The sequence below is a fragment of the Actinoplanes rectilineatus genome (genome assembly GCF_000962825.1).
Classification (GTDB): domain Bacteria; phylum Actinomycetota; class Actinomycetes; order Mycobacteriales; family Micromonosporaceae; genus Actinoplanes; species Actinoplanes rectilineatus.
Genome location: NZ_JZKF01000040.1, coordinates 1 through 56,422, shown reverse-complemented (window position 1 = coordinate 56,422; position 56,422 = coordinate 1). Strand labels below are relative to the sequence as shown.

The following is a 56,422-nucleotide window of genomic DNA, read 5'->3' as shown; positions in this document are numbered from 1 at the left end:
TGCCAGCGCAGGAAGAAGGAGCGGTACGCGTACCGTGCCCGCGCCTCGGCGTCCGGCACCAGGTGGTTGAGCCGGACGTTGAACTCACCCTTCACGAACCGGTCCCAGTAGTCGGCCGGGATGGCCCCCTCGGCGACGCACTCCTTGTGCAGCTGTGTCCCGGGCAGCGGGGTCGCGGTGTAGAAGCTCGCGTAGTCCAACGGAAGCCGGCACGCGAGGTCCACGGTGGACTGCAGCTGCTGCCTCGTCTCGCCGAGCCAGCCCACGATGAAGTAGCCGAAACCCTTGATCCCGGCGTCGAAGGCGGAGGTCACCGCCTTCTCGATCTTGCCGACGTTGCTCTCCTTGTTCATCCGCTGCAGGATCTCGCTGTCACCGTGCTCGATGCCGAACCGGAGCCGCTTGCAACCGGCGCCGGCCATGGCGGCGAGGAGTTTGTCCGGCACCAGGTCGACGCGGGTCGGCGCCTCCCAGCGGACCTTGAGCCCGGTCGACCTGATCAGCTCGCAGATCTCGTAGACCCGGCCGCGGTGGAGTGTGAACACGTCGTCGTAGAACATGATCTCGCGAACGCCGTACCGGTCGCGGAGCAGCGTCATCTCCCCGACGACGTCCTCCGGGCTGCGGTACATCGACTTCTTGTCGACCGCCTGCTTGAAGCAGAAGCTGCACTTGAACGGGCATCCCCGGCTGGAGATCATGGTGGCGAACGGCCGCGGCGCCATGATCGAGTAGTAGTTGTCCATCGGCAGGCCCTCGCGCTCCGGCCAGCCGACGTCCTCCAGGTTCACCATCGGGGCCGCGCCGCCGTCGAAGGTGCGGGTGACCAGCCCGCGGATGCCGTCCGGGTCGTCACCCTTCTCCAGTGCCTCGGCGAGATCGACCATGATGGTGATGCCCTCGCCGACGCCCACGTAGTCGAGGGACTCGTGGTAGAGGTTCTCCATGGCGTACACCTCGGTGTGCGGTCCGCCGAGGATCACCTTCGCACCCGTGCTCTTCGCGGCCTCGGCCGCCTCCAGCGCGCCGGGCAGCCCCGGAGTGGTGGTGCTGATCCCGACCAGGTCGGGCTGGAAATCGGCGAGCAGCTTGCGGAGCCCCTCACCGTCCAGGCCGAGGGCCGGGGTGTCGACCTGGATGACGTTGTGAAAACCCGCGCTCTGGAGCGCGGTGTGGATGTAGCCGAGGCCGAGGTGCGGCAGGACGCCGGCCCGGCGCTGGATCTGGCTGATCTGCCGGGTGTTGAGACAGAGGTCGTGGTGGCGTACCAGAGCGATGCGCAGCTTCCGCTTGCGCCATCGGGGTGTCGCCGACCGCTCCGGTGCCGCCGCGACCGCGCCCGTGCCGCAGGAGGCCCCGGTCGCCTGAGGATTGTTGAGGACCACGAGTTGTCTAGGCATGCTGATCCGTTCAGGTGAGGGTGAGTGTGCGGCCCGGAAGGCGGCCGGCCGAGCGGATCCGGTCGAGGGCCGCACGCCAGTCCGGGGTCTCGAGTGCGCCCGCGAAGATCACGTAGTCGGCGCCGGCCCCCAGGTAGGCATCCACCTGTTCCGGGGTCCGCACGCCGCCGCTGGCGAAGAGCAACTGTTCGGGCGCCAGCACCTCGCGGAAGATCTCGCAGGTTCGCGGGGTCACCCGGTCGTGGCGGGAGTAGAGGTAGACCATGTCGAAGCCGAAGTGACGGGCCTGCTCGGCGCAGGCCGTGACGGACTGCTCGTCCTGGGCGATCGGCCGGGTGCCCATCCGGGAGTAGGAGCGGTCGTCCGAGCCGAAGGTCAGCGCCGCGGACAGCAGCGGCTGGGGCGCCGGGGGCGCCGCGTTGCCCAGGGCGTACGTCTCCAGCAGGCTCTTCCACACGTAGTAGGGGTCGTCGGAGCCGAGCAGCGCTGGCAGCATGACACTGTCCGCCTCCGCCACGACCGGGAAGCCATGGCCGGGCGCCGGGGGGAAGTGCAGGATCGTCGGGATGTCCGTCGCGGCGCGCACCGCCGCCACGTACGCCGGCATGCGGGTGGCGAAGTCCTGGTAATCGGTGCTGGCCAGCAACAGCGCCGGCAGGCCCGCCGCGGTGACCGCGCGGGTCTTCTCGACCGCCTCCGCCACGTCGATCTTGAAAGGATCGATGACGTGGATGACATGGCCGCGGTGCGCCCGCAGATGCGCCAGCACATCCCGCCGGTACGCCCCGGCGGTCACGATCCGGCCCTGTCGGCGGCCACCTGAAGCGCCCGCAGGACCGTCGCCGTGGTGTGCAGCCCGAACGTGTCCCGGGCGATGGTGCCCAGGCAGGCTCGGCCGACGCCGTCGAACGACCAGTCCTCGTACGAGTCCGGATCGGTCTCCCAGGGCAGCACCATCCGCAACCGTGCCGACGGCTCCCAGGAGCCGTCCGGCCGCTGATGGCGGGCCAGCCACTCCGCGGCGGCCCGGATCCGGTCACCGCCGAAGCCGGGATCTCCCGCGGCGACGGTACGCAGAGCCAGGGCCGTGGCGAACGGCGAGCCCTCCGGGTGCAGGTGGTTCGTCACCGCGCCGTCCGGCCCGATACGGTCCGCCGCCCAGCGGGCCGCCTCCGCCCGGACCTGCTCGGTGCCCGGGACCGAGGCGAGGGACTCGACGGCCAGAGCGGTGCTCAGCTCGGCGTCGATCCACCAGTAGGCGGGCCAGTGACCGTCCGGAAGCCGGGCGGCGAGCAGCCCGGCGACCACGCGATCGCGTTCCGGCAGACGCTCGATCCCGGCGACGGCGGCGGTCACGCAGATGTGCCCGCCGCACCAGCCGTCCCAGGACGGCACGACCGGGTACCGGCCGAACGCGGCGACGGCCAGATCGAACACGTACGTCGAGACCAGTCCGTCGTCGTGCACGTGGGCGCTGAGGAACTCGCGGCCCCGTACCGCCCACGGCTCGTCCGCCCGGCCGGTGAGCTCGGCCAGGTGGAGGACCCATCCGGTGCTGTCGGCGTCCTCCGGAGCGACCTCGCTGTAGTTCCATCCGCCGTTGTCGTGCTGCTCGGGCACCAACAGGTCGACCGCCCGGCGCCCGGCGCGGACCGCCTCCTCGTCCGGCAGCCGGACGAGGACGCTCGCCACGTATGCGGTGATCCAGTCGTCGCTCGGGCCGAGCAGGTCGTAGTCGACCCACCGGCCGTCCGCCTCGCGGCGCCCGAGCAGGAAGTCGAGGCCGCGCCGGACCGCGGTCCCCTCGGCGATGTCGACGGTACTCTCCGTCACGATTGATTCCTCTCCTGTGCGCCGGCCGTCACCGTCAGGCCCCGCCGGTCCAGTAGTTGGCGCATGACGTTCTCGAGGCGCTCGACGGTGGCGTCCTGGTTCAGCACGGTCGAGGCGAAGGTCCGGGCGGCTCGCTTGCCGGCGGTGATCCGCGCCCGGTCGCCGAGCCACTCGTCCAGGTCGGCGATGAGCTCACCCGCGGTGGCCCGGCAGCGGCCCAGCCCGTACTCGTGGATCAGGCCGCCCACCCAGCCCTCCATGGGCAGACCGGATTCGAGCATCAGCACCGGGATGCCGAAGTGGGCCGCTTCCAGGGTGGTGTTCGGGCCGGCCTTCGAGATGAGCAGGGCGTGCTCGGCGGCGGCGGCACCCTCGATGTAGGCGAAGTACTCCCGCTGGGTGAGCCTGGTGTGGAAGCGCCACCGGGCCGCGTCGACGTTCCCCCTCACCTTGTCGATCAGGGCGGGGTCGTTGTAACCCACGAACACGACGTCGACGGCGGGGTGCCGTGCGGCCAGATGGTGCAGGATCCGGACGTAGTCGTCCCCACCCCGGTTGCTGAACACCACGATCTTGGGGCGAGGTTCCGGGCCGGCCGGCGCCGGCCAGCCGGACCGCTCGGCGGAGTCCGGTTCGGCGCTGACGAACGCGCCGAGATCGTGCCGGGCCACCAGGGGGCCGACCACGTGCACGGTGGCCGGGTCGGCGCCGCTCTCCGCGCAGAACCGCTCGCGGGTCCAGTCGAACGGAACCGTCATCGCGTCCAGGTCGACGCTGCGGTGGATGGGCAGGTCCAGCAGGCCGGGGTTGGTCACGTAGCTGACCACCGGGGCGTCCACAGCGGCCCCGGCCAGGGCGGCCTTGCAGAGCCGGGCGACGAACCCCTTGGTGCCGATGACCAGATCCGGCCGGGCCTGTTCGAGGGCGGCCCGCAGCCCGGCGACCCGGCCGGCCACCGGGCCGGACGGGCCGGCCTCGAACCGGGCCGGGTATGCCGCCTCGATCTCGGCCATCAGGGCGAGGTACCGCCGGCTGCGGGTCGCCGTGTCCGGTGAGTCCGCGGTGATCGCGGCGATCCGCGCGCCGTACTCGCCGATCCAGGGCAGAGTGGTCTCGGCCTCCCAGACGTCCACCCGATGACCGGGCAGACGTTCCCGCAGCACCCCGCCGAGCCGGGTGGCGGCCAGGAAATTGCCGAACTGGCCCCAGGTTCGCGGCGACACGATGACGATCCGTGGATCGGTCATGACACTTCCTCCATGATGGTGACGCGCATGTCCGGACGGGCGCCGGCCGCCGGGCCGGGAACCGCGTCCTGCCAGATCTGGAAGCAGAGCAGCGCCCACAGCTTCCGGGCGTGATCCGACCGGCCGCTCAGGTGCTCGCCGATCAGCCCCGCTACGGTGTCCGCGCGGAACAGCCCGTGCCGGTCGAGCCGCTCCCGGCTGAGCGTCTCCAGCAGCAGCGGGCGCAACTCGCCGATCAGCAGCGTGCCGATCGGCGCCCGGAACCCGGTCTTCGGCCCGTACGCGACGGCGGCCGGCAGCATCCGGGCGGCGATCCGGCGCAGCGGGTGCTTGCCGGTGAACCGGCGCATCTTGCGGCCGGCCGGCAGACTCGCGCAGAAGTCCACGACCGCCTCGTCCAGGAACGGCGACCGCGCCTCGATCGAGACGAGCATCGACGCGCGGTCCACCTTGGTGAGGATCACGTCGCTCAGGAAGTGCGCAATGATGCCGAGCTGGCTGCGTTCGAGCGAGCCCAGCCCCGGATGCCCGGCCACCGCCGCGTCGACCCGGGCGAACGGCCGGCCGGTCACCGGCACGGTGAGGATCCGTGCCGTCTCACTCGGCGCGAACGGCGCCCCGGCCAGCAGGAACCGTCGCTGCGGCGGGCAGCCCAGGGCCTGGCCGAGCCGCCGGGCCACGGTCGTCGCCGGCAGGTTCCCGTGCCGTACCGGCAGGCGGCCCAGAGCGGCGGCCGGCCAGGCGGCCATGGGACCGGGCAGGGAGTCCAGCAGGCCCAGGAGCCTCTCGGCCTGGAAGTAGCGGTAACCGAGAAGCACCTCGTCGGCGCCGTCGCCGGTGAGCACCCCGCGTACCTGACGGCCGGCGAGCTGACAGGCGAGCACGGTCGGCAGCAGTGACGAGTCGGCCAGCGGTTCGTCGACCCGGTCGTACCAGGTGGTCAGCCCGTCCACCAGGTCCGCGGGGCCGAGCCGCCGATGGTGGTGCTCGGTGCCGAGGTGGCGGGCGACGGCCGCCGCGGCGTCGCTCTCGTCGAAGGCCGGATCGGTGAACCCGACCGAGAAGGTGGCCGGGGCACGCCCGGTGACCTGCTTGGCCAGCGCCGCCACCACGCTCGAGTCGAGACCGCCGCTGAGCAGGACACCGAACGGTGACGTGGTGTTCTCGACGCGCCGGGCGACCGCGGCGCGCAACACGGCCTCCAGGCCGGTCTCGGCACCGGCGGCCGAGCGCCGGTCCCTCTCGGCGGGCAGCGTGGGCTTCCAGAAGACGACGGTACGGGCGGAGCCCGCGGACCATTCCAGGTAGGTGCCCGGAGGAACCTTGCGCACGCCGGCCAGCACCGTGGACGGCGCCGGGAACGCCTGCAGGACGAGGTAGTCGGCGACCGCCTGATGATCCAGGCCGGTGGGACACCGCGGGTGCCGGCGCAGCGCCCCGAGCTCGGAGGCGAACACCAGACCGGCGCCGTCCGGGAAGTAGTAGAGCGGTTTCTTGCCGAGCGGGTCGCGGGCCAGCAGGATCCTGCCGTCGCGCCGGTCGTGGACGGCGAACGCGTACATCCCGCGGATCCGTCGCAGCGCGCCGGCGCCCTCGCGTTCCAGCAGTTCGGCGAGGACCTCGGTGTCGGAGCCGGTCCGGAGGGCAACTCCCGCGGCCAGCAGTTCCCGGCGCAGCTCGGCGACGTTGTAGATCTCCCCGTTGAACACCAGCGCGGTGTGGCCGGAGATGGTGATCATCGGCTGCCGTCCACCGGCCGGATCGGTGAACGGCAGAGCGCAGTGCCCCAGCACGACCGCGCCGTGCCTGCCGATCGCCGCACCGTCCGGTCCGCGGTGACGCAGCGCCGAGAGCATCTCCCGGGCGAGGTCCTGCCCCTGCCGAACGCCGAAACCGACGTGGCTGAATCCTGCGAATCCACACATGCCGCGTCCTTGATCTGAGCGGTTCCACCGGTGCGGCGGCGCCGGGCCGGCCCTGTTCCCTGGCTGGTCGTGGAAATCGGTCGTGACGTGGTCAGGCGCCGATCTCGGCCAGCTGCCGACGGCGGGCCTCGATGCTCCGGCGCAGACCCTCGGCGAGATCGGTCGTCGCCCGGAATCCGAGCGAGTCGGCGGTCCGGCTGACATCGGCCAGGGTGAAGCCGACGTCACCGGCCTTGCGGTCCTGGTGGACCACCTGTGGAGCGCTGCCCGCCAGCGTCGAGACCAGGGAGATCAGCTCACCGACCGAGACGTTGCGACCGGTGCCCAGGTTGAACGTGCCGCTGTCGACCGGCGCGTCCATGGCCCGGCTGACCGCCCGCACCACGTCGTCGACGTAGATGAAGTCGCGGCGCGCCCCGCCATCGCCGTAGATGGCGATCTCGGATCCGGTGAGCGCCGCGGTGATCAGGCGATGGATCAGCATGTCCGGCCGTTGGCCAGGCCCGTAGACCGTGAAGAAGCGCAGGGCGACGGTGGAGAGTCGGCTGCCGGGACGACGCGCGTAGGCCAGCGCCAGTTGCTCGGCGGCCAGCTTGGTGACCGCGTACGGCGAGGCCGGCGCGGGTGTCCTGCTCTCCGCCATGGGCAGCCCGGCGACCTCGCCGTAGACCGACGACGACGAAGCGATCACCAGGCGCGCCACACCCGCGGCGTGGCAGGCCTCCAGGAGCCGGCGGGTGACCAGCAGATTGCATTCGACATAGTCGTCGAACTCCCGCCAGGAGGGCCGCACGCCCGGGATCGCCGCCAGGTGGACCACCGTCGAGACGCCCTCGAGCAGGGGGGCGAGGGGGATCGAGCGAAGATCGCCGACGACCTGACGGACCCGGGCGCCGTGGTCGGCGACGGCTGGATCGCGCCGGTCGACCCCGGTCACCCGCCGACCGCCGGCCGCCAGGTGACCCAGCAGATGACTGCCGATGAAACCCGCCGATCCGGTGACCAGCACTCCTCCGGCGACCTGTGGATCCGCCATGACACACGTCCCCTCCCCGCTCATTGCGGAGCGTCTCGGAGGGCAGGCATGACCGGTCGACCGGCGCGCTGACAATCGCAGCCACATTGACCTGGATTAATTCGATGGAGATGAAACATCTCCCTGCCCCGTGTAGAGATGATCTATTGCTTGTCTACAGTAGAAGACCGTGTTGCGTCTACCCTGATTCGCCGAGAAAAGCGCATTGGCACTGATCGGAGAGCCGACGAAGAGCGTCGCGGGACGCTATTGATCCACAACGGAGGGTGCCCCCCACGGTGACGGCAACCGTGATACGGTCGGAACCGCCAGGGCGCCTCCAACCATCATGAGCTGCTAAGGCTTGCGAATTTCCGAGACTACGAGGGCACTGACGGCGCAGCGGCAACGAGGCCGCGACTCCGGGACAGCGCTCCCAACCTTCTCGATCAACGGGCAGCGAGCCGGCATTTTCAGGAATCTGAGATGTTGCTGAATCCAGATATTGCGCGCTCCGGCGCCTCCCTTCTGAAATAGGTGACGTGAAGCAGAGATCATCTACTTCGGCGCACCGCTCGGCCTCCGCTCCATTCTTTCGCGATCATTTCCGGATCAACCGCGGGCAGATCTTCCTGCTCGGCCTTCTCCTACCGTTCGACATCGCCCGGCAGCTGCTCACGCCGGAGATCCTGCGCCGCTTCATCGACGCGGGCGCCACCGGCCGGGCCGGGCACCTGGTGATGATCTATTTCGCCCTCGTGCTGATCGGCCTGGGCACCACGGTGCTGCTGACGAACGTGAGCACCCGGCTGGCGTGGACGTCGACGAACGCCCTCCGGGACCGGATGATCCACGGGATGCTGCGCCGCCCGGCGTCGTTCTTCCAGAGAGCCGCCCCGGGCGAGCTGGTCGACCGGATGGACAACGACGCCACCCGGCTCGGGTCGATGCTCTCCCATCTCCTGCTCGACCTCGCCGCACAGACGCTGCTCGCCGCCGGGGTCGTGGCGGCGATGTTCCACCTGGACTGGCGATTCGGCGCCCTCTTCCTCCCGTTCGCGGTGGCCATGATCGTCCTGCTCCGCCGGCAGACCGGCCGGGTGCTGCCCTTCCTCGACGCCCAGCGGGACACCGAGGCACACATCCTGGCCACCGTCGACGAGTGGTCCGCCGGGGCCGAGGACCTGCGGGCCGCCGGCGCGACTCGGCACGTCCGCCGGATCCTCTGGCAGCTCGCCCGCCGGGAACACCGCACCGGCCGGCAGGCCGCCGCCGCCGGCACCCGCTGGCCCGCGACCGTGCAGGCCCTCTCCGTCATCAGCATCCTGCTCGCGCTGGCACTGGGAGTCGGCCTGCACCGGTCCGGCGCCGCCACGGTCGGCACCGTCTTCGCCGCCCTCAGCTACGCCACGCTCATCCGGTTCCCGCTGGCCCAGATCGCCTCCCGGATACAGGAGGCGCAGGCCGCCGTCGTCAGCCTGCGCCGGGTCCGGGAGATGCTCCACGACGATCCGGGACCCGGCACGCTTGCGGAGGGCGGCACGCTCAGCCCGGAAGGCCGGCACGACCTGGTCTTCGACCAGGTCACCTTCGCCTACGACGACGGCCCCGTGGTCCTGGACGACGTCTCCTTCCGGCTGCCGGCCGGCGCCACGCTGGGCCTGGTCGGGCGGACCGGAAGCGGCAAGTCGACGCTCGTCGGCCTCGCCTTCCGCAGCTTCGACCCGGCACACGGCCGGGTGCTGATCGGCGGGCACGACCTGCGGTCCCTCGACCGGGCCGCGCTGCGCCGCTCGGTGGCGTACATCCCTCAGGGCATCACTCTCTTCGGCGCCACCCTGCGCGACAACCTCACGTTGTTCGCCCCCGGTCACGCCGACGACGTGCTCCTGAACGCGCTGCGCGAGGCCGGGCTCGGCACCCTGGCCGAGACGTTGCCGGACGGTCTGGACACCAGGCTCGACGCGTCGTGGACCGGCCTCTCCACCGGGCAGGGACAGATGCTCAACCTGGCCCGCGCCTTCCTGACCGACCCGGCCGTCGTCCTGCTGGACGAACCGTCCTCGCAGATCGACCCACACACCGAGCAGGCGCTGCGTACGGCCCTGACCCGCTTCGCTCGCGACCGCACCGCGATCATCGTGACACACCGGCTGGAGACCCTGGACGAGGCCGACCACATCCTGGTCCTCGACGAGGGCCGGGTCCTCGAATACGGCCGCCGCGCCGACCTGCTCGCCGCAACCGGCTCGGTGTTCGCCGGGCTGTCCGCCGAGGCGCCCGCCGGATCGTCGCCCGAACCGCTCACCGGGCCCGCCGCCGACGGAAGGCCCGGCACGTGACGACGCTGCGGCGCTTCACCCGGCTGATGCGCGGGCAGATGCGGGACTACCTGCTGCTGACCGGCGGCTGGTCGTTGCTGCGCGTCGGCACTCTCGTCGTGGGCCTGCTGTTGCAGCGCACCTTCGACGTGATCTCCGGGGAGAGCACGGCCGGGCTGAACGCCTGGAGCCTGATCGCCGCGATCGGCGGGGTGGAGGCGGCCCGCCAGCTCCTGCAGTTCACCACGGTCATCTCCCGGTGGGAGCCGGACATCGTGTTCCGGACCCGCGCCCTGCTGCGCGACCGGCTGCTGACCGGGCGGCTCCGGTCCCCGGCCGGCGAGGACCAGGTCCTCACCACCATGGGCACCGACGTCGAGGAGGTGAGCACGTTCGCCGCGTGGTCGCCGGCGAACCTCGCCCGATGGTTGTTCGCCGTCGTCGCGATCGCGATCCTGATGTCCGTCGACGTCGTTCTGGCCTCGTCCGTGCTCGGGCTCCTGCTGCTGCTCTCCGTGGCGGTCCGCCTCCTGCACGGCCGGTACCGCCGGTACCGGCTGGACGCCGTGAAGGCGGCCGCCGCGGTCCGCGACGCCCTCCGGGACGCCGTCGCCGGCGCGGCGGTGATCCAGGCCGCTCACGCGGAAGACCACGTCGGCACCCATCTGCACCGGCTCGGGGAGGCACGGCGCCGGGCTGTCGTGGCCGAGGAGACGTACGCGTCGCTGCAACAGAGCACCATCGCGAACGTGGCGCCGCTCGGCACCGGCCTCGTGCTCCTGGCCGCCTCCCGAGGGCTGGCCGACGGCACCCTCACCGTCGGTGACATCGCGCTCTTCGGTTACTACCTGCAGATGCTCACCGAGGCTCTGGCGTCGCTCGGCCTGCTCGTGGTCCGGCTGCAACGGCTGGGCATCGCGCTGGACCGGATGCACCGGAACAACCCACACGGCATCACCGGCCACCGGGTCCGGCTCGACGACGACGAGCCGCCCGCGTCGCCCGGCGCCACCGAAGACGACGTGGACAGCCACGGACCGGAGGAGTTGCGCTCGTTGTCCGTACGATCGCTGTCTCTGCGGCCCGGCGCCGGGACACCCGGAGTGAGCCGGGTGTCCTTCGAGGTACGCCCCGGGTCGCTGACCGTGATCACCGGCCGGGTCGGCGCCGGGAAGACCACGCTGATCCGTGCGGTTCTCGGACTGGCGGGCCCGGTCGACGGGGAGATCCGGTGGAACGGCGCGGTGGTCCCCGCCGGTGTCCTGGCACCGCCCCGGTGCGCCTACGTGCCGCAGGTGCCCCGGCTGTTCCGCGGCACTCTGCGGGAGAACATCCTGCTCGGCGCGGACGCCACCGAACAGGGGCTGGTGGAGGCCGTCCGTCTCGCCCGGCTGGAGGCGGACCTGCGGACCATGCCGGACGGCCTCGGCACGGCGGTCGGCGCCGGAGGGCTGAGGCTGTCCGGCGGGCAGGTGCAGCGGGTGGCGATCGCCCGGGCCCTCGTCCGCCGGCCCGCCGTGCTCGTCCTCGACGACGGCTCCAGCTCTCTCGACGCCCGTACGGAACGCGAGCTCTTCGACGAGGTACGCCGGGACGGCCTCACCGTGATCGCGGTGTCGCACCGCCGGCATCTGCTCGAGTCGGCCGACCTGATCGTGGTTCTCGGCGAGGGACGGATGACCGGCGCGGGCTCTCTGACCGAGCTGCTGACGAGCAACGCCGAGATGCGCGAGCTGTGGGCCGCCTATGCCGGGCGGGGCACCTGACCGGAGTGTTCCCGTCCCGCTCCGGCCAGCAGCTCGGAGACGGTGACCAGGGTGAACCCGCGCTCCAGGAGCCCGTCCACGATGGCCGGCAGGGCGGCGCGGGCGGCGGTGTTGGCCGAGTCCATCGGATGCAGCAGGATGATCGAGCCGGGCCGCGCTCCGGCCAGGGCGCGTTCCACGATCGTCGCCGCGTCCGTGGTCGCCGCCGGGTATGTCTCCGGTTCGACGTCCCAGGTGATCATCGGACGGCCGGTCCGGTGCAGGAGGCGGGGCAGGCCGAACAGTTTCGCGCAGCACGGCGGCCGGAACAGGACCGGGCCGGTCTGCCCGGCCCGGCGGAGGGCCTCGTCGGTGCGCTCGACCTCGGCCCTGATCGCCGCCCCCCGCATGAAGACCAGCCGCCGATGGGTGTAACCGTGGTTGGCCAGCTCGTGCCCGCCGGCCCGGATCGCGGCGACGAGATCGGGATGGGCGTCGACGTCCCGGCCGACGAGGAAGAAGGTCGCCGGCGCCCGCCGCTGTTCGAGGATCTGGAGGATCTCCCGGCAGTGCTGCGGGTAGGGGCCGTCGTCCAGCGTCAGGGCGACCACCGGGCGGGTGGTGGGGACTCGGCGCACGGCCCGGCCGAACAGGTGCCACCGGCGCGACTTCACCAGCTCCCGGAACGCACCGGCGGCGACCGCCGCACCACCCAGGACCACGATCACGGCAAGGAGGATTGTCGCTGCGATCCGCATGCCCCGACGGTATTCCATGATGGACGGACGGTGGGGTCAGTCGCCGGCCAGATCGCGGCGGATGAACCACGCGGCGGCCAGGAGCGCCACCACCGTCCAGGCGGCCAGCACCACCAGGCCCTGGGAGTCACCGGAGGCAGCCCGCAGGGCGCCGGAGAAGGGCAGCGGCCCCTCCAGCTTGCCGAGCAGTCCCTCGACGAACAGCAGCCACCCCGCATAACCGGCCAGGAGCCAGAGCGGGCGCCGGACGACCGTCGCGTTGGCGACCCCGAAGGTGGCCAGGAGCGGGATCGCCGCCAGCGTGGCCGGAAAGTGCGATATCTCGCCCCCGAGAAACACCGCGACACCGCTCACCGCGGTGAGCGCCAGTCCGAGGAGCGCCGCCGTCACGCACTGCGCCGCCAGCACACGCCCTCGGTGCGGCTCGCCGAGGAACAGCAGGACCGAGGTGCGGTGCTGGTAATGCTGGCCGGTGCTGAGAACCGCCACCCCGAAGGCGCCCAGACACGAGAACAGGGCCCAGAAGTCCTGGCTCAGCAGACCCATCCCGGCGCCCAGGACCGTGGCGGCCGCCATCGACATCCAGGAGGACCGAATGGTCAGGTTGCGGTGCAGCTCACTGCGCAGGACGGCTATCACCGGGCACCCGCCACCTGCAGGAAGATCTCCTCGAGCCGGGGCCGCTCGATGGTCAGCTCGAAGACCGGGACCTGCGCGTGCAGGGCGATGCCGCCGGCGTCCTCAGGGCTGAGTCCCTCCACGAGCAACGCCGTCCCGTCGGTCGTGACCCGGGCGCCGTGCCGCTCGAACGCGTGCCACAACCGGCGTGGATCACCACCACGGATCCGCAGGCGGCCGGCGCCGGAGAGTTCGGCGAGCGGCGCGGCCAGGCGGACCTCACCGAGCGCGATGATCACCACGTCGACGACCAGCTGCTGCAACTCGGCGAGGAGGTGACTGGAGATGAGCACCGTTCCGCCGGCCGCGGCCCGGCGCCACAACAGATCACGCAGCCAGGCCATGCCGGACGGGTCCAGGCCGTTCGCCGGCTCGTCGAGCACCAGGATCCCCGGGTCGCCGAGCAGCGCGGTCGCCACCGCGAGGCGCTGACGCATGCCGAGCGAGTAGTCGCCGGTACGCCTGCCCGCCGCGTCGGCGAGGCCGACCTCCTCGATCAGCTGGGCGGCCCGCCGCCGGGACGCCCCACACAGCAGCGCATGGGTGACCAGGTGCTGGTAACCGGTCTGACCGGGGTTGCTCAGACCCTGCTCCAGCACCGCGCCGACCTGTCGCACCGGGTGGACGAGGTCGCGGTAGGGCACTCCGTTGAGGAGGGCCGACCCGCTGGTGGGCCGGGTCAGCCCGAGCAGCATCCGCAGTGTGGTGGTCTTGCCCGAGCCGTTGAGGCCGAGCAGGCCGGTGATCCGGCCCGGAGCGGCGCTGAACGTCACGTCGCGGACCGCGTCGATCCGGCCGTAGGTCTTCGTCAGGTTCTCCACTCGGATCATCGGCATCCATTATCCCCGAATCCGCTCCGGCGGTGGGGGCCGATGCCGCTGACCGGCCTTGACAAGATCCCCCGCACACCGTCCACAATGGCGCGATGCAGAGCCTGCTCGCCGGCGCCCGCCTCCTCGCGGTGGTGGCGCACTACGACGACGAGGCCCTGTTCTGCGGCGGCCTGCTGACCACCCTCCGCCCGTCCCTCCGCGAGCTGACGGTCGCCGTGGTCACCGGCATCGAGACGACGAGCGCCCCTCGCGAGGTCCCGCCGGTTCCCAGCCCGGCGGAGGCCGAGCGGCGCCGATTGCGCCTGGACGCCTTCGCCGCAGTGTGCGCCCGGCTGGCGGCCACGCCCGTCGAGCTGCGCCTGCCGAACCTGCCGCAATCCGCTCGGCGCGACGACCCCGCCTACCGGCGACGCGTCTCCGAGATCGGCGACGCGCTGGAGCGGGCCGGCCTCACCCGGAACGGCGACACTGTTCTCACCCACGGCCGGGACGGGGAGTACGGGCACCCGCAACACTCCTGCACCCACGACGCGGTCGCCGCGGCCGTCCCCTCGTCCTCGTGGCGGACCGTTCTGACGTTCGGCGGCCCGCACCGCCACGACCACGAGTTCCACTTCGACACCACCGGCAAGACGAAACTGATCGATCTCTATCGAGACCAGGGGTTCCGTGGGCGCTGGGAGCCCGAACGGGACGCGCGCCTGCGGACCTGGACGGCCGGGACCGAGTGGTTCTGCCGCCTGCCGGTCTGACCCGTTCCCCGATCGAGGAGTGCCACGTCGTGGAAGAGACCCCGGACGACACCGTGCGCTGTCGCCCCACCGTCGACACATCGGTCCGCTACCTGGTGACGGGTGTCGCGGGCTTCATCGGTTCGCAACTGCTGCAACGGCTGCTCGCCGCCGGCGCCGAGGTGGTCGGGCTGGACGACCTCAGCACCGGAAAGATGTCCAACCTCGACGAGGTCCGCGCCCTGTCCGGGACGAACTGGAGCAACTTCCGCCTGGTCCGCGGCGACATCCGGTCGGCGGCCGATCGGGCGGAGGCGTTCCGCGACGTCCAGGTGGTCCTGCACCAGGCCGCGCTGAACTCCGTTCCCCGGTCTCTGGTGACCCCGGTGGAGGTCGCCGACGTCAACACCATGGGAACGCTGGGCATGCTGCGGTCGGCGGCCGAGGCGGAGGTACAGAGCTTCGTCTACGCCAGTTCCAGCTCCGTCTACGGCGACGTGTCCGATCCGCTGCGCATCGAGTCGGAGCTGGGACGGCCGCTGTCGCCGTACGCCGCCAGCAAGCGGTCCGCCGAGGCCTTCGCCGGGAGCTTCGCCTCCCTGGGAAAGATGTCCATCACCGGACTGAGGTACTTCAACGTCTACGGCGCCCGGCAGAACGCGGCCGGCCCCTACTCGGCGGTCATCCCCCGCTGGATCGCCCGGCTCGCCGGCGGCGGCCGGCCCGACATATACGGCACGGGTCTGCAGGCCCGCGACTTCACCCATGTCGACGATGTGGTGGACGCCAACCTCCGTGCCGCCGCCGCGTCCTTCGCCACCCCGTTGGCCCTCAACGTCGCCACCGGCGCCATGACCACGATCACGGACTTGTTCGGCCTACTCAGAGAGCTGGTCGCCGAGGTTCGAGAGGATCCGCTCATCCGGAACGTCCAGCCGAACCACCTGCCGGCCCGTGACGGTGACGTGCTGTCCGCGGTCGCGTCCCTGACCCTGAGCCACGAGAAGATCGGGTACGCGCCCCGGGTCGCCCTGGCCGACGGGCTCCGGCAGGTCGTGCCGTGGCACGTGGCCGAATACGATCGCCGCTCCCGGGAACCGGACGGCGTCTCCGCCTGAGCGGTCTCCGTCGCCGATGCGCCAGGTGTCGGATGAGCCGGGTGGTGGGCACTATGCTCCGCGCGTACCCATCGATCGATGAAGGGGAATCCCGTGCCGGAGCCTCGCCGCACCGCCCTGGCCACCGCGTTGTTCGCGGCCCTGACCCTGTCCGCGGGGTGCGAGGTCGACATCGATCCCGGCGCGATCCCGGTGCCGGTGAGCATCGCGCCGATCCCGTCCGCGTCGGCGGGCCAGCCGAAGTACGTGTGCACCGCCATCTACAAGATCCTCACCGACGGCGCGGTCCGCCTCGCCACCGACGACAGGGACCGCCTGCGCGACGCCTTCACCACCATGTCCACCGCGGTCGCCGCCGCCGGCCGGGTCAGCACCGAGCCGGCCCAGCGCGACGCCGCCACCGCGATCAGCGAAAGCCTGTCCCGCGGCGCGCAGAGCCCCGACCCGGTGGCCTACCGCGACGGCGAGTTCGCGACGATCGGCCAGAGGCTGGACGACACCTGCGTCTAGACACGTTTCGCAGTCAGGGTCTGCCTCTGTGGTGATTTCGGGCGCTCAGCACGCCCGAATTCACCACACCGCCACGGGTGTGACCGAACACCTCGTCGGCAGGACGACGATGCTGTACGGCGACGTCCGCATCGGTCCCGGCAGCATCATCGTTCGGGGTGCCGACCCACCGCTACCCAAGGCATCTCAGCCCCCGAAGCCCCGGCGATCACGCCACCCGCGGGGTTGAACCGGCAGGTTCGCAACGATCGGGCCGCAACGGGACGGTACCGGGACGTAGGCTCGGCCATATGATCGATAGGCAGGTTCGGATCGGGCTGCAGCTGCAGCCGCAGCACATGGACTACGCGACCATCCGTCGCACCGCGTCCGAGGCCGAGGACCTCGGCGTCGATGTGCTGTTCAACTGGGACCACTTCTATCCGCTGTACGGGGAAGCCGACGGCCTGCACTTCGAGTGCTGGACGATGCTCGCCGCCTGGGCCGAGTCGACGTCACGGGTGGAGATCGGCGCCCTGGTCTCCTGCAACAGCTACCGCAACCCGGAACTGCTCGCCGACATGGCCCGCACCGTCGACCACATCTCCGACGGGCGCCTCATCCTCGGCATCGGCTCCGGCTGGTTCGAACGCGACTACACCGAATACGGCTACGAGTTCGGCACCGCCGGCAGCCGCCTCGACGACCTCGCCGTCTCACTGCCGCGCATCGAATCCCGCTGGAAGAAGCTGAACCCGCCGCCCACCCGCGACATCCCGGTCCTCATCGGCGGAGGCGGCGAGAAGAAGACCCTGCGCCTCGTCGCCAAACACGCCAACATCTGGCACAGCTTCGCCGACGTCGAAACCCTCAAACACAAACTCGGCGTGCTGCACGGCCACTGCTCCGATCTGGGCCGCGACCCGTCCGAGATCGAAGTCTCCGTCGTCGGCAAGCCGGAGTCACGCGACGAGATGTACGCCCTCGGCGCCCGCCTCTTCACCGTCAGCACCGGCGGCCCCACCCCCGACCTCACCGAACTCCGCGAATTCATCACCTGGCGCGACAAGCTCAACGCCTGAACGGTCGGCGCGGACGACGGTGGGGCGACGGCCGTCGTCCGCGATCACGTGACGCGTGGCTCCGGCGGCGCCTCCATCGGCCGGTCGAAGTCGGTGCCCGTCTGATCGCACATCCACCGGCCCCCCGCGTGGAGTTGGCGCCCGACGGCCGCCGTCTCCCGGCCGAGGGGTGTGAGCAGGTAGCCGGTGTCCTTGTGCACCAAGTGCAGGAGCCGTTCCTGGTCACGCGCTGGGGCAACGTGCCGATCAACGGTGAGATCCGTGGCTGGTCCGCCACGGATCCACCGGCCGACTGGGCCGAGCGCCTGCAACGCCGGCAGGTTTTCCACGAGGTACGCACCGCCGCCGCCATCGGCGCGTTCATCGTCCTGCTGCTGGTGACCGCGAGCGTGCGGGGCGCCGTTCCCGCGACCACGGAAGCCCGCGACAGCGCCGCATGACCAGATCCCCCTGGGCGATTCCCGGATTCCGGCCTCTCGACCGGACCACTCGGCGGCGGGGCGAGAACGAGATCCGGCAGAGATCGATTTCGACGGAGAGGGGTGCGGTCGGCTTCACGACACCGGTGAAGACATCGCGGCGTACCCCGGTCGAGGCGCTGTCGTGCCGCGGCCTGATCCTGCGGGCCAGCCCGGTGACCCCGCCGATCGTGGTTCGGGTCGCCGAGCTGCGAACCGGGGGCGCCCTGCGGATCCGGTCCGGCCGGAGGACGGCGATCGTCCTCGTCCCGGACAGTGGCCTGATCGGCGACTACGGACGGGGGAAAGACGCGGATGACCGGGGCAGGCCGGGTCTGGGGCGGGTCGGCCCCCTGCGCCGGGGCCGGCCGGGGCTGTGGCGGGTCGGCCCGCTGCGCCGGGGCCGGGCCGGGGAGGCCACCGCCGTCCCGGAGAGCCGTGCCCGGCTCGTCACGATCCGGACGGCCACCGAGGGACGCCCGCAGGTTACGCAGGGCGTAGTGGCCGCGGGACTTGACCGTTCCCGGCGGGATCCCGAGCGCCGCGGCGGTCTGGGCGACCGTCTCGCCGTGCAGGTGAAGGCGTTCCAGCACGGTCCGGTGGGCGGGTGGCAGTTCGCGGAGCGCCTCGGCCACCACCATTCTGTCGACCACCCGGCTCGCGTGATCACCGGTCCGCATCGTGCTCTCCGGCGCGCCCAGGGTCTCCGGTGGCCGCGCGTTGCGGGCCCGGACCTGGTCGACGACCAGGTGGCGGACCACGGTCAGCAGCCAGCCGCGCACCGATCCGCGCCCGTTGACCAGCACGTCCGGGTGCTGCCAGGCGCGTAGCAGCGCCTCCTGGACGGTGTCCTCGGCGAGGGCCGGGTCACCGGTCAGCTCGGTGGCGTACGCCAGCATCGCTCGCCGGTGTTCCCTCCACACCAGCCCGATCGTCGCCTCGTCGGCGACCGTACCCATCCCGCGGGACATGCCATCGAGGACGGATGGACGGCACGGGAGTTCACCGGGTGTGACGTATTCCTCCGGAATTCATCCCACGATCGGGCCCGGCGTCGAACCGGATCCCGCGCCGGCCCGTGTGGACGGCGGCCGGTCCGCGTTCCGGCCGGACGGGAGTTCCGAGGATGATCGACCACGCTTTCACCAGCGAGATCCACGATCGGCACGGCCTGGCACTGTTCCGTTTCGCCCGAACCCTGACACTCGGCGACTCGTACGCGGCCGAGGACATCGTCCAGGAGACCCTGGTCCGCGCCTGGCGGCACGCGAAACGGCTGGACACCGCACCCGCGGAGCTCCGGCCGTGGCTGTTCACCGTGGTGCGCCGCCTGGCGATCGACGGGCACCGGGCCCGGCGGGCCCGTCCGGCCGAGATCGAGGAGGACGACATGCTCACCCGGCCGGTTCCGGACGGCACCGACCACACCCTGGACCGCCAGATCGTCCGGGAGGCCCTGCTGACTTTGGAGCCGCAGCATCGTGATGTGCTCGTCTACCGGTACCTCCTCGATCTCAGTGTCGAGGAGACCGCGGCCGAGCTGCACATCCCCACCGGCACGGTGAAGTCCCGCAGCAGCAAGGCGCTACGGGCGCTGCGCGCGGTGCTGACCATCGACGGGTGACCGGCCGGGTCAGACATCGCCGGGCCGGATCGCCGTCAGCCGCAGCTCGCCGCCGTTCACCTCGACGACCTGACCGGTCAGGTCGTCCGGCAGGCTGCTCGGCTGCCCGTCGACCCAGCCGATGCCCGCCGATCGCCGGTCCGGCAGGACGATCACGTCGGCCCGTACCTTCTTGCCGTTCACCTCCCCGGCGGCCCGGTAGATCCCGGCGGGCGCGGACGCGGGCGGCAGTGCGAACGTGACCTGCTTCCCGCCGACCCGGGCGGCGCCGGCCAGTGCGCCGTTGCTCACCCGGGCGTCCAGCACCGCGCCGTCGTCCCCGGTGAGCAGCAGGCGGTCGCCGCCGGAGACGCCGGTCATCCACGCCTCGCGGCTGCGGCCGTCGGTGAGGTGGGCGATCGCGCTGTTCTCCCAGACGTGGACGGCCACGGTGAACCCGCTGTCCTCGGTCTCGCCGATGAACCGGGCCTGTTCCGGAGGAGCCGGCGCCGCGGAAGAGGCCGGAGGAGAAGAGGCGGGAGGAGAAGAGGAAGGAGAAGAGAACGAGGGAAGAAAGATCACGCCCAGTACGGCGATCAGGGCCACCGACAGCACACCGATCAGGCCGATCAGGACGGTGCGCCGGGTCATCGGAGTCCTCCCGTGGAGTCGACGGGCAGCCCGAGCGCCCCGGTGTCCAGGCCGCCGTCCGCGCGGACCTCGAGACGCCACGCCGCATGGTCGACCTCGCCGAGCACCAGCACCGCGCCGCCGGCCGGGGCGGTCTGCCCGGACGACTCGGCCCGGAACTGGTCCGCGCCGATCACCGCGAGCCGCCGTGGCTGGTCGGGTTCGGCGGCGGCCCGCCCGTCGTCGAGCAGTTGGAAGATCTGGGTGGCCCCGGTCCGGGCGGCGGGTTGTTCCCGGCCGCCGCGCTGTGCCTCGGCGAGGGTGGCGGCCAGCCGCAGCCGTTCCGGGCGGGCGCCCGCCAGATGGGCGCGGAACCCGGCGGCGACGTCACCGGTCAGGGTGATCTCGGCGTCCCGGCCGACCGGGCCGGTGAGCAGTTCGGTCAGCAGCCGCAGCGTCAGCCGGCCGACCTGCGGGGCCGGGCCGGCCAGCGAGACCGGTCCGGCCGCGCGGGCCAGGTTGACCAGCACCCGGCGGTCCTCGTGCAGGCCGAGCGAGACCACCAGCGGGTAGGGGTGGGAGTCGGCCGGGATCTGCCCGCCGGTCTGCCGTCCGGCCCGGGGCAGCGTCCACGCGGTGCCGTCGCCGTCGCCCTCCCACGGCGGTGGTGCTTCCGGCTCGTACGCGGCCAGCCGCAGTGTGACCCGGTCGGCGGCGCACTCGACCGCGTACACGTCGGGGAAGTCACGTCCGGCCCGGTCGCAGGCGGTGACCAGGACCCGCAGCGCGCGGTCGACCTCGTCCAGCGCCACCGCACCGGTCACCGCCGGGCCGGCGCTCGCCCGTGCCCGGCCGCCGCCCGGCGTACGCCGCAGCTCGATCACCAGCAGCACGATGGCGATCAGCAGCAGCACGGCGATTACCACCGCGGCGATGACGGGTGCGGTCATGGATTCTCCTGACGACCGGAACGGATGAGCCCTCGTATCCGACTACGGAGGCCGGGCCGATCGGGTTCTCCGGGAGAAGAACGGGTTTCCGGCCCCCGCCGTAGAACAAGACATGCGACTGATGTTCACCGTCGTCGACGACGCCGGCGACACCCGCGACCTGCACCTCGACGCCGACCCGGAGACCAGTGCCGCGACGATCGCGGCGGCGCTCGGCGTACCCGTCCTCTATGTGGACGGTGTCCCGGTCCCGCCGGGGGTGACCCTGCACGAGTCCCCGTTGCGTGATGCCGCCGTGGTGGGGACCGCGCCCGGCACCACCGCCGCCACGGCCGAGCCACGCGGGGTGGTCGAGATCCGTACGGTGTCCGGGGTGGGCGCGGGCGCCGTCCGCCGGCTGGACATCGGTGACTACCACGTGAGCGTGACGTCCGGTGGGGGTGTGCTCATCGGCCGGTTCCCGCCGGGCGGCCGGGCCCTGCGCCTGCGGGTCGAGCCCGGCGGGCGCTGCCTGCTGACCCCGCCGTCCGGGCCGCCGTCGGCGGTACGCCTGGACCGCCAGGAGCTGACCGGTCCGGCACCCTGGCCGGTCGGCGCCTGTCTGGAGATCGGCGGTGCGCTGCTGGAACCGGCCCGGCCCGAGCAGCCGGACGCCGCCCTGCAACCGTCGGACGACGGCGGCGGCCTGGACTACAACCGTCCGCCCCGGCTGGTCCCGCCGACGTCGCCGACCGAGTTCGCCCTGCCGGTGCCGCCCGGCGATCCGGAGCGGCGCCCGTTGCCGTACATCGCGGCTGTCGCGCCCCTGGTCTTCGCGGTCGCCGGGGTGTTCATCTTCAACCGGCTCTCCGCGCTGCTGTTCGGTCTGCTCTCGCCGCTGGTGATCATCGGGAACTATCTGAGTTCCAAGCGCAGCGGCAAGATCAGTCACCGGGAACGGGTCCGGCGATACGAGGCGGACCGGGACCGGATCACCGCGGCGGCCCGCGACGCCGTGGTCGCCGAGCGGCGGGCCCGCCGGGACGCCTTCCCGGATCCGGCCGCGCTGCTGCTCACCGCGATCGGCCCGCGCCGCCGGTTGTGGGAGCGGCGGCGTACCGACGACGACTTCCTCACGCTGCGGGTCGGCACGGCCGATCAGCCGTCCGCGGTCCTGCTCGAGGATCCGACGGCCGACCGGCACGAGCGGCGGCTCACCGAGGACGCCTACGACGTGCCGGTCACCGTGGATCTGCGCCGGATGCGGGTGCTCGGCATCGCCGGGGCGGGACCGGCCGCCGCCGCGGTGACCCGGTCGGTGATCGGCCAGGCCGTGGTGCTGCACAGCCCCCGTGATCTCAAGCTCTACGTGCTGACCGGCCAGGCCGGTGAGCGGGTCTGGTCGTGGGTGCGCTGGCTGCCGCACGTACGCCCGGAACCGGGCCAGGACATCGCCGCCACGATCGGCACGGGCACCGAGACCGTCGCCGCCCGGGTCGCCGAACTGAGCATGTTGATCGAGGCCCGGGTCGCGGCCGGGTCCACGACCTGGGCGGACACCGTCCTGGTGGTCTTCGACGGGGCCCGGCGGCTGCGGTCCCTGCCCGGGGTGGTGCGGATCCTGCGGGACGGCCCGGCGGTCGGGGTGCACTCGATCTGCCTGGACGCCGAGGAACGGCTGCTGCCCGAGGAGTGCCTGGCGGTGGTCGCCGAGCAGCGCGACGGCCGGGTCACGGTGGGGCGGTCCGGTGAGAGGTCTCTTCCTTCGGTACGCGTGGACGCGGTGGAACCCGAGTGGACCGGTGCGATCGGCCGTGTCCTGGGTGCGTTGCGTGACCCGGGCGGCGGCGACGTGGTCGACTCGGTGCTGCCCGCCTCGGTACGCCTGCTCGACGTGATCTCGATGGACCGCCCGGCGGCCGAGGCGGTGGCCGCACGCTGGCGGGCCGGTGGGCGTACCACCTCGGCGATCATGGGAATCTCCCTGGACGGCGCGTTCGCCCTGGACATCCGCCGGGACGGCCCGCACGGGCTGGTCGCCGGCACCACCGGTGCGGGCAAGTCCGAGCTGTTGCAGACACTGGTGGCGTCGCTGGCCGCCGGGAACCGGCCGGACGCCATGACGTTCGTGCTGGTCGACTACAAGGGTGGTTCGGCGTTCAAGGAGTGCGTCGCCCTGCCGCACACCGTCGGCATGGTCACCGACCTGGACACCCACCTCGTCGAACGGGCCCTGGTGTCGCTCGGCGCCGAGCTGCGACGGCGGGAACACATCCTGGCGGCGGCCGGTGCCAAGGACATCGAGGACCACATCGACCTGGCCGACCGGACTCCGGGACTGGTCCCGCTCCCCCGGCTGCTGATCGTGATCGACGAGTTCGCGTCGCTCGCCCGGGAACTGCCCGACTTCGTCAAGGGCCTGGTGAACATCGCCCAGCGGGGCCGGTCGCTCGGCATCCACCTGATCCTGGCCACCCAGCGTCCCGGTGGTGTGGTCTCACCGGAGATCCGGGCCAACACCAACCTGCGGATCGCGCTGCGGATGACCGACAAGAGCGAGAGCACCGACGTGATCAACTCACCGGAGGCGGCGTCCATCCCGAAGAGCGCGCCGGGACGCGCGTACGTGCGGCTGGGTCAGAACACGCTGATCCCGTTCCAGGCGGCCCGGGTCGGTGGGCGGCGTCCCGGCACGGTCCAGGCCGTCACCGAGGAACCCTGGATCCGCCCGGCGCTCTGGCAGACCCTCGGCGAACCGGCGCCGCCGCGACCCCGGCCGGTCGCGCCGGCCACACCGTCCGCCGAGATCGTCACCGACCTGGCCGACCTGGTCACGGCGATCCGCGGGGCCACCAGCGCTCTCGGCATCGATGAACAGCACAGCCCGTGGCTGCCCGCGCTGGGTGAGATCGTCGGGCTGGACGAGCTGCCGGTGCTCCCGTCGCACGGCTACGATCTTCCGCCCGCAGGCTTCGGCCTGGCCGACCTGCCCGCCGAACAGACCCGGCTGCCGCTGACACTCGACTTCGCCACGCTGGGCCACCTGCACGTGATCGGCTCACCGCGGTCCGGCCGGTCGCAGGTGCTGCGGACCGTCGCCGGGGTGATCGCCCGGACCTACCGTGCCGGCGACGTGCACCTGTACGGCATCGACTGCGGCAACGGGGCGCTGCTGGCGCTCGAAGCACTGCCGCACACCGGGGCCGTGGTGCAGCGTACCCAGCCGGACCGGATGGCCCGGCTGATCACCCGGCTCACCGGCGAGGTGGCCCGGCGCCAGGAGCTGCTGGCCCGCGGCGGCGCGGCCGACCTGCCCGAACTGCGCCGGGCCATGCCCGCGCAGGACCGGCCGCCGCACGTGGTGGTGCTCTTCGACAGGTGGGAGGTCTTCGACAGGACCCTCACCGAGTACGACGGCGGCGCCCTGCTCAGCGGCATCCTCGCCCTGTTGCGCGAGGGCGCCAGCGTCGGCGTCCACATGATCATTGCGGGCGACCGGTCGATGTTCTCCACCCGGCTCACCGCGACCACCGAGGACAAACTGGTGCTCAAGCTCAACGACAAGTCCGAGTACATGATGATCGGCGTACCCCAGCGGTCGGTCCCGGACGAGATCCCACCCGGCCGGGCCATCCGGGCCGGCGACAAGTCCGAGGTTCAGATCGCCCTGCTGCCCGGTGCGGCGAGCGGTCAGGCGCAGGTCGCGGCCCTGCAGGCGATCGCGGCCGAGAGCACCGCCCGCGACGCCGGCCTGCCCGCCGGGTCCCGCCCGTTCCGGGTCGATCAGCTGCCCGACCGGCTCACCCGGTCCGAGGCGGCCAAGTACGTTCCGGTGCCCCGGCCCGGCCCGCTGTGGGCGCTCGCCGGCGTCGGCGGCGACGAACTGACCGGCAAGGGCCCGGACCTGGCGGTGAACCCGGGCTTCCTGATCGGCGGGCCGCCCCGGTCCGGCCGCAGCACCGCGCTGCTGACCATGGCGCTGTCCCTGCTGGAGGCGGGCACGTCGCTGGTGGTCGCCGCCCCGCGCCGGTCACCGCTGCGCGACCTGGCCGGCCGGGCCGGGGTGCTCGAGGTGTTCACCGGCGACGACGTGCCGAAGGCCCGGCTCACCGAGATCCTCACCGGCACGGCCGAACCGGTCGTGCTGGTGATCGACGACGCCGACAACCTGGCCAAGTCGGCCTCCGACGCGATCTTCACCGAGATCGCCCGGACCGGCGCGGAGAACGGGCGCGCCCTGATCGTGGCCGGGCAGACCGACCGCCTGCTGTCCGGGTTCTCCGGCTGGATCCCGGAGCTGCGGCGCACCCGGCAGGGCCTGCTGATCAGCCCGCAGGCGCCCGGTGACGGCGAGCTGATCGGCGGCAAGGTGCCGCGCAGCCGGCTCGGTGGGAGCAGAGCCGGCCGGGCCTTCCTGAGCGACGGCAGCGGACGGCTGACCACGATCCAGATCCCCGAGGGGTCCTGACCACCGGTCAGGTCTCGTCCTCCGCGTCCTCGGCGGCCTCGGCCTTGGCGACACCGACGCCGCCGAAGGTGACCCCGATGATGCCGCTGCTGATGCCGAACAGGTTGGCACCGAAGGTGAACGGCTTGCCGCGGATCTCGGCGACCGTGAACGGATTGGTGATCATCATGCGTTTGATGGCGCCCAGGATCGACTCGTTCAGATGACCGGCCGACGGCCCGCCGAGCACCCCGCCGAGCGGCCGGATGGCCGGTGCCGGTGGCGCGAGTCCGCCACCGGCACCGCCGGCCGGTGGCCGGGCGGCCGGCACCGGGGCCAGCGGGATGTCCTCCGGCAGAGAGACGCTGATCCGCGGCGGTGGCTTCGCCAGCGTCGGCTTGTTGAACGTCTTGATCACGTGCGAGACCCCGCGCCCGAGGCCGAACGAGGTCTTGAGGGCGGCCACCAGAGCACCCACGCCGAGCAGGGTCGCGACGGCCCCGAGGACCAGCTCCGCGATGTTCATCCCGTCGAAACCGCTGATCGCCCCGGAGGCGCCGGTTATGCCGAGCCCGGCGATACCGGCCGCGATGCTGATCGCGGTGAGCAGGAAACCGATCGGCCCGGTGACGAAGAGGGCGATGATGCCGGCGACGAAGCCGATGACGCCCACGATGAGGCCGATCAGCGAGGCGAACTTCTCGAAGAAGCTCTTCTCCCGGACCGCGTTGGCCTCCGCCTCGGCCAGGGTGGTGACCGCCGTGGAGGCATCCGAGACCCGCAGCTCCTGGGCGTCCGCCGCAAGCCGCTTCGCCACGGTGAGGTCGGTGGACGCCGCGTCGCTGCGGTTGCGGGCGGCGTCGCGGTCGGCGCCGATCCGGTCGACGGAGGTGTCGGCCGGATCCTGCGAGGCGGCGGCGAACGAGGCGTTCAGGACGTCCAGCTCGGCGGTCGCCGCGTCCAGCCGGCTCTGCGCCTCCTCGGCCAGCAGCCGGGCCCGTTCGGCGGCGTCCTGATGGGTCCGCAGCCGCGGCGCGTACCCGGTGATCGCCTCGGCGGCGTCCCGGTAGGAGTCCCGTAGCTTGCCGATCTGCTCCGGCAGTTCGTCGAGTTTCTCGCGCAGCTTGTCCAGAGACCGGCCCTCGCCGAGGTCGGCGGACTGCAGCCGGCCGATCAGCGACGCCGCGGACTCGGCGTCGTCGGCGATCGCGGTGTACTCGGCCGCGAGCCGGTCGAGGATGTCCGGGTCGCCGGGTGTCGGGTCGTCACCGAGGTCGACGACCGCCCAGACACCGGGGTCGGGTCTAGGCATCCACGGTCACCCTCTCCAGGGTGAGGGTGTCCGCGATCTGTTCGAACAGCAGCAGGAAGTGCTCGGCGTACTCGAGATTGGGGGTCAGGCTGGTGACGATCAGGACCTCGCGGGTGCCGGCGAGCGGGACCAGGGTGCTCATCACCGAGAACCGTCGTGGTGGCAGGTCCTGGAGTTCGACCTCCTCGATCGAGGTGAACCGGCCGGCCGGCCCGGCGTGCGGCAGGTCCAGCAGCTCGGTGCGGTTCGCCGCGGTGCCCTTGCCGAGGACCAGTTCGGCGTTGCGGAGCGCGAACCCGACCATCAGGTCGGACAGGTCCAGTTCCTCACCCTCGGGCAGGACGTATCGCAGGATCATGGTGACGGCGGTCAGTGGTACGCCGTCGATGATGTCGAAGAACCCGTGGAACTGCAGCGCGCCCTGTTCGTAGCAGGCGGCGGCCCACGTACGCGCGGCGCGGACCGCGTCCCGGATCAGCTCGGCCCGCTCGGTGCGTTCCCGGTCGCTCAGGCCCTCGACGAGCCGTCGGCGGATCTCGGCGTCGCGGACCCTGGGGTGCAGATCGACCTTCCACCACGACGTGGGATAGGCGATCGAGAAGCGGTACGCCTCGGCGGTGCGTTGCGACATGTCCCGCTGCCTCCTCTCTGTCGTCTCTGTCGTCTCTCGTCTCACTCGTCGAGCGCCGCGGTCGTCTCCTCGTCCGCCTTGCGGAAGTTCTCGAGGATGCCGTCGACCATCTCGCGGAACGTGTCGGTGTTCTCCTGCACCCGGCGGTGACCGCTGCGCCAGGCGCCGTCGAAGTCACGGACGCCGTCGATCAGGTTCCGGTCGCCGACGTCGTCCTCGGTACCGACCGAGTCCAGGTTGGCGACCCGGTCCAGCCGGTCCCGGATCCGGGTGAGCACCGTGATGATCTCGGTGAGCTCGTCACCGGGAATGCGGATCCTGGCCATGTCCCCCCTCGTCCTGCGCACCCGGATCGCCGGGCCGCCCGTACGTGCACGGGCGGCCCGGCGATCCGAGGGGCGTGGCTCAGCCGATCGAGCCGGCGGTCGCGTCGTCGGTCTCGACGAACCTCTGCAGGGTCTGCTCGAGGAACTGGCTGACGCCCTCGATGCCGTCGATCGCCTGTTTGGTGCCGCTGATGTACTCCTCCCAGAACGGCTTGAACTTCGACTCCGAACCGGGAGTGTTGTACGAGGCCTCGATCGTCTCGGCCATCCGGGTGTCCGCCTCCTGGAGGGCGCTCTGCAGCGTCTCCCGCTGCTGGAGCAGGTACTGGGCGAACGCCTGTACGGCCTCCGGGTCGAGGGTCATCTGACCGGGCATGGATCGTCCTTTCGTCGCGGGGAACGACGGCGAACATGCCGTCCTACCTCGGACTACGGCCCGGCTGCCGATCGCGTTCTCGGGCGGCCCGCGGATCCCTCGTACCGGTGCCATGCGGACGAATGTGTCGGAAGCCCGGCAGACGAGGAGATTGGTCCGTGCTTGCACAGTGTTGCACCATCATCACTGTGGGCATTGGACCGAGGAGAGTGAGGGCATGGCAGCCCCGGTGTGGTTCACGGCCCTGGGCGGCCTGCGCGCCTGGCGGGACGGCCGTGAGGTCGACCTCGGCGCCCGCCAGCCCCGGCTGGTCACGGCGCTGCTGCTGGCCCGGGGCGGTCACCCGGTGCCGGTGTCCGAGCTGACCGGTCTCCTCTGGACCGACGGCCTGCCACCCAGCGCCGTCAACGTGCTGCACCGGCACATCGGCGCGATCCGCCGCGCCCTCGAACCGGGACTCGCCCGCCGCGCCGAAGGCCAGTGGCTGCTGCGGCGCCCCGGCGGCTACCGGCTGGCCCTGCCCGCCGCGTCGGCCGACCTGTCCCTGTTCCGGGAGCGCGCCGCCACCGCCGCGGACGGACTCCGCGGCGGCCGTCCGGGCGAGGCGATCCCGGCGTACCGGGAGGCGCTCGCTCTCTGGACCGGCCGCTTCGCCGACGGCCTCGGCGCCGAGAGCCATCCGCTGATCGTCTCGGTCAACCGGGAACGCTCGTCGGTGGCGGTGGCCGCCGCCGACGCCACCCTCGGGCACGGCGACCACGGCGACGCCGAGGCGCTGCTGCCCGCGCTGACCGCCGCCGTGGATGTCGACCCGCTCGACGAGCCGTTGCTCGCCCGGCTGCTGCTGACCCTCGCGGCGGTCGGCCGGGCCGCCGAGGCGATCGAGCGGTTCCACCACGTCCGCGAGCGCATCGCCGCCGACCTGGGCGTTCCGCCCGGCCGGGAGCTCACCGCGGCGGTGGAGACCATTCTGCGCAGGCCTGCGCCTTTGGCGGGTACGGGTGTGCAGCCGCCCGTCCCGGCCCAGTTGCCGCCGGGGTCCGCGCTGTTCGTCGGACGGCGCGCCGAGCGGGCACTGCTGACACGCCGGCTGGAGGAGGGCGCCGAGCACACGACCGGTGCCGTCGTGCTGGCCCTCGACGGGCTGCCCGGCGTCGGCAAGACCGCGCTCGCCGTACGCTGGGCCCACGAGGTGACGTCCCGGTTCCCCGACGGCCAGCTCTTCCTCGACCTGCACGGCTCCGCGGACGGCGAGCCGCGCGACCCCGCCGACGCGCTGACCGCCCTGCTCACCTCACTGGGCGCCGGGATCAGCGCGCCCGGCGGGCCGGATGTGGCCGGTCAGGTCGCGTTGTTCCGCACGGTGACCGCGGGACGCCGCCTGCTCATCCTGCTCGACGACGCCCGGGACGCCGCCCAGGTCCGGCCGCTGATCCCGGCCGCGCCGGGCAGCCTGGTGCTGGTCACCGGCCGGGGCGGCCTGGACGCGCTCGCCGCCGTCGACGGGGCGCTGCTGGTCACCGTCGACGTGCCGCCGCCGACCGACGCCGCCGGGCAACTACTGACCCGGCTCGGTGTACCGCCGCCGGACGACCGGGCCGGACGCGACGCGGTGGCGTCGGTCCTGGCCCGGACCGGCCGGTTGCCGCTGGCCCTGGCCGTGGTCGCCGCCGGGCGCCCGGCACTCGGCCCGGTCCGGCTGCCGGAGATGGCGGACGCGCTATGCCGGGAGCCAGGACTGGACGCGTTCGCCGGCGCCGACCCGGGCATCGACCTGCGGGCCGTCTTCGACCGGTCGTACCGGCGGCTGCGCCCGGAGACGGCCCGGCTGTTCCGCCGGCTGAGCCGCTCCGGCGCGGAGATCGACCCGTCAAGCGTGCCCGGTGCCGCCCGGTCCGCCACCGTCGCCCGGCTCGGCGAGCTGGCCGGCACCGGACTGCTGACCCGTCGGGGACTGCACCGTTATGCCCTGCACGACCTGGTTCGCGCGTACGCCGAAGAACTGGCCGACGAACACGGCCCGGCCCACGGGGTTGATCCGGTCCTGAGTGACGATCTGGTCCTGGGTGACGGTCATTCGGTCACGTCCATCGCGTCGCGCAGGGCTCGCAGGGCGTAATGTGCCCGGGACTTCACTGTCCCGACGGGAACCCGCAACCGAGCGGCGACCACGCCCGCCTCCTCGCCGCGCAGATGAAGATCGGTCAGGACGTCGCGCTGGGCGTCGGTCAGCCGGGTGAACGCGGTCAGCACCGACTGGACGGCGATCGCGGCCTCGCTGCTGTCCCCGCTGGCCGGAACCCAGCCCAGGTCGAGCACCGGGGTCTCCGCCGGACGGCTGCGCCGGGTCCGGAACAGGTCGATGACCAGGTTCCGGGCCACCGCGAACAGCCAGCGCCGCTCCCCGCCGAAGTCGTCCGGCAGCCGGTCGGCGTGCCGCCACGCCCGCAGCATCGTCTCCTGGGCCAGGTCCTCGGCGGTCTGCTGCTCACCGTGGGTCAGCCTGATCAGGAACCGCAGCAGGCTGGCGTAGTGGTCGGCGTGCAGGGCATCGATCCGGTCACAGCTCATGCGGGCATCCCCGATTCCCGTGCGGCAGGCGGTCGCCGTACGAAAATTACGGAGCCCTTGTGCCGCCGAACTGACGAGCAAGTGCCGCGAAAGTGCCGCCCACCGCCGACCGCCCGTCACCGGCGGGGAACGGTCACCCGTACGCCGATTCACCACCGGCCGCCCCGGGTGTCCGGTTTACACCGGAGCGCCGTCGATGATCCGCGGGCGCCCGCCGACCTCGGTCCAGACGGAGCGCATGGTGATCACGACGCCGTTCTCGCCGGTGAGCCGGTTGACGACGACGGCCTGTTCCGGTTCCACCTCGATGCTCACGTTCTCGGCGGACGCGAACGGCATCGGCAACGACGCCACGATGCCCGGCAGGTGCGGGCGCAGCGGCGCCGCGAAGTCCTCCGTCACCACGTCGATGTCGCCCCGCTGGAGAGCGTCGAGGTGTGCCTGAACAAAAGCGGCGACAGCGGTCTGGTCCATGATGTGATCCTCCTTGCCGGCCACGCCCTGTGGCCTGGTGTCCACCTCACACCAGGAGCCGTCGCGCCGACGAGGTGCCGCTCTTCCCTGTACTGCCAGTACACCCCAGCCGCCGGAGCCCCGAACGTGAACCACCAGAACGACATCCGCGCCTTCCTCACCTCCCGGCGTGCCCGCATCACCCCCGACCGGGCGGGCCTGCCCACCTACGGAGGCCGGCGAAGGGTCGCCGGCCTCCGGCGTGAAGAGGTCGCCCTGCTCGCGGGTGTCAGCGTCGACTACTACAACCAGATCGAGCGGGGACACCTCCGCGGCGTCTCCGAGCAGGTGCTCGACGCCGTCAGCCAGGCGCTGCAACTGGACGACGCAGAACGCGAGCACCTGCACCATTTGGCCAGAGCCACCAGCTCCGGACCAGGCGACCACCCGTCCCGGACCGTACGCCCCGGCGTGCAACGGCTCCTGGACACGATGACCGGCTCAGCCGTCGCCGTCTTCACCCCCTGGATGCAGATCCTGGCCACGAACGACCTGGGGCGAGCCCTGTTCACCGAGGCGTTCGACCACAGCGACCAACCGAACCTGGCCCGCTATGCGTTCCTCGACCCCCGCGCACGCCACTTCCACCAGGACTGGAACGCCGCCACCGACGAGGCTGTCACCGTCCTGCGCTCAGCCACCGGCCTGTTCCCCGACAACACCGACCTCACCAGCCTGATCACCGAACTCGTCGAGCACAGCGCCGACTTCCGGGACCGGTGGGCCCGCCACGACGTCCGCTTCCACCGCACCGGCACGAAGGTGTTCCACCACGCCGCCGTCGGCGAACTCGTCCTCCCCTACGAGGCCCTGGAGATCACCCAGGATCCCGGGCTCACCATCGTCGCGTACACAGCAGAAGCGGGCTCCGCCTCCGACGACCGGCTGCGGAACCTCGTCCCCTGATGCCTCCGGGGCGTCGAGCCCCCGCCCGTCCGGGATGCCCCCGCATCCGGGACGGGCGGGACCATCGGCTATCCCACGGTCAGGTGGCGTCGGCGAGCAGCATGTCGACGGCCTGCTGGATGTCGGTGCTGAAGTAGGCGACGTCCGTGTAGACCGGGGTCGCCTCCTCGCCGTTGTCCCACTCGCAGTCGCCGCCGGCGCTCACGATGCCGTCCGGCAGCCGGTGCAGCGCCGGCCCGCCCGAATCCCCGCCGCAGTGGCTCTTCTGGTCCACGGCCCGGCCGCAGATCGTCGCGCGCGGGTAGGCCGGGTTCTCCTCCCACCACGGGTCGTCGAAGTACTCCGCGTCCGGCTTGAACGGCAGTTCGACCTTACGCAGGAAGCGCTCCTGCTCCCCGCCCCACTGCTGCTTCCCCCAGCCGGCCACCGTCATCGTCCCCAGGTCACGGGGCTCAGTCGCGATGCGTAATCTCGTTGACGCACCAGCGTCCGAATTTGTGCCACCTCAACCCAGCAGGGCTTTGGCGATCTCGTCGGGGTGGGTGAGCAGGGCCTCGTGACCGCCCGGCACCATGATCGGCTCGACGCCGGCGCGGGCCGCGAGTTCCGGGCCGGGGGCGGCGAGGCCGGTGTCGTTCTCGGCGAGCAGGTAGCGGACCGGCACGCCGAGGGTGGCCACCCCGTCGACGTCGAGGGCCTCGCTCATGTAGCCGCCGGGCTGCGGAATCAGCTGTTCGAAGACGATCCGGGCGGCCTCGTCGGGGCCGTCCGGCATGAGTGTGCCCCGGAACGTCTCGTAGTCGAGGCCGATGCCGTGGTCGGGGTCGGCCTCGATGACGGACAGGTAGAACGCTTCAGCCTCCGGGCCGAAGGCCGCGAGCATCGACTGCCCGCGCAGCGGCACGAAGGCGCTGAAGAAGACGATCTCGCGAAGGCGGGCGGTCAGCCGGGGTGCCGCGGCGGTGATCGGGAAGCCCGCCCAGCTGTGCCCGACGAGCACCACGTCGGTCAGGTCACGGCTCTCGATCTCGTGGATCAGATGGTCGGTCGCGTCGGCGAGCCGCAGGTCACGCGGGCTGTCGCCGAGGGTGAGGCCGGGCATGGTCAGCGTGTACGCGAGATGCCCGGCGGCCCGGACCCGGTGCGCCACGGGCGTCCAGGACCAGCCGCCGTGCCACGCGCCGGGAATGAAGACATAGTTCATGGAGCAACACTCTATTCATCAGAGTTAGACTCTGACAAACGGAGCCCTACTATGTGCGGGTGACGACGACCAGGCGTGCCGAGTACGCGGCCGCAACCAAGAAGGCCATCGAGCAGGCCGCCCACGACCTGTTCAGCAGGCAGGGCTTCAAGACGACCACGGTCGACATGATCGCCAGGCAGGCCCGGGTCGCCCCGGCGACGGTCTACGCCGTGGCCGGCGGCAAGCAGGGCCTGTTGCGTACCGTGATCGCGTCAGCCACCACCAGCCCGGAGACCGAGGAGATCAAGCAACGGCTGGCCGACGCACCGGACGCCGCCGGCCTGGTGCGCTACCTGACCCACCAGACGCGCCTGAAGTTCGCCGACTGGCACGACGTGATGCGCGTCGTCGCCGAGACCGCCTCCCAGGACCCGGCCGTCGCCGACGCCCTGCGCCTGGCCGCCGAGAGCCGCCGCGAGGGATTCCGCCGGGCCGCCGAGCGCCTGCACGACCTGGGCGCCCTGCACGACGGCCTGACCGTCGACCGGGCCGCCGACATCATCTGGTTCTACCTGGACAACGCGTCCTACTTCGCGCTGACCGACACCAACGGCTGGCCACTCGACGACGCCGAGGCCTTCCTCCACGACCAGCTCCGTCGCGCCCTGCTCCGCGACCCCGCATGAACTTCGCACTCCCGTACGCCAGGTGCATGACCCCATCCCGTTGGCCACATGGTCCGGGCGGTGGCAGTGGTCCATCCACAGTCCCGGGTTGTCGGCCCGGAACGCGGTCTCGTAGTGATGCTCGGTGGTACGCCCGGACCGCCCCGAAGTAGCGCGGGTACCGCCCGGCACGCACGACCGTCAGCTCAGCGCCCGGCAGATCACCACCTTGCCGGTCTCGTCGGCGGTCCGGAACAGGCGTTCCGCGCCCTCGTTCTGTGCCGTGTCGATCACGGTGGCCGTGACGTCGCTGATCGCGCTGCGCCTGCCGTCGGCGGTGCCCACCGCCCAGCTCTGGTGGCCCAGGGTGCCGCCGTCGTGGCCCCACACCGTCCCGCAGGGGTAGTCGACGCGGATCAGGCCCAGGCCGTACCCGCCGGTGAACGACCCGCCGGCCGGCAGCGCCACCGTCGTCTTCATCTGCCGGAGCTGCTCGGCGGAGAACAGCCGGGCGGTCAGCAGCGCTTCGACGAACCGGGACATGTCCGAAGCGGTGGAGATGATCCCGCCGGCCGCGCCGCCCCACGCGCCGACCGCCCCGCCGCTGGTGTCGGTGTAGGACGGTGTCCCCGAGGCGAAGGCGACCGTGTAGCCGTGGGCGTAGCCGCGGCCGGTGCGGGTCGCCCGCGGGTCGGCGAGGTAGGTGCGGGTCAGCCCCAGCGGGCGGGTGATCCGGTCCCGGACCAGGTCGGGCAGTCGTTCGCCGGTCGCCTTCTCGACGAGCATCCCGGCCACGATGTAGTTGGTGTTCGAGTACGACCAGCTGCTCCCCGGCGCGAACACCGGCTCGTGGGCGAACGCCACGTCGAGCAGTTCCCGCACGGTGTGGGCGTACCCCGGGTTCGCCAGCACCGACGGGATGAACTCCTCGTCCTCGGTGTAGTTGAACAGTCCGCTGGTGTGGTTGAGCAGCATCCGTACCGTGATGTGCGCGCCGTTCGGCACGACCCCGGGCAGGTACCGTTCGACCGGCGCGTCCAGCCGGACCCGCCCCCGGTCGACCAGCTGCAGGACCAGGGTGGCGGTGAACATCTTGGTGTTGCTGCCGATCTCGAACTGGTCGTCCGCGCCGAGGCGCCGCCCGGTGGCGCGGTCGGCGACCCCGGCGGCAGCGGTCTCGACGCGCCGCCCGTCGTCGACCCGCGCAAGATATCCGGGGGCTCCGGCGGCGACCACACGCTGGGCGGCGCCCTGGATCGTGGTGCCGCCGGCCTGGGCCGCGACGCCGGTCGCGCCCACCCCGGCCAGGGTCAGTGCGGCGGTGAGGGTGAGCGCGGTGACCCGCCTCGACGTGTTCTGCATGGTCGATGTCATGGCACGAGCGTGCCAACGATGACGTTTCACAACATTGCCGCCACCACCCGGATGCCGGGTGGGGTTAACCCCACCACCAACTGTTTCGCCTGCTCACGGACGGGGCACAGAGAACCCATGGCAACCAGCATTCCGACAGGCCAGGAACAACTCACCGACGAGATCAAGCGGACCCGTGCCGACCTCGGTGACACGGTCGAGGCGCTGGCCGCCAAGACCGACATCACCGGCCGGGCGAAGCAGGCCGCGGGCGAGACCGTCGCCCAGGCCAAGCAGACGCTCGCCGCGGCTGGCACGACGACCGCCCGCGTGGCCGGTTCCACCCGGGAACGGCTTGCTGTCGCGACCCGCCGCCCCACGGTCCGCAAGGCCCTCCCGGTGGCCGCCGTCGCCGCGGTCCTCGGCGCCGCCGCCGTCCTCATCCAGCAGCGCCGCGCCGCCGCCCGCCGGGCCTCCTCCGGCCCCGCCGCCTGGTTCGACCGCTTCCGCTGATCAGAGAGCGACCTCTTCGCGGGTACGCGGGAACGCGTACCCGCCTAGAGGTCTCGAGGTACGGCCTCCGCCGGCAGGACCAGAACCCTACCGTCGGCCCGCTGGACGAGCCCGATCTCGACATCGGGAAGTCCTGACGCGGCCGCCGACTCCTCGTCCGCCAGCCGGCGCAGGCGGCCCGGCCATGCGAGCAGGCTGTTCACCTCGCCCTGGGTCAGCAGACGATCGGTGAAGCTCCGGGTGGGGGCACGGAGCTGCAGTTCCGCCAGGCCGAGCAGGAGCGACCGGAGATCGCTCTCCAGTTCGTCGATCCCGCGTTGTTCGTCCCGCAGCGCTTCCGTGAAGCGGGTGAAGTCGAGCTCCGGCGATTTCTGGGCGTGCTCCACGGCTTGCAGAACCGCGACGCGACGCTTCGTGGCGATCGTCAGAGAGGCGAGCCGGAGCTCGACACGGAACCTGCCGTCGGGGTCGTCGATCCCCGGGAACGCCGTGAGGAGGTCGTGGACCTCCACGCCGCCCGAAGGGAACCCGTCGACCTTCATCCGCCAGGCCCGGGCCCGGCGCACGGCCGAGGCGATGGCGGTGTCCACGGTGTGCACCGCGGCGTCCAGGCCCATCGAGTTCCCGATCTCTCCCTTGTCGAGCAGGAGAGCCGTCGCCCGCTCGACGGCTGTCGTCGCGCCGTTCAACCGGTCGCGTTCCGCGTCGAGGCTGTCGGCTGCCAGGCCCTCGAGAATCTCGGTGACCCGTTCCATGGCCTTGCGCCGCTGCTCCTCGGCGTACAGGCTCGCGGCCGTGGCCACCGCCATCAGAATGAAGGGCCCGCACGCCGTGACCAAGCCGGCCCCACGCGCCATTTTCGCGCCGGTGGCGGACGTCTCGGTCAGCACGGGGACGAATGTCGACTGTCCCACGATGCCGGCCTTGCCGAGGATGCCGCCGTGGATCCCGCCGGCGACGGCCTGCGACGGCATGGACCGGACTAGTCCCTTACCCAGCTGGGCGGCCATTCCGCTCGGCACCACCATGCGGTAGAGCGTCTCCGTGGACCGCGGGGCGTGCGCGGGCATCTTCAGCAGGTTCCGGAGTTCGGTGGCCAGCGGCGAGGCGGCATCGAGGAGCCGGCCACCCTGAAGACGCGTTTCCGCGGGCAGCGCGTAGGCCTCCACGGTGACGAGAGGCGTGTCGAGGAAGGCAGCAAGCGCCTGCCGCATCCCGGCGAGCCGTTCCGGGGTCATCCCCTCGCCGCTGACGGGCAGCCACGCCGCCGGCGCGATCTTGTCCGGTTCCGTGGCCAGCGCCCACACCGGCACCTGCAGTTGGTCCGTCACGCTGTTTCCGCCGTTCGTCGTCGTGGCGAGCGCCTCCGAGACTAACCATTCACGTCGCGGACGCGTCCGGTCGCCACCCCGATGCCGGTCGTTACGCGTACCCCTAGAAGGTGACCGTGACGTTGACGGTCTTGCAGGCGGCGGTCAGGGCGGTGCTCAGGCCCGCGAAGTCCGCGTCGGCGGCGGTGCCGATCGGGTTGTCGGTGGCGGCGGCCTTGCCGACCTCGTCGGTGATCGCGCGGACGGCGGTGGCCACCTCGCTGTCCGGGGCGAGGGCGGTGGCCAGCACGCCGGTCATCGTGGTGTGGAAGCCGGTGAACGCCTTCTTCGCGTCGGCCGCCTTGACGCCCCCGTCGGGCTGGGCCGCGTCGGTGATGCCGCCCTTCATGGTCGAGCCGGCCTCGCTCACCTTCTTGCAGAGGGCCGCGTCGTCGACCGGCCCGGAGGCCGCCGCGTCATCGCCGGCGGCCGCCGATGAGCCCGCGGCGGTCGATGAGCCCGCGGCGGTCGATGAGCCCGCGGCGGTCGAGGCTGCCGCCGACGACGGGGGCGTGGCGGCCACGTCGGCGTCGTCACCGCAGGCGGCGAGGCTCGCCAGGCTGGCGCAGAGCAGGACGGCAGGCAGAATCCGGGAACGCTTCACGGTGACGCAAGGTAGCCGACGAACCTGGGAACGGGCTCGCCGGGGACCTCAGACGATCAGGCTCAGGAGCATCACGCAGGCGAAACCGACGACCGAGATGATGGTCTCCATCACCGACCAGGTCTTGATGGTCTGCCCCACGGTCATCCCGAAATACTCCTTGACCAGCCAGAACCCGGCGTCGTTCACGTGTGAGAAGAACAGCGAGCCGGCCCCGATCGCCAGCGCGAGCAGGGACACCTCGGGGCGGTCGAGGGTGGCGGCGAGCGGGGCCACGATGCCCGCGGCGGTGATCGTGGCGACGGTCGCCGAGCCGGTGGCGACGCGGATGCCGACCGCCACCAGAAAGCCGAGGACCAGGGCGTTGATGTTCGCGTCCTGGGCCGCGTCGGCGATCACGGTGCCGACGCCGGCGTCGACGAGGACCTGTTTGAAGCCGCCGCCGGCCGCCACGATGAGCAGGATCCCGGCGATCGGGGGCAGCGAGCCGCCGATCACCGCGGAGGTCTCCCGCCGGTCGAAGCCGGCGCGGCGGCCCAGCGACCACATGGCGACGAACACCCCGGCGAGCAGGGCCACCACCGGTTCGCCGACGACTTCGAGGGCGGCTCGGACGCCGTTGCCGTCGGGGAGGGCGAGTTCGGCGATGCCGCGGGCGAGCATCAGGGCCACCGGCAGCAGAACGGTCAGCACGGCCGCCCAGAAGCCCGGGTTGCGCCGCCGGCCGACCTGCGGGTCGACGAGGTCACCGGGCGCTCCGGGGTTGCCGAGGTCGTCCCGGTCGACGAGGTCCTGACCGCCGGCGGGCCCGGAGTCCGGGCGGTCCGGGGACGAGGCGGCCGGCGGGACCGGCACCGGCACCCGCGCGGCGATGAAGTTCCCGTACACCGGCCCCGCGATGATCACCGTCGGGATCGCACAGACCAGCCCGAGCAGCAGGGTCAGGCCCAGGTCCGCGTTCAGGCTGGAGATCGCCACCAGCGGCCCCGGGTGCGGCGGCACCAGCCCGTGCAGCACCGACAGCCCGGCCAGCGCCGGGATCCCCAGGCGGAGCAGGCCCACGTCGGTACGCCGTGCCACCAGCAGCACGATCGGCACCAGCAGCACCACGCCCACCTCGAAGAACAGCGGCAGCCCGATCAGGGATGCCACGCCCGCCATCGCCCACGGCAGGGCGGCCCCGGAGACGCCGGTGACGATCCGGTTCACGATGCCGTCGGCGCCGCCGGTCTCGGCGAGCAGCGCGCCGATCATCGAGCCGAGGGCGATGAGGACGCCCACGTTGCCGGCTGTCGTGCCGAGTCCCGTGGTGAACGAGTCGACGGTGTCGCCGGGTGCGGCGCCGGCCGTCAGTCCGAGCACCCCGGCGCCGGCGATCAGGGCCAGGAACGGGTGCCATTTGGCGGCGGCGATGAGCAGGACGACCGCGGTTATGCCCAGCACCGCCGCGAGGGTGAGCTGCGCCGTCCCGGCGTCGGTGATGGGTTCCACGGGTCACCGTCCGTAGGGTGGCAGCGGGCTGGTCAGGGTGGACTGTTGCTTGTCGAGCGGCGTCGACGGGAAGACCGCCGGGCAGTGCGCGCCGGCCTCCGGGAGCACTCCGGCGAGCAGGTAGTCGTCGATCGTCTGCCGGGCGCAGTCGCTGAGCCAGTACGTCCCGTGGCCCACCCCGTCGTAGGTCAGGACCCGGGAGCTGGGCAGTTGTCCCGCGAGTCCGAGCGCCCACTGGTACGGGGTGGCCACGTCGTACCGGCTGTTGCTGATCAGGATCGGGGGCAGGGCGGGTGACGCCCGCAGCCGGTGCGGCGGGTTGGTCACCGGGTACGGCCAGTTCTGGCAGCCGGTCAGGTCGGTCCAGGCCAGCGGGTTGAGGCGGGTGTGCCGGGCCAGTGCGTTCTGGGCCTTCTCCAGGATCGCCACCGCCGGGTACGTGTAGAGGTCGTAGTGGTAGTCGGAGCACATCACCGGCAGGTACCCGTTGCGGACCGGTTCGCCGCGGGGCAGCTGGGCGCCGTGCGGGGCGAGGCCGTCGCCGCCGATGTAGAGCAGCAGGTCGGCCAGTTCGAACCAGAGCGACGGGCCGTACAGGTAGCCGAAGACCGCGTCGACGAGGACTTCCGGGGTGACCGGGGCGCCGTCCACCACCAGGTCTCCGGCGTCGGCGTCGGCGTACAGCGCATCGAAGTAGTCCAGGACGGACGCGCCGTGCAGGGCGCAGGCCACGGTCCGGGAGCACCAGGCGGCGAACTGGCCGAACGACTCCTCCATCGCCACGCTCTCCCAGCCCTGGTATCCGGCGATGCCCTGGGCGTGGTCCATCGACGAGTCCATGGCGAGGGCCCGGATCCGGTGCGGGAACAGTTCCGCGTACTGCTGGCTGATCATCGTCCCGTAGGAGACGCCGAACAGGCTGATCTTCTCTTCGCCGAGGGCGGCCCGGATGGCGTCGACGTCGCGGGCGACGTGGGCGGTGTCGACGTGCCCGAGCAGCGGGCCGGTCAGGGCGAGGCATCCTTCGGCGAGGGCCCGGTTGGCGGTGCGCAGCGCGGCGTATTCGGCGGGACTGTCCGGGTAGAGCAGTGCCGACTGGGCGTCGACCTGTGTGGAGTCGCAGAGGACCGGCCGGCTGCGGGCCTGTCCACGCGGGTCGTAGCTGACGATGTCGAAGCGGGCGAGCAGGTCGGCCGAGAAGCCGGTCTCGGCGTGGTAGATGAAGTTCACCCCGGATCCGCCGGGACCGCCCGGGTTGAACATCAGGGTGCCGATCCGCCGGGCCGGGTCGGTGGCCGGCCGTTTCGCCAGGGCCAGGGTGAGGGTCTCGCCCGCCGGGGCCGCGTGGTCCACCGGCACGGTGAGCGCGCCGCAGAGCACCCGGGCCGGCGCCTGCTCGTCGGGGCCGCAGGGTCCCCAGGCGATGCCGGTCGCGGCGGGTTCGGGCGCCGGGATCCCGGCGCGCGCGGGCCCGGTCAGGGCGGTCGGCGCGAGCAGGGCGAGAAGACCGAGGATCAGGGGTACGGCCTTGCGCATGGGCACCTCGGGGACTCCGGCGGGCGGCGGCGACGAGAATTCACGTACGCCGATGCAATCATGGATGGCCCACTTCGTCCAGAATCGATGGAAAACGCGGCACGGCGCGGGAAGTCCAGAGCCGAGTGGCCATATTTCTGCAACCGTTTCGGCCGATGAGATGACGATCAAGATGATGTGAGGGCCGTCTCAGATGGCCACGCTAATCGCGGCCCGTTTCTCCCTGTAGCGAGAGGATCACCGGTGATCCGGATCTCGGAACCCCGCTCCACCGCCCGCAACGCCTTCCTCGGCGTTGCCGCGACCGCCATGATCGCTGTTGGCCCCGCCGCCTGCGCGGGCACCTCCGGCGGCAGCGACGGATCGGGTTCCCAGGCCCAGACGCTGCCCGAGGCCGACGAGCCGGTGGTCATCGCCACCCGCCTCAAGGCGAGCCGCTGCACCGACGCCTGGACCGTCGACCTGGACCCGCGGCAGATCCCCGACCCGCTGGCCGGCAACGACCTGTCCGGCTGGGCCCGCGGCGCCGGCGCCGTGCAGCAGACCTCCATGCAGGTCGAGGTCAAGATCACCGGGAACGGGTCGGCGACCACCATCAAGGCCGTCCGCGCCGTCCCGGTCGGCGACAAGACCGCCCCGATCCAGGCCACCACCGAGGCCGCCATCGACTGCAACGCACCCAGCCCCGGCCCGCACCTGGAGGCCGACCTCGACCAGCCCAAGCCCAAGATGACGGCCTACAACAACAGCTCGTCGCGCCGGCTGCCGCTGCAGGTCTCCACCGACACCGCCGAGTTCCTGGTGCTCGCCTCGACCACCAAGTACGACATCTACTGGCAGATCGAGGTCGACTGGACCCACGACGGCAAGGACGGCACCACCGCCGTCCGCGGCCCGGACGGCCAGCCGTTCCACCTGACCGCGGCCCGCGCCACCCACACCTGCGTCTGGGGCTCCAACGGCAAACTCTCCAAGGCCCTCTCGGTCGACTGCACCCGGTGACCCCCTTCTCATTGTGAACGCCGCCACCGCCGCGTCGAACTCCTACGACGACGACGGGAAGGACGGAGCTCACCCCAGGGGCAAGCCCTTCTGCAGCAGTTCGAGGGCCCGCGCCGCCTGATCCATGCCGGCCGGCCAGTCGCTCTCCGCGATCGCCAGGCCGCCCGGCGGCAGGATCGCCAGCATCGCGCCGACCATCGCGCCGGCTGCCACCCGGGCCGAGAAGTCGTCGGCGGGCAGGCCGGCGCGTTCCGCGACGACCACGGCGATCATGTCGATCGCCGTGGTCATCTGATGCATCATCCGGGCCCGCAGTTCCGGCACCGCGGCGAGGATCCGCTGGCGGCGGCGTTCGTACGCCCACGCCTCCGGCGGCAGGTCCCGCAGCATGGCGCGCATACCGTGCAGCAGTGCCTCGATCGGCGGGACGCCGGCCGGCTGTGCCCGGACCGCGCTGATCAGCTGGGCGTCCAGGTCGTCGACGAGGATCAGGTCCTCCTTCGCCGGGAAGTACCGGAAGAACGTGCTCGGCGAGACCTCGGCCGCCTCGGCGATCTGGTCCACGGTGGTCTCCGCGTACCCCTGCTGCTCGAAGAGCCGCATCGCGTGCTCGCGGATGGCGGCCCGGGTGCGGGCCTTCTTGCGTTCGCGCAGGCCACCGGCCGGGGTGCCACTCATACCCCCGATTCTGCCAGCTCCGGCGCCGGCCTCCCGGCACGCGGCATCAGCAGCAGCGCGAGGACCACGCCGGTGGCGGCCACCGCGCCGGACACCAGCAGCGAACGGTCCATGCCGTGCACGAACGCGGTCCGTACCGCATCCAGCAGCCCCGGATCGTGCAGCCGCTGGGCGACCGCGACCCCGGACGCCGCGCTGTCGCGGACCTCCTCCCCCGCCGCCACGGGCAGCCGGTCCCGGTAGCCCGCGTTCAGCACGGTGCCCAGCACCGCGACCCCGACCGCGCTCCCGACCTGCCGCATCGTCTGGATCAGCGCCGATCCGACACCGCTGCGTTCGACGGCGAGGGCCCCGAGGGCGGCGTTCATCGAGGGCGGCATGGTGAGTCCCAGGCCCGCCCCGGTGGTGGCGACCCAGACGGCCACGAGCGCGTACGGCAGGAACGCCCCGGCGATCAGCGAGGCCGCCATCAGCCCCAGCCCGGAGGCGATGACGGCTCGCGGGCCGAACCTGGTGGTCAGCCGGTCGGACAGCCGCGCCCCGGCCATCAGGCCGCCGATCACCGGTAGCAGCCGCAGGCCCGTGCCGAACGCGTCCTGCCCGCCGACCGCCTGGAACAGCTGCGGCAACGCGAACAGCAGCCCGAACAGGGCGAAGGCGGCGATCGTGGCGAGCACCGATCCGCCGGTGAACCCCCGGGAGCGGAACAGCGCGACGTCGATCAGCGGGGCGGCCGCCCGGCGCTGCCACCCCACGAAGACGGCGAATGCCAGGAGCCCGCCGGTGGCGGTGAGCAACGACCGCGGGTCGGTCCAGCCGCGGGTGCCGGCCTCGATGATCCCGTACGTGACCCCGGCCAACCCGGTCGTGGAGAGCACCACGCCGGGCAGGTCGAAGCGCCGCCCGCGGTCGCCGTGCGACTCGGGCACCCAGGCCACGACGGCGATCACGCCGACCACCACGAGCGGCAGGTTGATCAGGAAGACCGAGCCCCACCAGAAGTGGTCGAGCAGCCAGCCGCCGAGCAGCGGGCCGAGCGGGATGCCCAGCGCGTTCGCGGTGACCCAGATCGACAGGGCGCGGGGGCGCTCGCCGGCGTCGAACAGCACGGTCACCACCGCGCTGGTCAGCGGCATGATCACCGCCGAGGCGAGGCCGAGCAGCGCGCGGGCGGCGATCAGCTGGCCGGTGGTGGCCGCGTACGCGCAGGCCGCCGACGCTCCGCCGAACAGCAGCATCGCGCCGAGCAGGAACCGTTTGCGGCCGAACCGGTCGCCGAGCATCCCGCCGGGCAGCAGGCCGGCCGCGAGGACGAGCAGGTAGGAGGTGGTGAACCACTGGAGGTCGTCGGTGGAGGCGCCGAGGTCGGCGGCGAGGGTCGGCAGCGCGACGCTGAGCACCGTGCTGTCCAGCCCGATGGCGATGGCGCACAGCGAGAGGGCGGCCAGCGCGTACCAGCGTGAAGTGGAAGCAACCATGTTTTGACAGTAACTCTCAAAAGCTAGCAACTTCCAGTTTATGATCGAGGCAAGCCCGGCGCTCCCTTCCTCTCTCCGATCTTCACCTTGTACGGTGTCGGTTCGCCTTGGGGGAGGGAGAACCGGTGCCAGCTGGGGATTTGGAGATCGACGCACCCGCGTTGCGCAACGTCGGCAAAGACGTGACCGGCGCGGCCACCACGCTGCGTGATGCCGTGAAGGCCGCCGGCACCGACCTGAAACCCGGTCAGGGGACGGCGTCCACCGCCGGCGCCGCCGCGGCGGAGGCCGAAACGGCATGGCTCACCATGCTGCGCCGCATCACCGGCGAGGTCGACACCTTCGGCACCGGCCTGACCACGGCGGCGAACGACTACGAGGACGCCGACGAGACGAACGCCCAGGACCTGCGCAGCACGACCGGGGCCGGCCGATGAGCTCCCTGACGTTGCAGGATCTGCTCGACTTCGACGCGGCGCCCTGGCACACCACGGCCGAAGCGTGGAAGCGGCTCGCCCGGGACATCGACGACACCACGGACCAGCTGATCAGCGGCACCCGCGACCTGAGCACGGCCTGGCCCCGGGGCGACGGGTCCACCGAGGCGCTGGCGAAGGCCGCACGGCTGCGGGCCGAGGTGGACAACTCCCACCAGCCGGCCAAGAGCATGGCCGACGCCTTCGACCAGCACGCGTACGCCATGAAGAGCCTGCAATCGCAGGCCGACGGCATCATCGCGTCCGCGAAGCAGGCCGGCTACACCGTGAACACGGCCACCGGGGCCGTCACCGCACCCGACAACCCGATCGGCACCGTCGACAAGAGCGGCACGCTGAGCAGCGACCTGCACTCGGTGGTCGAATACGCGAAAGCCCAGGACGACGCGACCGCCACCACCATCAGGAACAACCTGCCGTCGGCCGGAACCGGATTCGGCTCCACCCCGCCCGGCACGATCAAGCGCGCCCAGGACCTGATCAACACGCTCAAGGATCCGGCGCACGATCCCACCAACGCCGAACTCGAAGAGCTGCGCAACCTGATCCAGCTGTACGGCAAGGACCGGGAATTCGCGTACACCCTGCTCAACAGCCTCGGGCCGGAAGGGCTGCTGCAGCTCAACGGCACGTTCGCCACCTACCAACTCGACCGCCCCGGCGACGACACCGGCGCCTTCCTGTTCGACCGCTACCAGGCCGACCTGGTCAAGGACCTGCAGAACGGCCTCGGGCAGATGCTGAGCACCGCGACCACGCGGACCGGCCACCCGTCCGGCCCCCGCGGCGAGGAGTACACGCCCGGCGAGTACGAGCTGTCCAACCAGTGGATCAGCGACCTGACAGCCGCCGGGCGCAGCCAGATGACCATCGGAAACCCGCTCAACCAGTTCCGGAGCACGGACGTCTACGGCTACCAGCTGCTCGGCCCGATGCTGCACAGCGGCGACTACGACGCCAAGTTCCTGTCCACCGTCGGCGGCGACATGATCGACTTCGAGATGCAGACCGGCGAGAACAGCGACATGTGGACCGCGTCCCGCAAGGACGACATCCGTCTCGACTGGACCCAGGGCCACGACGACAACACCACGCCGGCCGGGTACGACCCGGTGAACACCCTGATGGAGGCCCTGTCCCGCAACGGCGAGGGCACTCGGGACATGCTCACCGGCATCGTCGAGTACGCCCCCGACCACCCCGACGGCGACCGGGGCCGACTGCCCCGCCTCGACTATTTGCTGACCGACCGCGACTGGGACACCAGCCGGGACGTCCCCGGCGGGATGGCCTGGACGGTCGAGTCGATGAAGAACCAGGACGGCTACCAGAACGACGCCCTCGACAAGTTCGGCGAAGCACTCGAACACGCCACCACCGACCAGCCCGGCCCGGATTCCCGCCGCCTCGTCGAGTCGATCATCTTCGAACTCAACGTCGACGAGGAGGCCAGCGGCTACGAGAACGGCGAGAAGCCCGGCAACGGCAAGACCGAGGACTTCGCGGCCAAGGACCTGATCAAGCCACAGCTCCGCGACTCGATGGCCAACATCACGGCGGCGTACATCCGCGACGTGAACCTCAACCTCACCGCCGGGGACGTGGCGGTCCAGGGCGAGAACGTCGACGTCGACCGCACCCACCTGGTGCGTTTCCTGGCAGAGATCGGCAAGGATGAGGCGGCACACCACACCGTCACGACGGCCGAGACGGTCCACACCCTCAACTCCTACGACGAGATCCTCTCCGGACGGCGTGCTCCGGCCGACGACGTGAACGCGCAGATCCGCGCGATGGGCGTCGTCTCCAAGGACTACGGCAGCGTGGTGGGTGCTCTCGACTTCGGCGCGACGCAGGCGCACCATGTGACCAGCGCCCAGGCTGACGAGCAGTTCAACGGAGACGTCGAAGCCCGGTACCGGACCATCAGCTTCGTCACCGATCAGGTCGTCGGCAAACTGACCGAGAGGATCCCCGTGCCGGTCGCCGGAGACCTGATCGGCGAGTTCGTCGGTGACGTGGTGTCACAGGCCGAGGAACAGGCGAAGGTCGGCAACGCCGGCAACACCACCTACGAGGTCGCCGCGACTCTGGGCGCCGGCCGCTCCACCGCGGAAAGCCTCGCCCAGCAGGCGTATTACAACAGCGGCCAACTCAACCTGCCAAGCACCTTCAGCGAGGACGGCGAGCTGAAACGGGTGAGCGACTGGAGCAAGACCGACTATCGGCTCTGGCAGGAATACCTGCAGGCAGGCGGCCAAAGCAGCGCCGGCAGCGCCGCCAGCACCGCGGGATCCAGTTATCAGGAGGGCTACGAGTGGGCAAACGATCTCTTCACGCAGCAGCGGACCACCGAGTGAGGACGCTGACCGCCGTAATCACGGTGCTGACGACGGCTCTCGCCACGGCAGGCTGCACGAAAGAGGAGTCGCCCAAGCCACCGCCCGCGACCCCCTCGTCAGCTTCCACCGCGCCCTCTCTGACTTTCGAGGAGGCCTACCGGAAGCTGCCGATGGACGGGACCGCTGATCTCCCGATCACCTGGGATCTTTCGGGGGCACCGGACACCGACGAGGTCCTCGCCGCCCGCCGCAGCCTCGCCTACGAGTACTGGCTCAGCCAGGCGACCGATTGGGGCCCGATCGTCGCGCTCGGCAACTACTTCTACGGCGACAGCCATTACGACCGGTTCCTGGCGCCCTTCGCGACGACGACGAGCGACAATCCCTACGTGGGCCCGGTGTGGATCAGGGTCATGGGTGTCGAGCAGACCGGCACGGACCAGGCGACGGTCGTGTTCTGCACCGACGACGGCTACCTGCACGAATCCGAGGACACGGATTTCACGGTTCGCGACAAGCGGGCCAGCGTTCAGTCGTACACGATGACGAACGTCGCATCCGGCGACGGTGAACGTCACTGGCTCACCGAGAAGCGGAGTAATCCGGACACCGGCCGCGAGCCGAAGTACGGCGCGGAGTGCACGAAGTGGGCCAAACACAAGTCCTGACGGCAAGCCAGAAAGGTTTCCGGTGAGCACGTCGAAGGCACTGGCCACCACACTCGTCACCGCGACGGTTGCTCTCACCCTCGTGGGCTGCACCAGCGATGATCAGCCCACGCCCCCGGCGGTTACGAGCCCGGCCGCGCCGGCCCTGACGTTCGAGGAGGCGTACCAGCAGGTTCCGATGGACGGAACCGCGCGTCTCCCGATCACCTGGGACCTGGCCGGAGCGCCGGACTCCGACGAGGTCCTCGCCGCCCGGCGCAGCCTCGCGTACGAGTACTGGATCGGTCAGTCCACCAACTGGGCCCCGGTCATCGCCATCGGACGGTATTTCTACACCGACCGGTACTACGAGCAGTTCCTGGCGCCGTTCACGACGACCACGAGTAACAATCCGAGGACTGGGCCGGTCTGGAGCAAGGTCATGGGTGTCGAACAGAGCGGCACGGACCAGGCAACCGTCACGTTCTGCACCGACCTCGGCTACTGGCACGACACCAAGGACACCGATTTCACCGTCCGGGAGAAGCGGGGAACCGTCCAGTCCTACGTGATGGAGAACGTCGAGTCAGGCGACGGTGAACGTCACTGGCTCGCCGACCGCGTACTCGACCCCGACTCCGATCGCCAGGCTAAGTACAGCACCGCGTGCACGAAGTGGGCCAAACACGACAAACCCTGACGGGTAAGGCGGGCCGGGTGCATAGAGTGGTGCGACTGTGACACGATCTTGCGGATGAAGAAGGTGCTCGGCTGGATCCTGCTGTTCCTGCTCGTGTTCTGGATCGGCACGAACCCGGGGCCGGCCGCCGACGTGTTCCGCGGCATCTTCGACGGCATCGTGGGGATATTCAGCAACATCGGCACGTTCTTCACCGAGCTGTTCCGGCGCTGACATGCCGGTTCGGCTGCTCTGCGTCGGCCTGGCGACCGTCGACCTGATCCAGCGGGTGACGCGGCTGCCCGGCGCCGACGAGAAGGTCCAGTCTGACACCGTCGAGGTCGCCGCGGGCGGTCCGGCGGCCAACGCGGCGGTCACCGCGGCCGCGCTCGGCGCCGAGGTTACCCTGCTCAGCGCGGTCGGCGACCATCCCCTCGGCGCCCTGATCCGGTCCGATCTGGCGGCGCACGGCGTCACCCTGATCGATGCGGCGGCCGGTTCAGCGGAGCCGCCGCCGGTCTCCGCGGTCACGGTGCTGTCCGGGACCGGTCAGCGGTCGATCGTCAGCCGCAATGCCGGGGACCAGGCTTTCCGCGTACCGAATGACGATCTTCCGGACGCGGACCTGACGCTTGCCGACGGACATCATCCCCTGCTGGCGGTGGCCGCGGCGCGGAACGCGCGCCGCCTGCTGATCGACGCCGGCAGCTGGCGCCCGGTCTTCGCCGAACTCTTCCCGCTCGCCGAGGTCGTCGCCTGCTCGGCCGATTTCCGCCACCCTGAAGCCAGAGAAGCCAGGGAGGCCCCTGAAGCTACCGGCGGCACCGACGCCGCGACCGCGACCGCTATCGGCGCCCCGCACGTTCTGGTCACCCACGGACCGGCACCGGTGACCTGGTTCGACCGATCGGCGGGCACCTCGGGCGAGATCGTGGTGCCGCCCGTCACGGCGGTGGACACCTCGGGCGCGGGCGACGCCTTCCACGGCGCGCTCGCCGTCTTCCTCGCGCAGAACCATGAGGTCAGGACCGCTGCGGGGTACGCCGTGCGCACCGCCGGCGTCCGCGTCCGGCATGCCGGGCCGCGCGCCTGGCTGGCCGCGCTCCCCCGAGCCGCACGGCCCGCCCCGGGCTCGTCCTGACCACGACACGCACAAACGAGACGCCTTCGGCTGCCTCCCCGAAGGCGTCTCCGTGTGTGCGACACCCGTTGCCGCGAGTGACGCCACCCCAGTCTCTGCGCCCCGACCGCCGTTGGCAATTGCCAGCAGGAACTTGACAGTCTGCCGGTGCCGACAGTCGCGGCCGGTCCCCTCGCGGCCCTATCGTGGATCCACGACCTTGGAGGTGCCCGTGACACGCCGGACCAGCCCCGTGCTGCTCCGCCGCCAGTTGGGTGACGAGTTGCGCCGCCACCGGGAGGCCGCCGGCCTGAAAGCGGCGGACGTCGCCAGGGCCCTCGGCGTCAACCCGTCGGTGATGAGCCGCCTGGAGAACGGGCAGCGGCGGCCGATCCTGGTCTACATCGGCGCCCTCTGCGACCACTACCACCTCGGCCCGGCGGCCGCGGAGAGCCTGAAGAACCTGGCCCGCGCGGCGCACGAGGAGGGCTGGTGGTCGAAGTGGAACACCCCCTCGGACTACGTCGGGTTCGAGGCGGGCGCCACCACGATCCGCAACTACGAGCTGGCGCTGGTGCCCGGTCTGCTGCAGACCCGGGCGTACGCCCGGGCGCTGCTCGCCGACGTCGAACCCGGCCTGGGCCGCCGGGAGCTCGAGGAGGCGGTGGACTTCCGGATGATGCGGCAGCGGATCCTGTTCTCCGAGGACCCGGTCAGCCTGCACGTGGTGCTCGGCGAAGCCGTCCTCGCGGCCCGCGTCGGCGACGCCGCCACCTCCCGGGACCAGCTGATCCACCTGCGCGAATGCGCCGAACTGCCGAATGTGGTCCTGCAGATCCTGCCCGTCGTGGCGAGTGCCGCTTCGGCCCTCGTCGGGGGATTCTCGATATTAGAATTCGCAGACGATCTCATCAGCGATCGGGTCCACGCGGAGACGACACTCGGCGCCGTCTCCGAGAGCAAGACGGAGGACGTGAACCGCTGCCGGACCATTTTCGCCCATCTATCGGAGTCGGCGGCGGACGAGGCCGAGTCGCTGCAACTCGTCGATGCCGCTCTCCGTTCCCGAGAAAGCTAGACGATCACCCATGACTCGTGCGGACTTCAGCCGCGAAGAACTGACCTGGCGTGTCGCGACCAAGAGCGCCAGCCTCAACTGTGTCGAGATCGCCAAGGTGGACCAGGACACCATCGCCGTCCGGAACTCGCGGCGGCCCGACGGTGACATGGTCGTCTACACGACGGCCGAGTTCGACGCCTTCGTGGACGGTGTCAAGCGCGGGGAGTTCGACGACTTCCTGCGCTGACATCTTTGAAAAGAGGCCGGCGCCCCTGTGAAAGGGGCGCCGGCCTCTTTTGATCAGACCGTCTTCGCCAGCCGGTCGGCGAGCAGCTTGGCGAACCGGGCCGGGTCCTCCAGGTCGCCGCCCTCGGCCAGCAGCGCCGTGCCGTACAACAGCTCGGCGGTGTCCGGCAGTGACGCCTCGTCGGCGTTGCCCTCGTGCGCCGACCGCAGGCCGCTGACCAGCGGGTGGTTCGGGTTCAGCTCGAGGATCCGCTTGACCCGCGGGCCGTCCTGGCCCATCGCCCGGTACATCTTCTCCAGTGCCGGGGTGATGTCGTCGGCGTCGCTGACCAGGCAGGCCGCCGAGGTGGTCAGACGGTGCGACAGGCGCACCTCCTTGACCTGCTCGTCGAGCTTCTCCTTGAGGAAGCCGAGCAGCGGCGCGAAGTCACCCTCCGGCTCCTTCTCCGGCTCCGCGTCGTCCTTCTTCAGGTCGACCGAGCCGCGGGCGATCGAGCGCAGCTTCTTGCCGTCGAACTCAGGTACAGCGTCGACCCAGATCTCGTCGACCGGATCGGTGAGGATCAGCACCTCGTAGCCCTGCGCCTGGAACGCCTCCATGTGCGGCGAGTTCTCCACCTGCGAGCGGGTCTCCCCGGTCAGGTAGTAGATCTCGTCCTGGCCGTCCTTCATCCGCTCCACGTAGGCGGCGAGCGTCGTCGGCTCGGTGCCGGCGGTCGAGGAGAACGACGAGATCTCCAGGATCGGCTTGTGGTTGTCCGGCTCGCTGAGCAGGCCCTCCTTGACGGCCCGGCCGAACTCGCGCCAGAACGTCGCGTACTTCTCCGGGTTGCTGCTCATCAGGTCCTTGATGGTGGACAGGACCTTCTTGACCAGGCGGCGCCGGATCATCTGGATGTGCCGGTCCTGCTGCAGGATCTCCCGGGAGATGTTCAGCGACAGGTCGGCCGCGTCCACGACACCCTTGACGAAGCGCAGGTAGTCGGGGATCAACTCCTTGCTGTCGTCCATGATGAAGACGCGCTTGACGTACAGCTGGAGGCCGCGGCGGGCGTCCCGCTGGAACAGGTCGTGCGGGGCCCGCGACGGGATGAAGAGCAGGGCCTCGTATTCGAAGGTGCCCTCCGCCTTCATGTTGATGATCTCGAGCGGGTCCGACCAGTCGTGGCTGATGTGCCGGTAGAACTGGTGGTACTCCTCCTCGGTCACCTCGCTGCGCGGACGCGCCCAGAGCGCCTTCTGCGAGTTCAGCGTCTCCTCACCCTTGCGGATCGGGAAGGAGATGAAGTCCGAGTACCGCTTGACGATCTCCCGGATCTTCCAGTCCTCGGCGTAGTCGAAGAGCGCGTCGTCCTCGTCCTTCGGCCGCAGGTGCAGCGTGATCGTGGTGCCGACCGGGGCGTCCTCGGCATCCTCGATGGTGTAGGTGCCCCCGCCGTCCGACTCCCAGCGCGTGCCGTGGCCCTCGGTGCCCGCCTTGTGGGTCACCAGCGTGACCTTGTCGGCGACCATGAACGTCGAGTAGAAGCCGACGCCGAACTGGCCGATCAGCTCCGGGCTCTCCTTGGCCTCCTTGAGCTTGGACAGCAGCTCCGCGGTGCCGGATTTGGCGATCGTGCCGATCAGGTCGATGACCTCGTCACGGTTCATGCCGATGCCGTTGTCGCGCACCGTCAGGGTTCGCGCCTCGGGATCCGCCTCGATCTCGATGTGCAGGTCGGAGATGTCCGCCTCGAGGCCGTCCTGCAGCTTCGCCAGGCGCAGCTTGTCCAGGGCGTCGGACGCGTTCGAGATCAGCTCGCGCAGGAAGATGTCCTTGTTCGAGTAGATCGAATGGACCATCAGCTGCAGCAGCTGGCGCGCCTCGGCCTGGAACTCCAACGTCTCCATCATCACCCGTTTCCGTCATGTCCGGTGGTCGCCCCGATGGTATGACGTCCGCCCGGGCCATCCGCCCCAGAGGCCGTTCACTCATCCTCCACCTGCGGTTTCACACGGGTGACACGGAGAAAACGGAAATCCCGGCGCCCGGTCAGACGTAGGACGAGCGCGGCCGGGCGGCCGAATACCCGCAGGGCCCTACCCGGATCATACGGATCGATGCGGTCGATCTCGTGGGTGGTGCCCCGGTGCACGACCTGACAGCGCCCACCGGCCGCCACCACGTTGCGATGCCAGTCCGCGGACGGCCCGTAGGTCAGCTCCGCCAGGAACCCACCATCGAGCGCGATCAGCCACAACGGCGTCTCGTAGGACTTCCCACTACGCCGCCCCACGTGCCTGACCAGTGAAAACGGCCCTCTCCCCCGGTTGATCAGGCGAAGGACGGCCGGGTTCAGAGTCCGGTTCAGCAGCCCGAACCACAGATTCACGGTCAAGAGCTTAAAACCGCTGTCGCAGCGGGGTGGTGGGTGCCGACCGTCGCTCCCGCCGAGGGCGCGGCCCGGTGTCGCTGACGCTCCCCGGCCCGCGCGGCCCGCGTGAGTGGTCACGCCCCTTCCCCTATCAGCCCCGTGTCGCGCAGCCCGGGCCGGCGGCCACCCCGTTCACGATGCTGTACCGCGAGATGTCCCCGCTGACCAGGCCTTTCAGGTCGTCGACCGAGGTCGGCTCGACGTCGTTGAGCACGAGGTACCCGAGGATCGCCGTGTCCACGGTCCGGCACGTCGCCTGGTCCGCGACAACCTGCGCCTTGGCGGTCAACTCCTCGGGTTTCAACGCAACGTAACCAGCTCCTGTTGCACTCACAGTGATCGTGGCAGCCATGACACTCTCCAACAAACGCACTCCAGCAGGCTAGCGATGGTCACCAGGCGTAGCCAACCATCCTTTCGGCCAGCTTCATTTACGCTGAGTGACATTGGCACGGAGGCGAATGAATCGGCGTGACCCTTTACGCGCCCCCGGCGGGCTCGGTACGTTGATTACTCGGAGCAACGGTCTGATCACGCTGGAGGACCCCATGCGTCGCGCCGCTCTCGTACTCGCCCTGACCCTCGCCGGCCTCTGGATCGCCACCCCCGCCCAGGCCTTCGCGCACAACCGGGTGCACAACCCGGCACTGCACGCCGTGCTGGACGGACTGACGCTCCTGATCGTCACCTCACCGGTGTGGACCGCCATGCTGTGGAGCGGCGGCCGCCGCCGGCTGCTCGCCGCGCTCATCGCCGTGGTGCAGATCCCGGTCGCGGTGATCGCCTTCGTGCCGATCATCGACCCGGCCCTGCACCTGGCTCTCTTCGCCGTCGCGCTCACCCTGACCGGCGTGTCCCTGCGCGTGGTCCGCAACCAGGCCCGGGCCGCCGCCGCGGTCCCCGCCGAGGCCCGCCACTGACCGACGTGTGGCGGCCGCTGCCCGCCGCGCCCGCACCGAGTCCCGGTGGCCCCCGGCCGCCGGGACACCGCGTCTCCCGCCCCCGGACAAGTCCGCGCGTCTGTCCCCAGACAGCCGCGCGTCTGCCTTCGGACTGCCCCGCGCGCCTGTCTTCGGACGGCCCGCGCGAGGCCGAACCGAGCATTCTCTCAGGCAGCAGGTCATCCGATGTGATGTCCATTTAACGTGGCTGTCAGTGAGGCTCGCCACAATGATCCTGTGGTGACCGAGACGATGATGCCCGTCAACGGCATCGAACTGTGCACGGAGACCTTCGGCGAAGCTACCGATCCCGCCCTGCTCCTCCTGGCCGGCGAAGCCAGCTCGATGGACTGGTGGGACGACGAGTTCTGCCGCCGCCTCGCGGCCGGCGGACGTTTCGTCATCCGCTACGACCACCGGGACACCGGACGTTCCACTTCGTTCCCGGCCGGGCCGGCCTACTCCGGCATCGACCTGATGAACGACGCGCTGGGCGTACTCGACGCCCTGCACATCCGGGCCGCCCACCTGGTCGGCCTCTCCCTGGGCGGGGCCCTGGCCCAGCGCATGGCCGTCGAGCACCCCACCCGGGTGCTCACCCTGTCCTTGATAGCGACCACGGCCGGGCCGGCCGCCGCAGCCGCCCCCGACGACGGCCCGGTCTCCGACGGCGCCGTCTCCTCCGACGGCGACGCCGACCTCGCTCCACCGGTCCGCACCGGCACCATTCGTGTCGCCACCCGAACCGCGACCGCCACCGACCTCGAGGTCGACTGGTCCGACCGCCGTTCCGCGGTGACCCAGCTGATCGCCGAGATCCGGGCCGGCGGCGGCCCGTTCACCCCCGACGAGCCCTACCTGCGCCGCCTGGCCGAACGCGTCTTCGACCGTTCCACCGACCTGTCCGCCGCCCGCACCAACCACCGTCTGGCCGGCCACTGCCTACCGGTCCGCGACCGCCTGGGCACCATCACCGCCCCGACCGTCGTCCTGCACGGCACCCTGGATCGCAGATTCCCCGCGCAACACCCCGAGGAGTTGGCCCGCGCCATCCCCGGCGCCCGCCTGGTCTGGCTGGACGGCGTGGGCCACGAGGTCCCCCCGCAGGCCCTGTGGAACACCGTCCTGACCGAGATCCTGGGAACCGCCCCCTGACCCGGCCGTCAGCACCGCCCTCCGGAACCCGGCTGGTCATGCGCCACCTCTGAGTCCGGTCGTCAGCACCGCCCGCTGAGCCCGGTCGCCACCACCTGCTGAGCCCGGCCGTCAGCACCGCCCGCTGAGCCGACCCGAAGGGCGCTGGCATGCGGGTGCCAGGATCAGTCGATGCGCCGACGGTCCGGACTACTGCTGGGTGTGCCCCTCGCGGCACTCCTCACCCTCGTGTTGCTGTTTCCGAGCCTGGTTCCCAACAGCGTCGGCCGGCTCGGCAGCCTGGTCGAGGCCTTCCGCCCGTGGCTGGCCCTGGGAGTCCTCCCGCTGCTGCTGCTCGCCTGGTGGGGCCGTTCCCGCCCCGCGCTCCTGGCCGCCCTGCTCCCCCTGGCAGCCTGGCTGGGGATCTTCGCCCCCTACCTGACGCCGTCAGACCCTGCCGGCAGCGGCACTGCCCTGACCGTCGTACAGCACAACGTCAGCGACGAGAACCCCGATCCGGCCGGCACCGCACAGCAGCTGGCCGCCACTGGCGCGGACCTGATCGGGCTGGAGGAGATGGTCCCGGAAGCCCTGCCCGCCTATGCGGCGGTCTTCGCCAGGAATTATCCGTTCTCCACGGTCCAGGGCACGGTCGCCCTCTGGTCCCGATTCCCTCTGACCGAGGCCCGCCTGCTGGACATCCGCCCGTCCGGTGTGGGCCCCGACTGGAACCGTGGCCTGCGCGCCGTCGCCCGAACCCCGCACGGCGACATCGCCGTCTACGTCGCGCACCTCCCCTCGGTACGCATCGGCCTCACCGGCTTCGCCTCCCAGCGCCGCGACGAGAGCGCCCACCGCCTGGGCCAGGCCCTGGCAGCGGAACCCCTGGACCAGATCATCCTGTTAGGCGACCTGAACAGCACCCTGGACGACCGCGGCCTGTCCCCGGTCACCGACCACGTAGGCGTGACAGCCCGCGACTTCGCCTTCAGCTGGCCCGGTGCCCTCCCCGTGGCCCGCATCGACCAGGTGATGGCCCGTTCCCTGTCCGTCTCGCGCGTGTGGTCCCTCCCGCCCACCGGTAGTGACCACCGCCCCGTAGCCGCCACCCTGACCCTGCCCTGAACAGCCGACGAACCGCCGCATCACGATCCCGACCAGGGGCTTCGTCACGGCCACCAACGTGCCCGCCGAACAACGCCTCCGGTCACCCCGCGCGTCGGCGCAGTCCAGCCACTCCCGGCCTCAGCAGGCCCCGCCAAGATCAACATAAGCCGAGCGGAATCAGTGCCCACCCGGCCGCTGTCGATCGTGGCAACGGCTCGTGGCGGCCACGAGTTGCCGAGAAGCGCTGACGTGCGAGGCGGCCGAAGACGCCGCCCGGCTGACGCGATGACAGCCGACACGAAGCTCCTGGTCAGAGTCACGATCAACTGAGACTGAACGGCATTGCGGAACGCCCCGCCGTCGACCACGGCTCAACCGGAGATCCACAACAACCACAGACGACGGCCGAACAAGACCAGCCGCCCACCACGGCTCAACCAGAAACCCACAACAACCACAGACGACGGCCGAACAAGACCAGC

At 71.2% G+C, this 56,422-nt stretch carries 54 protein-coding genes and 2 pseudogenes (1 of these 56 cut by a window edge); 25 read left to right on the top strand and 31 right to left on the bottom strand.

Annotation, left to right across the window (positions count from 1 at the left end):
- The 6 genes from WH85_RS26960 to WH85_RS26935 form a co-directional block, all read right to left on the bottom strand.
- Positions 1–1,400, bottom strand: the 5' portion of a protein-coding gene (locus WH85_RS26960; protein WP_045744835.1) for a B12-binding domain-containing radical SAM protein. It extends 112 nt beyond the left edge of the window; the window shows 1,400 of its 1,512 coding nt (coding positions 1–1,400); its start codon is at positions 1,398–1,400; its stop codon lies beyond the left edge, outside the window.
- A 10-nt stretch (positions 1,401–1,410) separates the two neighbouring features.
- The gene (locus WH85_RS26955; protein WP_063775547.1) at positions 1,411–2,196 is read right to left on the bottom strand and encodes a geranylgeranylglyceryl/heptaprenylglyceryl phosphate synthase; all 786 of its coding nucleotides are present in this window, start codon (positions 2,194–2,196) and stop codon (positions 1,411–1,413) included.
- Positions 2,193–3,233, bottom strand: coding sequence for a prenyltransferase/squalene oxidase repeat-containing protein (locus WH85_RS26950; protein ID WP_045744805.1), 1,041 nt, complete (start codon positions 3,231–3,233; stop codon positions 2,193–2,195). The genes WH85_RS26955 and WH85_RS26950 overlap by 4 nt, the downstream gene beginning before the upstream one ends.
- Positions 3,230–4,480 (bottom strand): glycosyltransferase family 28 protein, encoded by a 1,251-nt coding sequence (locus tag WH85_RS26945; protein WP_045744804.1) that lies wholly within the window; start codon positions 4,478–4,480, stop codon positions 3,230–3,232. Before WH85_RS26945 ends, WH85_RS26950 begins: the two co-directional genes overlap by 4 nt.
- Positions 4,477–6,405, bottom strand: a complete 1,929-nt coding sequence (gene asnB / locus WH85_RS26940; RefSeq protein ID WP_045744803.1) for an asparagine synthase (glutamine-hydrolyzing) — start codon at positions 6,403–6,405, stop codon at positions 4,477–4,479. The genes WH85_RS26945 and asnB overlap by 4 nt, the downstream gene beginning before the upstream one ends.
- A gap of 91 nt (positions 6,406–6,496) precedes the next feature.
- Positions 6,497–7,441, bottom strand: a complete 945-nt coding sequence (locus WH85_RS26935; protein WP_211275450.1) for an NAD-dependent epimerase/dehydratase family protein — start codon at positions 7,439–7,441, stop codon at positions 6,497–6,499.
- A gap of 521 nt (positions 7,442–7,962) precedes the next feature.
- On the opposite strand from WH85_RS26935, the gene WH85_RS26930 reads away from it, so the two are divergent.
- Both WH85_RS26930 and WH85_RS26925 read left to right on the top strand, forming a co-directional pair.
- Complete coding sequence (locus WH85_RS26930; protein WP_052720820.1) at positions 7,963–9,762, top strand: ABC transporter ATP-binding protein; 1,800 nt, start codon at positions 7,963–7,965, stop codon at positions 9,760–9,762.
- Entirely contained in the window at positions 9,759–11,507 is a 1,749-nt protein-coding gene (locus WH85_RS26925) for an ABC transporter ATP-binding protein (protein ID WP_052720819.1), read from the top strand. Before WH85_RS26930 ends, WH85_RS26925 begins: the two co-directional genes overlap by 4 nt.
- Here the strand turns inward: WH85_RS26925 and WH85_RS26920 are convergent.
- The 3 genes from WH85_RS26920 to WH85_RS26910 are packed head-to-tail and all read right to left on the bottom strand — an operon-like array spanning position 11,486 to position 13,752.
- The gene (locus tag WH85_RS26920; RefSeq protein WP_083449287.1) at positions 11,486–12,244 is read right to left on the bottom strand and encodes a polysaccharide deacetylase family protein; all 759 of its coding nucleotides are present in this window, start codon (positions 12,242–12,244) and stop codon (positions 11,486–11,488) included. The genes WH85_RS26925 and WH85_RS26920 overlap by 22 nt on opposite strands.
- 36 nt (positions 12,245–12,280) lie before the next feature.
- Positions 12,281–12,883, bottom strand: a complete 603-nt coding sequence (locus tag WH85_RS26915) for a hypothetical protein (RefSeq protein ID WP_045744801.1) — start codon at positions 12,881–12,883, stop codon at positions 12,281–12,283.
- Complete coding sequence (locus WH85_RS26910; protein WP_045744830.1) at positions 12,880–13,752, bottom strand: ABC transporter ATP-binding protein; 873 nt, start codon at positions 13,750–13,752, stop codon at positions 12,880–12,882. Before WH85_RS26910 ends, WH85_RS26915 begins: the two co-directional genes overlap by 4 nt.
- Positions 13,753–13,847: 95 nt before the next feature.
- Between WH85_RS26910 and WH85_RS26905 the strand changes: the two genes are divergently transcribed.
- The 5 genes from WH85_RS26905 (at position 13,848) to WH85_RS53175 (ending at position 17,615) form a co-directional block, all read left to right on the top strand.
- Positions 13,848–14,507, top strand: coding sequence for a PIG-L deacetylase family protein (locus WH85_RS26905; protein ID WP_045744800.1), 660 nt, complete (start codon positions 13,848–13,850; stop codon positions 14,505–14,507).
- A 29-nt stretch (positions 14,508–14,536) separates the two neighbouring features.
- Positions 14,537–15,604: an NAD-dependent epimerase/dehydratase family protein gene (locus WH85_RS26900; RefSeq protein ID WP_169792490.1), complete on the top strand. Its 1,068-nt coding sequence runs from the start codon at positions 14,537–14,539 to the stop codon at positions 15,602–15,604.
- 78 nt (positions 15,605–15,682) lie between these two features.
- Positions 15,683–16,114, top strand: a complete 432-nt coding sequence (locus tag WH85_RS26895) for a hypothetical protein (protein WP_045744799.1) — start codon at positions 15,683–15,685, stop codon at positions 16,112–16,114.
- A gap of 290 nt (positions 16,115–16,404) precedes the next feature.
- Positions 16,405–17,175, top strand: a complete 771-nt coding sequence (locus WH85_RS26890) for an LLM class F420-dependent oxidoreductase (RefSeq protein ID WP_045744798.1) — start codon at positions 16,405–16,407, stop codon at positions 17,173–17,175.
- Between the two features lie 194 nt (positions 17,176–17,369).
- Positions 17,370–17,615 (top strand): DUF1772 domain-containing protein, encoded by a 246-nt coding sequence (locus tag WH85_RS53175; protein WP_245674113.1) that lies wholly within the window; start codon positions 17,370–17,372, stop codon positions 17,613–17,615.
- Between the two features lie 554 nt (positions 17,616–18,169).
- On the opposite strand, the pseudogene WH85_RS53170 reads toward WH85_RS53175, so the two are convergent.
- Positions 18,170–18,532, bottom strand: a pseudogene (locus WH85_RS53170) (sigma-70 family RNA polymerase sigma factor); the annotation flags it as partial.
- Positions 18,533–18,759: 227 nt separating this feature from the next.
- Here WH85_RS53170 and WH85_RS26875 point away from each other — a divergent pair.
- Positions 18,760–19,257: a sigma-70 family RNA polymerase sigma factor gene (locus WH85_RS26875; protein ID WP_045744796.1), complete on the top strand. Its 498-nt coding sequence runs from the start codon at positions 18,760–18,762 to the stop codon at positions 19,255–19,257.
- Positions 19,258–19,266: 9 nt separating this feature from the next.
- On the opposite strand, the gene WH85_RS26870 is transcribed toward WH85_RS26875, so the two are convergent.
- Positions 19,267–19,887: a hypothetical protein gene (locus WH85_RS26870; protein WP_052720815.1), complete on the bottom strand. Its 621-nt coding sequence runs from the start codon at positions 19,885–19,887 to the stop codon at positions 19,267–19,269.
- Positions 19,884–20,816, bottom strand: coding sequence for a hypothetical protein (locus WH85_RS26865; RefSeq protein WP_045744795.1), 933 nt, complete (start codon positions 20,814–20,816; stop codon positions 19,884–19,886). The genes WH85_RS26870 and WH85_RS26865 overlap by 4 nt, the downstream gene beginning before the upstream one ends.
- Positions 20,817–20,928: 112 nt before the next feature.
- Between WH85_RS26865 and WH85_RS26860 the strand changes: the two genes are divergently transcribed.
- Positions 20,929–25,263: an FtsK/SpoIIIE domain-containing protein gene (locus tag WH85_RS26860; RefSeq protein ID WP_045744794.1), complete on the top strand. Its 4,335-nt coding sequence runs from the start codon at positions 20,929–20,931 to the stop codon at positions 25,261–25,263.
- 7 nt (positions 25,264–25,270) lie between these two features.
- Here the strand turns inward: WH85_RS26860 and WH85_RS26855 are convergent, their stop codons facing one another.
- The 4 genes from WH85_RS26855 to WH85_RS26840 all read right to left on the bottom strand — a co-directional run bounded on the left by WH85_RS26855 (position 25,271) and on the right by WH85_RS26840 (position 27,887).
- On the bottom strand, positions 25,271–26,554 hold the full coding sequence (locus WH85_RS26855; protein ID WP_045744793.1) for a hypothetical protein: 1,284 nt from the start codon (positions 26,552–26,554) through the stop codon (positions 25,271–25,273).
- Entirely contained in the window at positions 26,547–27,185 is a 639-nt protein-coding gene (locus WH85_RS26850; RefSeq protein WP_045744792.1) for a hypothetical protein, read from the bottom strand. Before WH85_RS26850 ends, WH85_RS26855 begins: the two co-directional genes overlap by 8 nt.
- Before the next feature lie 41 nt (positions 27,186–27,226).
- The gene (locus WH85_RS26845) at positions 27,227–27,511 is read right to left on the bottom strand and encodes a hypothetical protein (RefSeq protein WP_045744791.1); all 285 of its coding nucleotides are present in this window, start codon (positions 27,509–27,511) and stop codon (positions 27,227–27,229) included.
- Between the two features lie 79 nt (positions 27,512–27,590).
- The gene (locus tag WH85_RS26840; protein WP_045744790.1) at positions 27,591–27,887 is read right to left on the bottom strand and encodes a WXG100 family type VII secretion target; all 297 of its coding nucleotides are present in this window, start codon (positions 27,885–27,887) and stop codon (positions 27,591–27,593) included.
- 217 nt (positions 27,888–28,104) lie between these two features.
- Between WH85_RS26840 and WH85_RS26835 the strand changes: the two genes are divergently transcribed.
- Positions 28,105–30,006: an AfsR/SARP family transcriptional regulator gene (locus WH85_RS26835; protein WP_052720814.1), complete on the top strand. Its 1,902-nt coding sequence runs from the start codon at positions 28,105–28,107 to the stop codon at positions 30,004–30,006.
- Here the strand turns inward: WH85_RS26835 and WH85_RS26830 are convergent.
- Together WH85_RS26830 and WH85_RS26825 are read right to left on the bottom strand one after the other, a co-directional pair.
- Positions 29,961–30,458 carry a sigma-70 family RNA polymerase sigma factor gene (locus tag WH85_RS26830; RefSeq protein ID WP_045744789.1) on the bottom strand — a complete coding sequence of 166 codons (498 nt, stop codon included), beginning with the start codon at positions 30,456–30,458 and terminating at the stop codon, positions 29,961–29,963. The two genes, WH85_RS26835 and WH85_RS26830, sit on opposite strands and share 46 nt — an antisense overlap.
- A 177-nt stretch (positions 30,459–30,635) precedes the next feature.
- The gene (locus tag WH85_RS26825) at positions 30,636–30,932 is read right to left on the bottom strand and encodes a hypothetical protein (protein WP_157411226.1); all 297 of its coding nucleotides are present in this window, start codon (positions 30,930–30,932) and stop codon (positions 30,636–30,638) included.
- A gap of 126 nt (positions 30,933–31,058) precedes the next feature.
- Between WH85_RS26825 and WH85_RS26820 the strand changes: the two genes are divergently transcribed.
- Positions 31,059–31,877, top strand: a complete 819-nt coding sequence (locus WH85_RS26820) for a helix-turn-helix domain-containing protein (RefSeq protein ID WP_045744787.1) — start codon at positions 31,059–31,061, stop codon at positions 31,875–31,877.
- A 79-nt stretch (positions 31,878–31,956) separates the two neighbouring features.
- On the opposite strand, the gene WH85_RS26815 is transcribed toward WH85_RS26820, so the two are convergent.
- Together WH85_RS26815 and WH85_RS26810 are read right to left on the bottom strand one after the other, a co-directional pair.
- A complete protein-coding gene (locus tag WH85_RS26815; protein ID WP_045744786.1) occupies positions 31,957–32,310 on the bottom strand; it encodes a trypsin-like serine protease in 354 nt (117 codons plus the stop codon).
- A 72-nt stretch (positions 32,311–32,382) separates the two neighbouring features.
- Positions 32,383–33,081, bottom strand: a complete 699-nt coding sequence (locus tag WH85_RS26810) for an alpha/beta fold hydrolase (RefSeq protein ID WP_045744785.1) — start codon at positions 33,079–33,081, stop codon at positions 32,383–32,385.
- A gap of 59 nt (positions 33,082–33,140) precedes the next feature.
- Between WH85_RS26810 and WH85_RS26805 the strand changes: the two genes are divergently transcribed.
- Positions 33,141–33,749, top strand: coding sequence for a TetR/AcrR family transcriptional regulator (locus WH85_RS26805; protein WP_211275449.1), 609 nt, complete (start codon positions 33,141–33,143; stop codon positions 33,747–33,749).
- A 42-nt stretch (positions 33,750–33,791) separates the two neighbouring features.
- Here the strand turns inward: WH85_RS26805 and WH85_RS54185 are convergent.
- Positions 33,792–33,920: pseudogene (locus WH85_RS54185) on the bottom strand (multicopper oxidase domain-containing protein); the annotation flags it as partial.
- A 9-nt stretch (positions 33,921–33,929) separates the two neighbouring features.
- Positions 33,930–35,102: a serine hydrolase domain-containing protein gene (locus WH85_RS26800; protein ID WP_052720813.1), complete on the bottom strand. Its 1,173-nt coding sequence runs from the start codon at positions 35,100–35,102 to the stop codon at positions 33,930–33,932.
- 117 nt (positions 35,103–35,219) lie between these two features.
- Between WH85_RS26800 and WH85_RS52385 the strand changes: the two genes are divergently transcribed.
- A complete protein-coding gene (locus tag WH85_RS52385; RefSeq protein ID WP_052720812.1) occupies positions 35,220–35,594 on the top strand; it encodes a DUF3618 domain-containing protein in 375 nt (124 codons plus the stop codon).
- A gap of 44 nt (positions 35,595–35,638) precedes the next feature.
- Here WH85_RS52385 and WH85_RS26790 read toward each other — a convergent pair whose 3' ends face one another.
- From WH85_RS26790 to WH85_RS26775, 4 genes are all read right to left on the bottom strand, one after another.
- The gene (locus tag WH85_RS26790) at positions 35,639–36,925 is read right to left on the bottom strand and encodes a hypothetical protein (protein WP_045744783.1); all 1,287 of its coding nucleotides are present in this window, start codon (positions 36,923–36,925) and stop codon (positions 35,639–35,641) included.
- Between the two features lie 103 nt (positions 36,926–37,028).
- Positions 37,029–37,568, bottom strand: a complete 540-nt coding sequence (locus WH85_RS50735; RefSeq protein WP_045744782.1) for a hypothetical protein — start codon at positions 37,566–37,568, stop codon at positions 37,029–37,031.
- 48 nt (positions 37,569–37,616) lie between these two features.
- Positions 37,617–39,059, bottom strand: coding sequence for a GntP family permease (locus WH85_RS26780; RefSeq protein ID WP_045744781.1), 1,443 nt, complete (start codon positions 39,057–39,059; stop codon positions 37,617–37,619).
- 3 nt (positions 39,060–39,062) lie between these two features.
- Entirely contained in the window at positions 39,063–40,595 is a 1,533-nt protein-coding gene (locus WH85_RS26775; protein ID WP_045744823.1) for an alpha/beta hydrolase, read from the bottom strand.
- A 243-nt stretch (positions 40,596–40,838) separates the two neighbouring features.
- On the opposite strand from WH85_RS26775, the gene WH85_RS26770 reads away from it, so the two are divergent.
- Entirely contained in the window at positions 40,839–41,597 is a 759-nt protein-coding gene (locus WH85_RS26770) for a hypothetical protein (protein WP_045744780.1), read from the top strand.
- A 69-nt stretch (positions 41,598–41,666) separates the two neighbouring features.
- Here WH85_RS26770 and WH85_RS26765 read toward each other — a convergent pair whose 3' ends face one another.
- Positions 41,667–42,275, bottom strand: coding sequence for an acyl-CoA-like ligand-binding transcription factor (locus WH85_RS26765; protein WP_045744779.1), 609 nt, complete (start codon positions 42,273–42,275; stop codon positions 41,667–41,669).
- Positions 42,272–43,753, bottom strand: a complete 1,482-nt coding sequence (locus WH85_RS26760) for an MFS transporter (protein ID WP_045744778.1) — start codon at positions 43,751–43,753, stop codon at positions 42,272–42,274. Before WH85_RS26760 ends, WH85_RS26765 begins: the two co-directional genes overlap by 4 nt.
- Positions 43,754–43,878: 125 nt before the next feature.
- On the opposite strand from WH85_RS26760, the gene WH85_RS26755 reads away from it, so the two are divergent.
- From WH85_RS26755 to WH85_RS26725, 8 genes are all read left to right on the top strand, one after another.
- The gene (locus WH85_RS26755; RefSeq protein WP_063775546.1) at positions 43,879–44,190 is read left to right on the top strand and encodes a type VII secretion target; all 312 of its coding nucleotides are present in this window, start codon (positions 43,879–43,881) and stop codon (positions 44,188–44,190) included.
- Entirely contained in the window at positions 44,187–46,610 is a 2,424-nt protein-coding gene (locus WH85_RS47430; protein WP_052720810.1) for a DUF6571 family protein, read from the top strand. The genes WH85_RS26755 and WH85_RS47430 overlap by 4 nt, the downstream gene beginning before the upstream one ends.
- A gap of 152 nt (positions 46,611–46,762) precedes the next feature.
- The gene (locus WH85_RS26745) at positions 46,763–47,260 is read left to right on the top strand and encodes a hypothetical protein (RefSeq protein WP_083449290.1); all 498 of its coding nucleotides are present in this window, start codon (positions 46,763–46,765) and stop codon (positions 47,258–47,260) included.
- Between the two features lie 22 nt (positions 47,261–47,282).
- Positions 47,283–47,939: a hypothetical protein gene (locus WH85_RS26740; protein ID WP_045744775.1), complete on the top strand. Its 657-nt coding sequence runs from the start codon at positions 47,283–47,285 to the stop codon at positions 47,937–47,939.
- Positions 47,940–47,993: 54 nt separating this feature from the next.
- Positions 47,994–48,152, top strand: coding sequence for a hypothetical protein (locus WH85_RS51710; protein ID WP_169792489.1), 159 nt, complete (start codon positions 47,994–47,996; stop codon positions 48,150–48,152).
- Position 48,153: 1 nt separating this feature from the next.
- Positions 48,154–49,059 (top strand): PfkB family carbohydrate kinase, encoded by a 906-nt coding sequence (locus tag WH85_RS26735; RefSeq protein ID WP_045744774.1) that lies wholly within the window; start codon positions 48,154–48,156, stop codon positions 49,057–49,059.
- Between the two features lie 211 nt (positions 49,060–49,270).
- Complete coding sequence (locus tag WH85_RS26730; protein WP_045744773.1) at positions 49,271–50,116, top strand: helix-turn-helix domain-containing protein; 846 nt, start codon at positions 49,271–49,273, stop codon at positions 50,114–50,116.
- A gap of 10 nt (positions 50,117–50,126) precedes the next feature.
- Positions 50,127–50,345 (top strand): DUF397 domain-containing protein, encoded by a 219-nt coding sequence (locus tag WH85_RS26725; protein WP_045744772.1) that lies wholly within the window; start codon positions 50,127–50,129, stop codon positions 50,343–50,345.
- Positions 50,346–50,398: 53 nt separating this feature from the next.
- On the opposite strand, the gene htpG is transcribed toward WH85_RS26725, so the two are convergent.
- From htpG to WH85_RS26710, 3 genes are all read right to left on the bottom strand, one after another.
- On the bottom strand, positions 50,399–52,240 hold the full coding sequence (gene htpG / locus WH85_RS26720; protein ID WP_211275447.1) for a molecular chaperone HtpG: 1,842 nt from the start codon (positions 52,238–52,240) through the stop codon (positions 50,399–50,401).
- Positions 52,241–52,311: 71 nt separating this feature from the next.
- Complete coding sequence (locus tag WH85_RS26715) at positions 52,312–52,716, bottom strand: PNPOx family protein (protein WP_052720808.1); 405 nt, start codon at positions 52,714–52,716, stop codon at positions 52,312–52,314.
- A 133-nt stretch (positions 52,717–52,849) separates the two neighbouring features.
- Positions 52,850–53,062, bottom strand: coding sequence for a hypothetical protein (locus tag WH85_RS26710; RefSeq protein WP_245674110.1), 213 nt, complete (start codon positions 53,060–53,062; stop codon positions 52,850–52,852).
- Positions 53,063–53,306: 244 nt separating this feature from the next.
- Between WH85_RS26710 and WH85_RS26705 the strand changes: the two genes are divergently transcribed.
- From WH85_RS26705 to WH85_RS26695, 3 genes are all read left to right on the top strand, one after another.
- Positions 53,307–53,678 carry a hypothetical protein gene (locus tag WH85_RS26705; RefSeq protein ID WP_045744770.1) on the top strand — a complete coding sequence of 124 codons (372 nt, stop codon included), beginning with the start codon at positions 53,307–53,309 and terminating at the stop codon, positions 53,676–53,678.
- A 261-nt stretch (positions 53,679–53,939) separates the two neighbouring features.
- Entirely contained in the window at positions 53,940–54,854 is a 915-nt protein-coding gene (locus WH85_RS26700; RefSeq protein ID WP_245674109.1) for an alpha/beta fold hydrolase, read from the top strand.
- A gap of 171 nt (positions 54,855–55,025) precedes the next feature.
- The gene (locus tag WH85_RS26695) at positions 55,026–55,958 is read left to right on the top strand and encodes an endonuclease/exonuclease/phosphatase family protein (protein WP_045744769.1); all 933 of its coding nucleotides are present in this window, start codon (positions 55,026–55,028) and stop codon (positions 55,956–55,958) included.
- The last annotated feature ends 464 nt before the right edge of the window (positions 55,959–56,422 follow it).

Coding starts and splice junctions, on each gene's coding strand:
- WH85_RS26945 (WP_045744804.1), bottom strand. CDS start 4,480: ATGACCGATCCACGGATCGTCATCGTGTCGCCGCGAACCTGGGGCCAG.
- asnB (WP_045744803.1), bottom strand. CDS start 6,405: ATGTGTGGATTCGCAGGATTCAGCCACGTCGGTTTCGGCGTTCGGCAG.
- WH85_RS26935 (WP_211275450.1), bottom strand. CDS start 7,441: ATGGCGGATCCACAGGTCGCCGGAGGAGTGCTGGTCACCGGATCGGCG.
- WH85_RS26920 (WP_083449287.1), bottom strand. CDS start 12,244: ATGCGGATCGCAGCGACAATCCTCCTTGCCGTGATCGTGGTCCTGGGT.
- WH85_RS26910 (WP_045744830.1), bottom strand. CDS start 13,752: ATGATCCGAGTGGAGAACCTGACGAAGACCTACGGCCGGATCGACGCG.
- WH85_RS26905 (WP_045744800.1), top strand. CDS start 13,848: ATGCAGAGCCTGCTCGCCGGCGCCCGCCTCCTCGCGGTGGTGGCGCAC.
- WH85_RS26895 (WP_045744799.1), top strand. CDS start 15,683: ATGAAGGGGAATCCCGTGCCGGAGCCTCGCCGCACCGCCCTGGCCACC.
- WH85_RS26890 (WP_045744798.1), top strand. CDS start 16,405: ATGATCGATAGGCAGGTTCGGATCGGGCTGCAGCTGCAGCCGCAGCAC.
- WH85_RS26875 (WP_045744796.1), top strand. CDS start 18,760: ATGATCGACCACGCTTTCACCAGCGAGATCCACGATCGGCACGGCCTG.
- WH85_RS26870 (WP_052720815.1), bottom strand. CDS start 19,887: ATGACCCGGCGCACCGTCCTGATCGGCCTGATCGGTGTGCTGTCGGTG.
- WH85_RS26865 (WP_045744795.1), bottom strand. CDS start 20,816: ATGACCGCACCCGTCATCGCCGCGGTGGTAATCGCCGTGCTGCTGCTG.
- WH85_RS26860 (WP_045744794.1), top strand. CDS start 20,929: ATGCGACTGATGTTCACCGTCGTCGACGACGCCGGCGACACCCGCGAC.
- WH85_RS26855 (WP_045744793.1), bottom strand. CDS start 26,554: ATGCCTAGACCCGACCCCGGTGTCTGGGCGGTCGTCGACCTCGGTGAC.
- WH85_RS26850 (WP_045744792.1), bottom strand. CDS start 27,185: ATGTCGCAACGCACCGCCGAGGCGTACCGCTTCTCGATCGCCTATCCC.
- WH85_RS26845 (WP_045744791.1), bottom strand. CDS start 27,511: ATGGCCAGGATCCGCATTCCCGGTGACGAGCTCACCGAGATCATCACG.
- WH85_RS26840 (WP_045744790.1), bottom strand. CDS start 27,887: ATGCCCGGTCAGATGACCCTCGACCCGGAGGCCGTACAGGCGTTCGCC.
- WH85_RS26835 (WP_052720814.1), top strand. CDS start 28,105: ATGGCAGCCCCGGTGTGGTTCACGGCCCTGGGCGGCCTGCGCGCCTGG.
- WH85_RS26830 (WP_045744789.1), bottom strand. CDS start 30,458: ATGAGCTGTGACCGGATCGATGCCCTGCACGCCGACCACTACGCCAGC.
- WH85_RS26825 (WP_157411226.1), bottom strand. CDS start 30,932: ATGGACCAGACCGCTGTCGCCGCTTTTGTTCAGGCACACCTCGACGCT.
- WH85_RS26815 (WP_045744786.1), bottom strand. CDS start 32,310: ATGACGGTGGCCGGCTGGGGGAAGCAGCAGTGGGGCGGGGAGCAGGAG.
- WH85_RS26810 (WP_045744785.1), bottom strand. CDS start 33,081: ATGAACTATGTCTTCATTCCCGGCGCGTGGCACGGCGGCTGGTCCTGG.
- WH85_RS26800 (WP_052720813.1), bottom strand. CDS start 35,102: ATGACATCGACCATGCAGAACACGTCGAGGCGGGTCACCGCGCTCACC.
- WH85_RS52385 (WP_052720812.1), top strand. CDS start 35,220: ATGGCAACCAGCATTCCGACAGGCCAGGAACAACTCACCGACGAGATC.
- WH85_RS26775 (WP_045744823.1), bottom strand. CDS start 40,595: ATGCGCAAGGCCGTACCCCTGATCCTCGGTCTTCTCGCCCTGCTCGCG.
- WH85_RS26765 (WP_045744779.1), bottom strand. CDS start 42,275: ATGAGTGGCACCCCGGCCGGTGGCCTGCGCGAACGCAAGAAGGCCCGC.
- WH85_RS26760 (WP_045744778.1), bottom strand. CDS start 43,753: ATGGTTGCTTCCACTTCACGCTGGTACGCGCTGGCCGCCCTCTCGCTG.
- WH85_RS47430 (WP_052720810.1), top strand. CDS start 44,187: ATGAGCTCCCTGACGTTGCAGGATCTGCTCGACTTCGACGCGGCGCCC.
- WH85_RS26745 (WP_083449290.1), top strand. CDS start 46,763: ATGGACGGGACCGCTGATCTCCCGATCACCTGGGATCTTTCGGGGGCA.
- WH85_RS51710 (WP_169792489.1), top strand. CDS start 47,994: ATGAAGAAGGTGCTCGGCTGGATCCTGCTGTTCCTGCTCGTGTTCTGG.
- WH85_RS26735 (WP_045744774.1), top strand. CDS start 48,154: ATGCCGGTTCGGCTGCTCTGCGTCGGCCTGGCGACCGTCGACCTGATC.
- WH85_RS26725 (WP_045744772.1), top strand. CDS start 50,127: ATGACTCGTGCGGACTTCAGCCGCGAAGAACTGACCTGGCGTGTCGCG.
- WH85_RS26705 (WP_045744770.1), top strand. CDS start 53,307: ATGCGTCGCGCCGCTCTCGTACTCGCCCTGACCCTCGCCGGCCTCTGG.
- WH85_RS26695 (WP_045744769.1), top strand. CDS start 55,026: ATGCGCCGACGGTCCGGACTACTGCTGGGTGTGCCCCTCGCGGCACTC.